Here is a 57,671-nt window from a genome sequence, read left to right on the forward strand (position 1 = left end):
GGCGAACTCGTGGCCGGGCACGATCGGGTACGCCGGGGCGAACTCGCCGTCCATGATGTGCAGGTCGGTGCCGCAGATCCCGCACCCGGCCACCCCGACGACCACCTCGCGCGGGCCCGGCGTCGGATCCGGCACGGACTCCAGCGAGACCTGTCCCGGCGTGACGATGACCGCTGCCTTCATTTGACCGCCCCCAGGGAGAGTCCTCGGACGAGCTGCTTCTGGGCGATCCAGCCGGCCAGCACGACCGGCAGCGACACGATGGTCGCCGCCGCGCAGAGCCGGGCGAGGAACAGCCCTTCTGAGGTGATGAAGCCGACCAGGAAGATCGGCGAGGTACCGGCGCGGGTGGCGGTCAGGTTGACCGCGAAGAAGAACTCGTTCCAGCTGAAGATGAAGCAGATCAGCGCGGTGGCGGCCAGGCCCGGGGCGACGATCGGCAGCAGGATCCGCCGGATCGTGACGATCAGGCCGGCCCCGTCCATGGCCGCCGCCTCGATGAGCGCGGACGGGACCTCCAGCAGGAACGAGCGCATCATCCACACCGCGAGCGGCAGGTTCATCGACGTGTAGAGGATGATCATCGTCCACACGTTGTCGAGCATGCCGAACTCCTTGACCAGCAGGTAGATCGGCAGCAGCGCGGCGACCGCCGGGAGCATCTTGGTGCTGATGAAGAAGAACAGCACGTCGCGCCACTTGGCGACCGGCCGGATCGACAGGGCGTACGCCGCCGGGGTGGCCAGCAGCAGCACCAGCAGGGTGGACAGCAGGCTGGCCATGACCGAGTTGAGCAGGTACGGCGTGAGGTCCCGGTCGAAGACCTGCCGGTAGCCGTCGAGCACCGGCGTGAAGAGCCAGGACGGCGGGTTGCTGGCCGCGTCGACCTCCCGCTTGAAGCCGGTGAGCACCATCCACGCCACCGGCAGGAAGAACAGCAGCCCGGCGAGCCAGGCCACGATCGTCCACACCGCCGCGCCCGGCCCGGCCGGGCCACGGACCCGGCGGGTCGGCCGCCGTCGCGTCGCCGTCGTCATCGCGCGTCCTCCATCTGAAACAGGCTGGAGATCACCCGCAGCACGAAGGTGGCCACGACGATCGTGCCGATCACCACCACCACGCCCGCCGCGGCAGCCTCGCCGTACTCGAACTTGCGGAAGGTGGTCAGGTAGATCTCGTACGGCAGGTTCGTGGTGGCGGTGCCGGGGCCGCCCTGGGTGATGGTGAAGACGGCGTCGAAGGTCTGCACCAGGTAGATCGCGCCGAGTAGGGCACCGAGTTCCAGGTATGGGCGCAGGTACGGCAGCGTCACCCGGGTGAAGGTCTGCCACGGCCCGGCGCCGTCGACCCGGGCGGCCTCCAGCGTCTCCACGGACTGGCCCTGCAGCCCGGCCAGGATGATCAGCATCATGAACGGGGTCCACTGCCAGACCAGGGTGGTCACCACGGAGATCATCGGATACTCGGAGACCCAGTCGGTGCTGCCCCCGACCAGGCCGTTGATCAGCCCGTACGACGGGTTGTAGATGGCGTGCTTCCACAGCAGCGCCGCCGCCATCGGCATCACCAGGAACGGCGTGATGAGCAACGTACGCACGATGCCGCGCCCCGGGAACCGGCGGTCGAGCAGGATCGCCAGGCCGAGGCCGAGCAGCACCGAGACCACGACGGAGCCGGCGGTGAGCACCACGGTGTTCAGCAGCGCGGCGCGCAGCCGCCCGTCGGTGAGCACCTGGCCGTAGTTGGCCAGCCCGACGAACGCGCGCCGGCCGGGGCGCAGCGCGTTCCAGTCGAGCGTGGACAGGTAGAGGGTGACCAGGAACGGGACCTGGGTCACCACGATCGCGAAGACCAGGGCGGGGAGCAGCGGGGCCCGGCGGGCCCAGCGGTGCGCCGCGCCGGGCCGGGCGGGTGGGACGGTGCGGCGGCGCGGCGGCGCCGCGCCGGTGGTGGTGTGCGGGGTCATCGGTACACCTTCGGGCAGGGCCGGGGCCGGCCTGGACGGTCGGCCCCGGCGGGGGCTACCGGTGCTGCTTGGCGACTTCCTCGGCCAGTCGTTGGCCGTCGGCGAGCGCCTTGTCGACGGTGGTCTTGCCGGCGATCGCCGCCGAGACCTCCTGCGAGACCTTGGTCCCGAGGTCGGCGAACTCCGGTACGCCGACGAACTGCACGCCCAACGCGGGACGGGGCTGCACGCCGGGGTTGACCGGGTCGGCCTCCTGGATCGACCTCAGGGTGACGTCCGCGAAGGCGGTGGCGGACTGCCGGTACTCGGGGATGTCGTAGGTGGACTGCCGCTTGCCCGCCGGCACCCGGGACCAGCCGAGCGACGAGCCGACCAGCTTCTCGTAGTCCCTTCCGGTGGCCCAGGAGATGAACTTCCAGGCCGCGTCGGCGTTCTTGGTGGTCTTCGGCATCGCCAGCGCCCAGGCCCACAGCCAGCCCGACGACCTGGTCCGGTGGACCGGCGCGTACGCGTAGCCGACCTTCCCGGCGACCCGGCTGGCGTTCCCGTCCTCCAGGGTGCCCGCGGCGGAGGTGGCGTCGTACCACATCGCCGCCTTGCCCTGGCCGAAGGTGTTCAGGCACTCGGTGAACCCGGCCTGCGGGGCGCCCGCCTCGCCGTGGGCGCGGACCAGGTCGACGTAGAACTTCGTCGCCTCGGCGAACTCGGGGGCGTTCACCTTCGGCGTCCAGTCCTTCTCGAACCAGGTGCCGCCGAAGGTGTTGACCACGGTGGTCAGCGGCGCGAACAGCTCACCCCAGCCGGGCAGCCCACGCAGGCAGATGCCGGCGACGCCGGCCTTCTTGTCGTCCAGCCGGGCGGCGAACTGCGCGACCTGCTGCCAGGTCGGCCGCTCGGGCATGGTCAGGCCCTTGGCCGCGAACAGCTCCTTGTTGTACATCAGGAAGGACGACTCGCCGTAGAAGGGCGCCGCGTAGAGCTTGCCGTCCTCGCCGGAGAGCGAGGCGACCACCGGTTCGAGCAGGTCCGCCTTTCCGTAGTCGCGGTCGGAGTCGGCGTACGAGCTCAGCTCGTGCAGCCAGCCGTTGCCGGCCCAGATGGGCGCCTCGTACGCGCCGATGGTGGCCACGTCGTACTGGCCGCCCTGGGTGGCCACGTCCTGGGTGACCTTGTCGCGCAGTTCGTTCTCCGGAAGGATCGTGAAACGCACCTCGATGCCGGTCTGTTTGGTGAAGTTGTCGGCGGTGACCTTCGCCAGGTCCTCCATCTGGGGATTGCCGACCATCAGGACGGTGATGGCCTTGCCGTCGCCGCCGGAGGACGAGCCGCCGCCGGCACCGGAGCAGGCGGTCGAGGTGAGGCCGACCGCGACGGCGACCGCGAGCACGGAGCGCCATCGGCGAGGAGACCGTGTTCTGGACACAGCGAACCTCCAACAGTGGTGGTGTGGTGTGGTGGAGACGGGTCGGCCGGGCACTCAGACGCGCAGCACCACGGGGCCGAGCAGCGAGTAACGGTGCGCCTCGGACGCCGGCAGCGCGGTGTCCGTGACGATGGTGTCGACGTCTCCGACGTCCGCGAAGCGGCAGAAGCTGCTGCCGCCGAACTTGGTGTGGACGCCGGCGAAGACCACCCGCCGGGCCACCGCCATCACCTGGGCCTTGACGGCGGCCACGGCGGGATCCGGAGTGGTCAGTCCGTGTTCCCGGGAGATCCCGTTCGCGCCGACGAACGCCAGGTCGATGACGAAGCCGGCGAGCATGGCGGTGGCCCAGTGGTCGACGGTGGCGAGGGTGCGACCGCGCACCCGCCCGCCGAGGAGCAGGACCGTGGTCGTGGGCGAGGTGGCGAGCCTCGCGGCGGTGTGCAGCGAGGCGGTCACCACCGTCAGCGGCCGGTGGGTGGGCAGCACCTCGGCGATCAACTCCGGGGTGTAGCCCTCGTCGATGAAGACCGACTCCGCGTCGCCGAGGTGCTCGACCGCCGCGGCGGCGATCCGCCGTTTCTCCACGACCATCCTGGTGGTGCGGGTCTCCAGGGTCGTCTCGAAACGGGCCGTCTCCACCGGGTACGCGCCACCGTGGGTACGCCGCACCAGCCCCTGCTGGGCCAGCAGGTTCAGGTCACGGCGGATGGTCTCGGGGGCGACGACCAGGTCGGCGGCCAGTTTCTGCACGTCGACGTCGCCGTGCCGGCGCGCGAGGGCCAGGATGTGGTGTCTGCGCTCCGCTGCGTCCACCTGGCACCTCCCGGCCGCTCGTGCCTACTGTTCTAACACCGCCCCACGGGCGTGACGACGGTCACATCTCGGGTAATGCCGCCCCTTTGCCGTCCGGATCCCCACCGGAAACGGGCAGCGTGCAACGGGACAGACACCACAAGCGTCGCTTCTGGACCGCCCGTTTGCCGTCCCCCGTCGCCCGGTTGCCACCCGGTCCGCCCGGACGGGCTCGTGACGGACGGACGGGCCGGCCGCGACCCGGACCGGGTCGGTCACCGGCCCGGCGCCGGGCCGCTGGACTGCCGGACGGTCAGGTGCGTCGGCAGGAGCACGGCCCGGCGCGACGCCTCCTCCCCCAGGTGGTTCACGTGGTCCAGCAGCATCGACACCGCCACCCGGCCGGCCTGTTCGATCGGCGCGTTGAGCGTGGTCAGCGGAGGGCTGCAGAAGTCGGCACCGAAGATGTCGTCGCAGCCCACCACGCTGATCTCGCCGGGGACGTCGACGCCGCGCTCGGCCAGCCGCCGCAGGATGCCGATCGCCAGCAGGTCGTTGAAGGTGACGCAGGCGGTGGCGCCGGTGTTCAGCAACGCGTCCGCGGCGACCGACCCGGAGTGGCGGGACACCCCGAACGGTCCGACCCGGGCCGCGACGAGGCCGTGCCGGGCCATCGCGGTCCGCATCGCCCGCCAACGCGCCTCGTTGGCCCAGGACGAGGGCGGCCCGGCGACGTACGCGACCGCACGGTGGCCCAGCGAGACCAGGTGCTCGACGGCCTGCATCACCCCGTCCGGGCTGTCGATGACGACGCTGCGCACCCCGGGGACGTTGCGGTTGACGGTGACGACCGGCAGCTCGGCGGCGATGACGGCGAGGGTCTGCTCGGGCAGCCGGGAGGCGGCGAGGATCACCCCGTCGACCGATCGCCGCACCTTGTGCAGCAGATGGTTCTCCAGCTCGGCCGAGTCCTCGGTGTCGATCAGCAGCAGGGCGTGGCCGGCGGCGCGCAACTGTTGCTGCGCGCCCCGGATGAGACCGAAGTAGAACGGGTTCGTCGCGTCCGAGACGAGCAGGGCGACCGTCTCGGTACGTCCCGACGAGAGCGCCCGCGCCTGGGTGTTGGGCACGTAGTTCAGCTCGCGGGCGGCGGCCTGGATGCGTTCCCGGGTCACCCGGTTGACCCGGTCGGGCCGGCTCAGCGCGCGGGACACGGTGGAGGCGGCGACGCCGGTGAGGGCAGCGATGTCGTTGATGGTCACGCGGCCCTCCCGGCGCACCGCCGCGCGGGGGGAGGGCGCGCCTTCGGGGTTCATGCCCCTCAGCAGAGCACCGGTGGCAATTAATGGCAACCGATTGCCACCCGTTTCCACGGGTTGTTACGTTCCCACGCACGTTTCATCGATCGGAGACATTTCCCGGGCCCCTGGCGATGTGTATCCACACCGTCCCCCTCGGACCGCCACCACCCAAGGAGCACAGATGAACGCCACCCGTGCACTTCTCGCGGCGGCGCTGGCCGCCACCCTGTCGGTACCCCTGGCCGCCTGCGGCTCCGGCACCTCCACCGACGCGCCCAAGACACTCAACGTCCTGGTCGGGGCGAACGCGATCTACCCCACCGAGCAGCAGCAGTGGTTCGCCGACGTCTCGACGAAGTTCCAGCGCGAGACCGGGGCCAAGGTCAGCTTCGAGACCTTCGCCAGCCCCACCGACGAACTCACCAAGATCCAGACGTCGATGCTCTCCGGGCAGGGCCCGGACATCTACGCCCTGGGCACCACGTTCACCCCGACCGCGTACTCCACCGGCGCCTTCGTCGACCTGACCGCCGACGACTGGACGAAGATCGGCGGCCGGGACCGGTTCCTGCCGGCCACCCTCGGCATCTCCGGCCCGGACGCCGACCACGAGGTGGGCGTGCCCTTCACCAGCCGCCCGTTCGTGATGGCGTACAACAAGGAGATGCTCGCGGCGGCGGGCATCGACCAGCCGGCCACCACCTGGGACGGCCTGCGGCAGCAGGCCAGGCAGCTCACCGGGAACGGCAGGTACGGCCTGGCGGTGGCCTACGCCGACGGCTTCGACCCGTGGAAGTTCATCTGGGCGATGAGCGTCCAGGCCGGCAACCCCCTGGTCGAGGGCGGCCGGGCCCGGCTGACCGACCCGGCGACGGTCCGGGCGTACCAGACCTACCTCGGCTGGCTCGCCACCGACAAGATCGTCGACCCGGCGGCGACCGGCTGGAAGAACGCCCAGGCCATCGCGGCGTTCGGCCAGGGCAAGGCCGCCTTCCTGCCGATGGTCTCGGCGACCTCGAAGGTCACCCTGGACAAGTCCGCGGTCGCCGGCAAGTACGGCTACGCGATCATGCCGACCGTCCCGCCCGGCGCCACCAGCCTGCCCGCCGGCGGCATCGGCGCCACCAGCATCCTCTCCGGCGACAACCTGGTGATCGCCAAGTACAGCCGCAACCGGGACCTGGCGCTCCGGCTGGTGAACATGCTGACCAGCCCGGAGGCGCAGGAGACCTACTACCGGACCTTCGGCGAGCTGCCGACGAACGCGGAGTTGGCCAAGCGGCTGGTCGCCGACCCGGCGCTCGCGGCAGTCGTGGACTCCGCGTCGAAGGCCCAGGGCACGCCGTTCCACGGGGCCTGGAGCAAGGTGCAGCTCGCGCTGGTCAACGTGGTCGTCCAGTCGGTGCCGAACCTCGCCGGGGGCAAGGTCGACGACAAGGCCCTCGCCGCCCTGCTCGCCACGGCCCAGTCCGAGGCGCAGGCCGCGCTGGACAAGGCGAAGTAGATGGCGCTCACCAGCTCCGCGCCGACGGACGCTCCGGGCGCCGGCGACCCGCGCCGGCCCGGGGCGTCCCGCCCGGCCCGAACCCGGCGCGGCGGCGCCACCGCCGCCGGCGCCGCCGGGTGGCTGCTCGTGCCCGGCGGCCTGCTCACCCTGACCGTCATCCTGGTGCCGTTCACGGTCGCGCTGGTGATGTCGCTGCTCGACCTCGACCAGTACACGTTCCGCCAGTGGCTGTCCGCGCCGTTCGTCGGCATCGGCAACTACACCGAGGCGCTGAGCCGCACCAGCCTGCCGCACGCCATCGGGGTCAGCGCGTCGGCGGCGGTGATCGCCACGCTGCTCGCGCTGCCGCTCGGGGTCGCCGCCGCGTTGACCACCCACCTGCCGTTCCGCGGGCGGGCGCTGATCCGGTCGCTCTACCTCATCCCGTACGTGCTGCCCGCCTTCGTCGTCGGCACCATCTGGCGGATCATCCTGCAACCCGACGGGGTCACCAACCGGAGCCTGGCAGCCCTGGGCGTCGACGGCGGACTGTGGTTGAACGGGCCGAAGAGCTACCTCGTCCTGATCCTCGTGCAGGCCTGGTCAGGCTGGCCACTGGTCTACCTGCTGGCCCTGTCGGGCCTCCAGAACATCGACGACAGCCTGCACGAGGCCGCCGCGCTCGACGGCGCGCACTGGCGGGCGAAGCTGCGCCACATCATCCTCCCGCTGCTGCGCCCCCCGGTCTCGCTCGCCGCGATCATCTCGCTGCTGCACATGGTCAACAGCTTCACCCTGCCGTTCGTGCTGTTCGGCGTGCCCAGCCCGCACGACGTGGAGGTGCTGCCGGTGCTGACCTACGTGGAGAGCTTCCAGAACCTGCGATTCGGGCTGAGCGCGGCGATGGCCGTGATCTCGCTGGTGCTGATCCTCGTCCCGCTGCTGGCCTACCTACGCACGGTCAGACTCGACGCGCCGGAGGCCACCGCATGAACCCGGTGCAGCGCCTGCTTCCGCGACCACTACAGATCGTCCTGACCGTGCTCCTGCTGGCCACCGTCGGCGCGCCGGTCGGCTACGTCTTCCTCGCCTCGATCAACACCGACCTGGCCGTCGCCGCCGGCGAGTTCTGGCCGGAACAGTTCAGCTTCGCCAACTACGCCCGGATCTGGTCCACCGTCCCGCTCGGCCGGGGACTGGCCAACAGCCTGCTGGTCGCCGGCACGGTGGCGCTGGCCTGCGCGGTGGTCGCGGTGCTGTCGGCGTACGTCCTGGTGCGGCACGCGTTCCGGGGCCGGCGCACCGTGCTGCGGGCGCTGCTGGGCATGCAGTCGATCCCCGGCACGCTGCTGCTCCTGCCGGTCTTCGTGCTCTTCGCCACGATCGGCAACACCCTCGGCGTGCCGACCATCGGCACCCGGTGGTCGCTGTTCGTCACCTACCTCACCTTCGGGCTGCCGTTCTCGACCTGGATCATGGTGACCTACCTGCGTGCGCTGCCCGACGAGTTGACCGAGGCGGCCCGCATCGACGGCGCCGGCACCGCGCAGATCCTGCTCCGCATCGTGATCCCGCTGAGCTGGCCGGGCCTGGTCGTCGCGGCGATCTTCGCGTTCCTGCTCGGCTGGAACGACGTGCTGTTCGCCTCGGTGATGACCGACGTGGACACCCGCACCGCGGCGGTCGTGCTCCAGGTCTTCGGCACCGGGCAGGAGGGCGGGGCGATCCCGCCGTACGGGCAGATGATGGCCGCCGCCCTCGTCTGCGCCGCACCGGTGGTCACCCTCTACCTCGCCTTCCAGCGGTACATCGTCGGCGGCCTGACGGCGGGAGGTGTGAAGTGACGGCATGGACGCTGTCCGGCTTCGGCGACGAGATCGATCCCGACCCGGCCGTGCAGCTCGCGGTGCTCAGCGCCCTGGGCGCCCGGCACGTCGAGGTACGCAGCGCGTGGGGCACCAACGTGGTGGACCTCGACGACGCCCAGCTCGACGCCCTGGCCGAGACGGTCGACGCCCGCGGCATGGCCGTCTCGGCGATCGCGTCGCCGGTCGGCAAGGTCGACGTGACCACCGAGGACGGCGGTGAGCTGACCCGGCTGCGGGCCGCCGTGGCAGCCGCGCACCGGCTCGGCAGCCGGTACGTCCGGATCTTCTCGTTCTACCGCCCGGCCGGGGTCACGCCGGCCGAGATCCGCGCGGCGGTGCTGGCCCGGATGCGGGCCTTCGCCGACCTCGCCGAGGACTCGGGCGTCGTGCTGCTGCACGAGAACGAGAAGGACATCTACGGCGACGTGCCGCAGCGGGTCGCCGACCTCGTCGAGTCCGTCGACTCACCCGCGCTGCGCGTCGCCTGGGACAGCGCGAACTTCGTGCAGGTCGGGGTGCGACCGCACGACAACGGGTACGCGCTGCTCCGCCCGCACCTGGAGTACCTCCAGGTCAAGGACGCGGTGCTGGCCACCGCCGAGGTGGTGCCCGCCGGCCACGGCGACGGTCAGCTTCTCCGGACGCTCACCGCGCTGCGCGACGACGGCTACGCCGGGTTCGCCTCCCTCGAACCCCACCTCGCCAGCCAGCACGAACTCGGCGGGTTCTCCGGCCCCGCCGAGTTCGGCCGGGCGGCGCGGGCGTTCGGGAACCTCACCGCCTCGATAGGAGTGCATCTGCAATGACCGGACTCAACGTCGTCATCGCGGGCAGCGGCGTGATCGCCCGCACCCACGCCGCGGCGATCCTGCGCCACCCTGGGCTGCGCCTCACCGCACTCGCCGACCCGGACCCGGCGGCCAACGACCGGCTCGCCGGGTGGGTCGGCGAGCACGGCGGTCCCCCGCCGGCCCGGTACGCCGCGCTGGGCGAGGCCCTCGCGGCCGGGCCGGCCGACCTGGTGGTGGTCTGCACGCCCAGCGGAACCCACGCCGACCTGGCCGAGGAGGCCCTCGCGGCCGGCGCGCACGTGCTGGTCGAGAAGCCCCTCGACGCCTCCCTGCCGGCAGCCCGCCGCATCGCCCGGGCCGCCACGGACGCCGAGGCGGCCGGTCAGGTCTGCGCGGTGGTCTGCCAGCACCGGTTCGACCCGGCGAGCGTCGCGGTCGCCGGCCGGGTGCGCGCCGGCGACTTCGGGCGGGTCACCTCGGCGGTGGCCAGCGTGCCGTGGTGGCGGGGCCAGCGGTACTACGACTCGGCGGGCTGGCGCGGCACCTGGGCGCAGGACGGCGGCGGTGCCACCATGAACCAGGGCGTGCACACCGTCGACCTGCTGCTGTGGTTGCTCGGTCGGCCCGAGGAGGTGTTCGCCTACACCGGCGTCCTCGCCCACGACGGGGTCGAGGTGGAGGACGTCGCCGTGGCGACGGTCCGGTTCGCCGACGGGGCGCTCGCCGTGCTGCACGCCACCACCGCGGCGTACCCGGGTCTCGGCGTGCGGTTGCAGGTGCACGGCTCGCAGGGCTCCGCGGTGATCCACGACGACCAACTGGAGTACCTGCACACCGCCGACGGGCCGGACCCGTCCGCGTACGCCGACGGGCCGGACCGGTCCGCCGACGCCGTGCCGCCGGCGGAGCTGCGGGGGGCGACCAAGCCCGGCGACGCCTTCGTCACCGGGCACCTGCGGCAGTACCAGGACACGGTCGAGGCGATCCGCACCGGCCGGCGGCCGGGAGTCACCGCGGCCGAGGCGCTGCTCGACGTCGCCGTGGTCAAGGCGGTCTACCTGTCGGCACACCTGCACCGGCCGGTGCCGGTGCCGGCGGTGCTCGCCGGCGACTTCGACGACGTGCTCGCCGCCGTCGAGGGCGCGCCGGCCGCCGTGTCGTCCGGCCTCTCGGCGGGGGTGGCCCGATGAGGTACTCGGTGTTCACCGCGTCCACTCCGGACTGGACCCCGGAGGAGGCGGTCGCGGAGCTGGCCGCGCAGGGCTGGGACGGCGTCGAGTGGCGGGTCACCGACCAGGAACCGGCGCAACCGCCCGGGTTCTGGGCCGGCAACCGGGCGACCGTCCCGTTGACCGGGCTGGAGGCCGAGCTGCCTCGGATCGCCGCGATCACCCGCGCGGCGGGGCTGGCGTTGTCCGGGCTCGGCGCGTACGTGCCGGCGGCCGACCACGCCAACGTCGAACGGGTGCTGGCGGCGACCGCCGCGTTGGGCGCGGGACGGGTCCGGGTAACCATGCCCCAGTTGGGCGGCGGTGACTACCGGGAGCTGATGGCCGGCACCCGCCGGGACCTGGCGTGGATCGCCGGGCGGGCGGCCGAGCACGGGGTGACCGCGCTGGTCGAGCTGCACCACGGCACCATCGTCGCCTCGGCCTCGGCGGCGATGCGGCTGCTCGACGGCCTGCCTCCGGAGCGGGTCGGGGTCATCCACGACATCGGCAACCTGACCATCGAGGGGTTCGAGGACCCGCTGGCGGGCTTCGAGCTGCTCGGTCCGTACCTGGCCCACGTGCACGTGAAGAACGTCGCGTGGCGGGTGACCGGCGTCCGGGACGACGGCGGGCCGCGCTGGTCGGCCGAGTGGGCGCCGTTGCGCGAGGGGCAGGCCGACCTGGCGGGCTACCTCGGCGCGCTGCGCCGGTACGGGTACGACGGGTGGGTGACGGTCGAGGACTTCTCGACCGCCGTGCCACTGGCGCGGCGGACCCGGGACAACCTGGCCTACCTGCGGGAGCTGGATCGGCGGGTACCCGCGACGCGGGCGTGACAGGCATCCGTCCGGCGGGGCGGGCAGGACGATCGGTCGGCCGGGTCAGGGCGACCGGTCGTCCCTCGGGGTGGGTTCGCTCGGCCCGTCCGGGATCGACGGTGGGCCGGGTTCCGGCGGGCAGAGCCATCGAGTGTGGCAAATGTTGGCAACCGATTGTCGCGCCCCGACCACGCCCCTAGTGTCCAGACAACCGCCACCGGTGCGCGATCCGTGGGATGTCGTCAAGACCCCTCGGTACCCGTCCCCACGGAGCCACCGCCGTCTGGCCGCCGGCGCTGGCTCCTGTCTTCACCCCACCAGGGAGATCTCATGCAAGGCTCCTCCAGCACAGCGCGCCGGACCGGCAGACGCCGGTCCGCGCTCGCGGCGGCCGCGTCCGGGCTGGCCGTGGTCCTCACCTACGTCGTCGCCGTGATCGGCCCGCCCGCCACCGCCGCCGCTGCCGCGTGTGGCACCACCAACGTCGCCCTGAACCGGCCGGCCACCGCGTCCTCCGCGGAGAACAGCCGACTGTCGGCCGCCAACGCCGTGGACGGCAGCGCCACGACCCGCTGGTCCAGCGCGTTCAGCGACCCACAGTGGCTCCAGGTGGACCTCGGCGTCAGCACGGACGTCTGCGAGGTCGTCCTCACCTGGCAGACCTCCTACGCCCGGTCGTTCCAGCTCCAGGTCTCGCCCGACGGGGTCGGCAACTGGTCCTCGATCTACTCCACCACCACCGGCAGCGGCGGCACGCAGACCATCCCGGTCACCGGCACCGGCCGCTTCCTGCGGATGTACGGCACCACCCGGGCGACCGGCTACGGATACTCGATCTACGAGCTGGCCGTCCACGGCGCGTCGGCGGGCACGCCCTCGCCGACCAGTTCCGGCCCGCCGGTCCCCGGCGGCGGCGACCTCGGTTCCAACGTCGTCGTGTTCGACCCATCGATGTCGTCGGCCAGCATCCAGTCGAAGCTGGACCAGGTGTTCGCCGCACAGGAGACGAACCAGTTCGGCACGCAGCGGTACGCGCTGCTGTTCAAGCCGGGTTCGTACAGCGGTCTCAACGCCCAGCTCGGCTTCTACACCTCGATCGCGGGTCTCGGGCAGCACCCGGACGACGTCCAGATCCACGGCGACATCACCGTCGACGCGGGCTGGATGGGCGGCAACGCGACCCAGAACTTCTGGCGGTCGGCCGAGAACATGTCGATCTACCCGGTGTCCGGGACCGACCGGTGGGCGGTGGCCCAGGCGGCGCCGTTCCGGCGGATGGACGTGCACGGCGGGATGACCCTGGCCTCGCCGAACTGCGGCTGGGCCAGCGGCGGGTACATCGCCGACAGCCGGATCAGCGGCACGGTCAGCCCGTGCTCCCAGCAACAGTGGTACACCCGGGACAGCCAGGTCGGCGGCTGGAACGGCGGCGTGTGGAACGTGGTGTTCTCCGGCGTGACCGGCGCACCGGCGAACACCTTCCCGAAACCGCCCTACACCGTCGTGGACAAGAGCCCGGTCAGCCGCGAGAAGCCCTACCTGTACACCGACTCGGCGGGCGCCTACCGGGTGTTCGCCCCGTCCCTGCGCACCAACAGTTCCGGCGTCACCTGGGCCAACGGCAACACCGCCGGCACGTCGATCCCGCTGACCCAGTTCTACGTCGCGCACCCGGGCGATTCGGCGGCGACCATCAACAACGCCCTCGCGCAGGGCCTGAACCTGCTCTTCACCCCGGGGGTCTACCACGTCGGCCAGACCATCAACGTGACCCGGCCGGACACCGTCGTCCTCGGCCTGGGCTTCCCCACGCTGATCGCGGACAACGGGGTCACCGCGATGAACGTGGCCGACGTCAACGGGGTCCGGGTGGCCGGGCTGCTCTTCGACGCCGGCACCACCAGGTCTCCGGCGCTGCTCCAGGTCGGCCAGAGCGGCGCGAACGCGGACCACGCCGCCAACCCGATCTCGTTGCAGGACGTGTTCCTGCGCGTCGGCGGCGCCGGCCCGGCCGCCGTCACCAACGCCCTGGTGGTGAACAGCAACAACACCATCATCGACCACATCTGGGCCTGGCGTGCCGACCACGGCGCCGGGGCCGGGTGGACCACGAATCCGTCCGACACCGGCCTGGTCGTCAACGGCGCCAACGTCACCGCGCTCGGCCTGTTCGTCGAGCACTTCCAGAAGTACAACGTGATCTGGAACGGCAACGGCGGCCGGACCATCTTCTTCCAGAACGAACTGCCCTACGACCCGCCGAGCGCGGCAGCCTGGTCGCACGACGGCATCACCGGCTACGCCGCCTACAAGGTGGCCAACTCGGTCACCAGTCACGAGGCGTGGGGGCTCGGCAGCTACTGCGTCTTCACCACCGACCCGTCCATCGCCGCCTACCACTCCTTCGAGGTGCCGAACAATCCCAACGTCAGGTTCCACGACGTGCTGACCGTATCCCTCGGCAAGGGCTCGATCACCCACGTCATCAACGACACCGGCGACGCGGCCCTGCCGTCCTCGGTCACCCCGCACAACGTGATCAGCTACCCGTGAGCCATCCGGTGCCCGGCGGACGCAGGTCCGCCGGGCACCGGCGCGCGGTACGCCCACCGGGCAGCGGAAAACCACCGCTGGCAAACCAATGGCAACCAATTGTTTCGATGTCCGGTCGTTGTTAGCTTTTTGGAAATAGATGCTCGTTCCTACGTCCAAGGGAGATTCGATGAGCATCAGGTCATTCCTGTCCCGCACCATTTCACCAGAACGCCGGAGAAGCACCCGCGGACCAATCGCCGCAGTTTTCCTGAGTGTCGCGGTAATCGCCGCACTCGGTGGAAACGGCACGGCGTTGGCAGCGGACGACCCGCCGTTCGCGCAGTACCAGGAGGCCCACGCCAACTGCACGGTGAACCACCGGCTCAGCGACGACCCGATCGTCTTCCCCGGCCTGGCCGGGGCGTCGCACAACCACACGTTCATCGGCAACCCCACCACCAACGCCAACTCCACCCCGCAGTCCCTGGTCGGCGGCGCCACGTCCTGCCAGGACACCCTCGACGCGTCCGGCTACTGGTTCCCGACGCTGCTGCAGAACGGCACGCCGGTGGAGAACAGCATCGTCACCGTGTACTACAAGTCCGGGGTGAAGGACTACCGCACGGTCAAGCCGTTCCCGGCCGGGTTCAAGCTGCTCGTGGGCGACGTGAAGACGCCGGACGCGGCGCACTTCGAGGGCAACTGGTCGTGCACCGGCTACAAGGGCGAGGACTGGCCGGCCTCCTGTCCCGCCGGCTCGTCCCTGGTCGTCCGACTGAAGGCGCCGAGCTGCTGGGACGGGGTGCACCTGGACACCGCCGACCACAAGTCGCACATGGCCTGGCCGGTGCAGGGCGTCTGCCCGACGGATCACCCCGTGCCGCTGCCGATGCTGGAAATCAAGCTCCCGTACAAGCTCGCCGGCACCAGCACCGCCGGCCTGGCGTATTCCTCCGGTGCCAGCTACTCATTCCACTACGACTTCATGAACGGCTGGAATGCGGCCCGGCAGGCGTACGTGGTGGCCTACTGCATCAATGGCGGTCGGCAGTGCAACGGTTACGGCGAGGACCCGAAGAACCCGTAGTGCGCAGGTGACGCCGATCGTGGCCGGGCCCGTCCGGCCACGATCGGCCGCGGGCCGACGGGGAGGCCACCCGCAGCACGGCTGGAGCATCCGCATTGATCAATGCAATGCCATTGACAGCCACGCCGGCGAAGGTGACAGTGGATGCGCGAGAGAGCGCTCTCCCGCGCGTCTGGACCCGATCGGTGATCGACCGGTCCCACCACCGCCCCCAAGGAGTACCGATGCCTCGGACTCTCCCCCCGTCCCACCCCAACCCGCCCGCCGCCCGGCGGCGCAGGCGACTCGCCGCCCTCGGCGGCGCACTGCTCATGCTGCTCGGCGCGCACCTGGCGATCGTGGCCCCGCCCGCCAGCGCCGCCGACCCGCTGCTGTCCCAGGGTCGACCGGTCACCGCCTCGTCGACCGAGTCCGTGGCGTTCCCCGCCTCGTCGGCCGTCGACGGCGACGCCGGCACCCGCTGGTCCAGCGGGTTCAGTGACCCGCAGTGGTTGCAGGTCGACCTCGGCAGCTCCGCCAACGTCACCCGGGTGGTGCTGCGCTGGGAGGCCGCCTACGCCCGCGCGTTCACCATCGAGACCTCGCCCACCGGCACGGGCAACTGGACGACGATCCACACGACCACGGCCGGGGCGGGAGGCGTCCAGGACCTCGTGGTCACCGGTGCCGGCCGTTTCGTCCGGGTCAACACCACCCAGCGCGCCACCCAGTACGGCGTGTCGCTGTGGGAGTTCGAGGTCTACGGCAGCACCGGTCCGACCACCCCGCCGCCGACCACGCCGCCGCCGACGACCCCGCCGCCCGGCGGCGCGACGCTCCTGTCGTACGCCAAGCCGGCGGTCGCGTCGACCAGCCAGAACGACGGCGCGTGCTTCGGCTGCACGCCGGACAAGGCGTTCGACAACGACCCGGCGAGCCGCTGGGCGACCAGCCCGACCAACGGCTGGGTCGACCCCGGCTGGATCTACGTCGACCTCGGCGCCACGGCGACGGTGACCCAGGTCGTGCTGCAGTGGGACCCCGCGTTCGCCCGGTCGTACCAGATCCAGGTCTCGCCGAACGCGTCCACCTGGACCACGATCTACACGACCACCACGGGGCAGGGCTTCCGGGAGGCCGTCAACGTCTCCGGCACCGGACGGTACGTGCGGATGTACGGCACCGCCCGCAGCAGCCAGTACGGGTACTCGCTGTGGGAGTTCAAGGTGTACGGCACCGGCGGCAACCCCACCCCGCCGCCGGCCATGCCCGCCGACCCCACCTTCCCGGCCACCCGGCTCGTGTTCAGCGACGAGTTCAACGGCGCCGCGGGCAGCAAGCCCGACCCGGCGAAGTGGACGATCGACCCGGGCACCGGCCAGAACAACGAACTCCAGTACTACACGAACAACGACAACGCCAGCATGGACGGCACCGGCTCGCTGGTCATCGAGGCCCGGCGGGAGACCGTCAACGGCCGCTCGTACACCTCGCACCGGATGAACACCGGCAACAAGTTCCACGTCCAGTACGGCCGGATCGAGGCCCGGGTCCGGGTGCCGAAGGGCAACGGCTTCTGGCCGGCGTTCTGGATGATGGGCGCCGACTTCCTCACCGGGCGGCCGTGGCCGTACAACGGGGAGATCGACATCATGGAGGTGCTCGGCCGCAACACCCAGGAGGCCTACTCGACCCTGCACGCCCCGGCCTACAACGGCGGCGGCGGGTACGGCCAGAAGTACGCCGCACCGGGCGGGGTGGACCTGTCCACCGGCTTCCACGTCTGGTCGGCCGAGTGGGACAGCCGGGGCATCACCTTCAAGATCGACGGGCAGACGGTCTTCACCGCCAGCAAGGCCACGGTCGAGTCGACCCGCGGCCCCTGGGTGTTCGACCACCCGTTCTACCTGATCCTCAACCTCGCCGTCGGCGGCGACTTCCCCGGCCCGGTCGACGGCACCACGCCGTTCCCGTCGCGGATGCTCGTCGACTACGTCCGCGTCTACCAGTAGCCCCGGCCCGGAAGGAGTCCTCATGTCCCTGCCCACACCGCTGACACCGGCTCGCGGGCCGCTGCGTACCGCCGCGCTCGCGGTGGCACTCGTCGCGCTGCTCGGCGGCTACCTGGTCGCCACCGCCCTCCGGGCCGACGCGGCCGACCCCCTGCTCTCCCAGGGCAGACCGGCGACGGCGTCCTCCACCGAGAACGGCGGCACGCCCGCCAGCAACGCCGTGGACGGCAACACCGGCACCCGCTGGGGCAGCGCGTTCAGCGATCCCCAGTGGCTGCGGGTCGACCTCGGCGCCACCGCGACCGTCAGCCGGGTGGTGCTGCGGTGGGAGGCCGCGTACGCGCGGGCCTTCACCGTGCAGACCTCGCCCGACGGCAACACCTGGACGACCGTCTACAGCACCACCAACGGCCCCGGCGGCGTCCAGGACCTCACCGTCTCCGGCAGCGGCCGGTACGTCCGGGTCAACGCGACCCAACGGGCCACCCAGTACGGCGTCTCGCTCTGGGAGTTCCAGGTCTACGGCGTCGGCGGCGCGCCACCGCCGACGACGCCGCCCGGCGGCCCGATCGTGCGGGTCGCGGAGTTCCTCGCCGACTGCCCGTTCAGCCACCGGCTGCCCGACGACCCGATCGTCTTCCCGGGCCTGCCCGGCGCCTCGCACATGCACAGCTTCTTCGGCAGCACGGTGACGAACGCCCACACCACCGTGAACGACCTGCTCAACGCCAACAGCAACTGCAACCCGTCGGTGGACACCTCGTCCTACTGGATCCCGACGTTCTACGTCGACAACCAGCCCGTCGAACCGTCGATCGCCACCTTCTACTATCTGGGCGAGGGCGTCCGTCCGGACGTGACCGCACGGATCCAGGCGCTCCCGCTGGGTCTGCGCATCGTCGCCGGCAACGCCAAGGCGACCGCACCGGAGCAGAGCATCGCCCGCTGGTCCTGCCTGCACCACGGCGAGGTGGCCCCGTCGAAGAACTTCGTCAACTGTCCGGCCGGCAGCATGATCGAGTCGTACCTGGACTTCCCGCAGTGCTGGGACGGGGTGAACCTCGACTCGGCGAACCACCAGAGCCACATGGCGTACCCGGTGAACAACGACTGCCCGACCAGCCACCCGGTACCCGTGCCGAAGCTGCGTCAGGTGATCCGCTACCCGGCCAACGGTGACCCGGCCCGCTTCCGGCTCGCCTCCGGTGCCGGCTACACGATGCACGGCGACTTCTTCAACGCCTGGCCGGTGGCGGAGATGGAGCGCCGGGTGCGGGACTGCATCCGTCCGATCATCAAGTGCGGCGTCAACGGAACCCCGTGACGGTCGAACGTCCTCGCCGGCCCCGCACCGGGCCGGCGAGGCTCCCCGCCCTCCTCCTCGGACTGCTGCTCGTCGCCGTACCGGTGGCCACCGGCTGCGCGCAGGAGCCGTCCACCACCAGGAACGCGCCGGCCCCCGCCGGGTCGACCCCGGCCACGACCCTCGGCGGCACCGACGCGGCATGGATCCAGCTCATGATCCCGATGAACGAGCAGATGCTCCTGGCCCTCGACCTGGTCGCCGGTCAGACCACCGACCAGCGGATCCGTGACCTGGCCGGGCGGGTCGCGGCGAACCGGCGCGCGGAACTCGACGACCTCCGGCGGCTACGCGGCAGCGCCGGGCTGCCGACGGTCAACGCGCACGAGGGCCACGACCTTCCCGGCATGGTGATCCCGGCCGATCTCGTCACCCTGCGCGCTCTACACGACGCGGCGTTCGACCGCGCCATCGGGCAGACCCTGCGCGAGCACGTGGAGCAGGGCGCGCGGCTCGCCGACGCCGAGCAGACCAACGGCGCCGACCCGGAGACCCGGCGGCTGGCGGAACGGATGGGAGAGACCCGGGCCGCCGAACTCGGCTGGCTCTCCCACGCCACCCCGAAATGATCCTCCCACCTTCGGGCGGGCCAGGTCACCTGCTGGTCGCTGGCCCGCCGTCGACCAGCAGGTGACCGTGAGGCCCGCTCCGGACGCGGCCACGGGTGGACCCGTCGGAGTTGGGCAGCCAGTCCGCCACCACGTCTCCGCCCAACGAAGCGGACATTCCACGCGAAAATCCTCGGCCCATCGGCATCACCCCGGACACCGGTATGCCGCTCCGGCATAAATATGACGCAGCGGCATATCCGTCTCCAGAGTGGTCGCCAACTGCGGAAGACGACTCCCCGTCAGGGATCCACCGGGGACACCCCCGACACCCCGGTAGACGTCGTGGTCACCGCAGCTAGTCCGGGATGTTCCAGGCGGACACCTCGACCGTCGCCGCGCCGTCGTTGGCCACTCCGACCACGTACACCAGGATCATCCGCCACTGTTCTCCACGCGCCCGTGCCGCGCTGTAGTCGGTGGTGACACAGGCCGCCGTGCCCTTGCGCACCGGGATCGGGGCGTTCAGCCCGACCGGCGCGCTGCGGATCTTCTCGGCGCACTCTTTCGGCGTCATCCCGGGTCGTGCGGCCTCGCTGCCCTCCACGCCGTCGAGCAGCCGGAAGGACGCCGGTTCGTTGCCGCAACCCGCATTGAACCGGATCTCGGTGTCGGCATTCTCGGTCTTGGCCCGTGGCTCGTCCAGGTCTGCGTACATCGGGTAGCTGCACGTCGACTTCAGCACCAACGGCTGCTTCTCATACTTCGGCTCATAGACGGTCTGTTCGGTCAGCAGCGGCGCGTCGCCCGGCGAGCGGGACACGTCACCGGGAGCGGACGGCGGGTCGGATGGTGATTCAGCGGCACCGGGCACCGTGGTCACGGGAGCCGTCGGCGCAGCGTCCGGGGTGCGGTCGCGCAGTGCGATCGACTTCGCATCCTTGGCCTGATCGACCGCACGCCAGGCGAAAAGGGTCGAGCCGAACGCCAGCAACAGCGCCAGGACCGCGACCGCGAGGGCCACCAGAGCGAACCGGGTGCCAGTCGCCGGCCCCCGGGCCGGCCCTGCGGAAGGCGCCCTGGGTGGCATCTGCGTCGTGCGAGCCGTCGGCGGGGGGACATTCGGGCTGGGAGACCCGCTGTCTCCGTGAGTCTCGCTCACGAGGGCACCTCCTGCGATACGTGGGACGTTCAGGACCGGTGGCTGTTTATGTCAGAAACCGCAGGGCGTGACTATCACATAGGCGACAGCGTATCGTCGGGCGGTCGCTTGAGGGCCGCACCGATGATAGAAACTGTCACCATTCCGTTCGGCAACAACAATCGGGAGAGACGTGGCGTCCGTCGACAATGGCCACCCTGCGGAGACCGAGCGGCAGGGGCCCGGCGGCCGGCGCGGTCGCGGCCGGCGGGTTGCCGCCGCACTGACCCTGGTCGGCGTCCTACTCGCCGGTGCCAGCCTCCTCCGGGACTACTTCGACCTGCGGTGGCATTCCTCTGCGGTGGACGGCACCCCCGGCCCGGTCGGACCGGCCCGGTCGAGCAGCGCCGACCCGACCGGCACGCCCGGCATGACCGGGGCACCGACCTCGCCAGCAGGGGACGGCATCGGCCTGGACACACTGGCCGTCGAACAAGGCGGTGCGAACATCGTCGCGCTGCCCCGGGCCCTACGCGGACAAGCCGGCTACGACCGGGCCCTCACCATTTCCTGCCCGCGCAACACCGCCGCCGACAAACACCGGGAGGTGGTGTACCCGCTGCGACGGCGCTATTTCGACCTCGCCACTATCGTCCGGCCGTATTTTCCTGACGACCCGCGGGCGGCGGCGTACGTGTCGGTCCTCATTGCCGTCCGACAGTCCGACGGCACGGTCAACCGGCTAGAGCGTGGTGGACGGGAGGCCCGGCAGGACGCCCCCGCGTCACTGTCGGCCGACGTCGAAGGTGCCGACGAACTGGCCCTGCGGGTGCAGTGCGAGTCGCCGACGGGCGTCGTGGTGCTCACGAATGCCCGGCTGATCGCACAGTGACCCGGATCGCGCGGTCACCTGTCGCCGGCGGTGACGTCTCATCAATACCGCGTCACCAATCAACAGCTACAGGTCAGCGGTCACGCCGGGCCTACTCGTCGAGGGTGGTGCGTGGGAGCATGTCGGGTGACCAGGTGAAGCGGTAACGGGGGGCGGCGACCGCCTGGGCGAAGGCCCGTGCCGCGGCCGGCGGGCTGACGATCCGCCAGTCCAGCTCCTTGTTCACCTCGAACCAGATCAGGCCGATGATGTCCCGGTGGCGGGGCAGCGCCCGGAAGGTCTGCGTGATCCATTCGGCCTTGCGCCCGTGGCCGTCGGAGGCGCCGGTCTCGGTGATGACGAGCGGCTTGCGGGTGAACGTGCGGATCTCCGTGATGGTCTGGTCGAAGATCGCGTCGAAGGACCGGTACCTGGAGAAGGCCCCGGTGCCGTAGTAGCCGGACAGGCCCACCCAGTCGACGTAGGCGTCACCCGGGTAGTACGTGGACAGTTTCGGGGTGGAGCTGTCCCAGCGGGTGTTCGGGCTCCACACCCAGGTGACGTTGGTGACGCCGGCGGCCCGGAACAGGTCGTGTATGTGCCGCCACGCTTTGACGTAGCCGCCCGGCCGGTTGCCGTTGGCCAGTTCGGACCACGGGTACCAGTCGCCGTTCATCTCGTGGGCGAAGCGGATCGCCACCGGGTAGCCGAGTGCCTTGATCCCGGTGGCCCAGGACAGCAGGTAGCTGTCGAAGTCCCCACGGGCGATGTTGGCCAACCGGTAGCGGGGTTGGTCCGACCGGAGCTGGTCGATCTTGCGGGCGGTGAGCTTCTTCTTGCGGGCCGCCTGGTCCAGTTGGTGGTCCCATGGCTCCCAGGCCAGCATCGGCAGCATGCCACGGCCGCTGATCCGGTCGAACAGCGTCCGGTCGAACGTGGCGGACGCCCATCCGGCGCTGAAGAGCATGACCTGCGGCTGGTGTCCGGCCGCCACCGTGAACGTTTGCACCGCCGCGAGGTCGTACGGGCCCTTGTCCGTCGTGACACCGATGAACATCTTTCCGGCGGGCGGGAAGAGCACCGGCTCCGGTCGGGGCGACGGGCTCGGCCCGGCCGTGGCGGGTGCGGCCGTCGGGACCGGATCGGCGGTGGCGTTCTCCCGCCCCCAGGACGTGGTCCGGGGCGCGATGACGAAGGCGTACGTCAGCAGCAGGGCGCTGATCAACACCAGCGTGACCCGTGGGATGGTCAGCCGTACCATGGCGCACCCCGGTCGACCGTCATCCGCGACTTCGGTGCCGGGTCCGGTCCGCGCCGGCCCCGGGCGGCGGACGGGACCGGGTCGGCGCGCCGGTCGGCGCCGGCCCGGAGGCCCGACACGAGCGCGATCAGCGGCGGCGCGAGACCGGTCAGGAGGGTCAGCACCGGCCACACCCGCAGCAGGGTGAAGCTGTCGTCCCGCAGGAAGCTCGCGCCGAGCAGCACGGCGGCGAAGGCCGCCCAGCACAGGTGCAGCCGGAAGGTGCCGAACGACTCGGTGGTACGCAGCTTGCCCTTGGCCGTCACCACGAACCCGAGCCTGCGCCGCAGCAGCGCGCCGACACCGGCGGCCAGGTAGATGGGTCCGGCGAACAGCGCCAGCGCCATGCCCGCCAGGCCGATCTCCTCCCGTTCGTGAGGTGCGATGTTGAACCGGCGGAGCCAGAGCCACAGCACGAACCAGGTGCCGATGGTCGAGCCCCACAGCACCGCCCACACGGTGCCGTCGAGCTGGGCCGCGCTCACGCCGGTGAGCAGGTACATAGCCGTGGCGAGGTTGCCCAGCAGCAGGCTGACCGCGACGCTCGGGTAGTAGAACTGGAGCAGGCGGTACTGCCAGCGGCGGCGTGCGCGCAGCTCGCGCGGCGCCCGCAGCTCGGGGCGTACCAGGATTTCACCGATGCCGGCGGCCCAGCGTTTCTGCTGGTTGAAGTAGTCGGCCCAGGAGGTGGGGCCCTCCCCGATGGCCACCACGTCCGGGGTGTATACGCCCTTCCACTGGTTGCCCGTCCCGGGGTTGACGGCGGCGTGGATCCGGATGCTGGTGAGGTGGTCCTCGATGATCGAATCCTGGTAGCCGCCGATGCTCCGCCAGGCCGCCGGTCGGTAGAGGTGGCCGGTGCCGGTGAGCAGCGGCGCGTCCAGACCGTTGCCGCCCCGGGCGATCAGTCCGTTGTAGAGGTACTGCTGCACCGACGCGCCGTGCGCGACCAGGTTCTGGTGCATGTTGCCGTAGACCTGCGGCGTCACCACGAAGGCGACGTCCGGGTCGCGGAAGTAGCCGAGCGTCCGTTCGAGGAAGCCCGTCATCGGCACGTGGTCCGGGTCGACGTTGGCGACCACGTCGTAGTGGTGCTCGTGCTCGGCCCGCCAGGCGTTGTGGTTGCCCGACTTGGTCCGGGCGCGGAACTCGCCGCTCGGCTGGTTGTACCGCGGCCGGCCCTTGCGGCTGAAGTGGTGCACCCCGAGCCGGGCCGCCATCTCCCGTACCGCCGGCTCGTCGCCCTCGTCGAGGATCCAGACGTCGACCCGACCGCAGTACACGATCTGTGTCATCCTGCGCAGCGTCCGCTCGACGACGTCGAGTGGCTCCTTACTGGGCACGATCGTGGTGAGCAGGGCCACCCGCAGGCCGACCGGGGGGTCCACCGGGACCGGGTCCTTGGCGTTGAAGGCGAACACCCAGACGACCACGTTCTGCGCGAGGCGGATCAGCTCGACGCCGACGACCACGCAGAAGCCGAGCCGGGCCGCCGTGGTCTGCCAGCTTCCGAACCCGATCACGCCCGATCCGGGGATGTGCGCGGGAAGCAGCAGCCAACCGACGAGCAGCAGCCCGGCCGCGCTGTTGACCAGGACGAGCAGCGTCAGGACCAGTCGCGAGGCGGGCGAGGCGGCATGGCGGAACTCGACCGCCGCGCGGGGGTGCCGTGGCGCGACCAGGGGTCCGGCGGTCGCCCCGCAGCGGGCGTACGCGAGTCGCGCCCGGATGTTCAGTTGCCGGCGATCGGGACGCTCTCCGGCCGGCAGTCGCGCCGGGGTGACCATCGGAGGTCCGTCGCCGGACGTCTCCTGCCTGGTGGCCCGGGACAGGCGTGTGTCGGCGACGACGCCCACGTTGCCCCCCAAGGGTCTGGATCTCGGTTCACCACATCCGTCGACCGAGCCTAAACGGGCAATACGCACTTTCTGCCGATAATCGCTGATTTGCCGCAAAGGCGACCGGCGCTCGAATTCGCGACCCCGGCACCGTCAGAGGTCCGCCCGCTCGTCCACCAGCAGCGCCAGCGTGAACCCGGTCGGTCTCCAGACCTGCGCCACCTGATAGCCCGACCGCAGCGCCCGCTCCTTCGCCGCACCGATGGCACGCACCGGGTCCGCCTGGTCGCCGAGCCGGATCACCCACAGCCGCCGTACCCCCCGCAGGCAGGTGGCGAGATCGGTGCGTTCGGCGACCGGGAGCGGACCGTCGACCCGTGCTGGACCGGCGGCGAACACGTCGCTGGGCCGACGGTCGGCGGGCAGATATCGCGCCAGCACGTTCCGGCCGGCCCCGTCACCACCCGGGTCGGCGGAGCCGTAGACGACCCCGTCGCCGGGGCGCAGCCGACGTTCGATGATCTCCGCGAGCTGACGGGTGGCCTGCTGATGGCCATCCGGTCCCCGTACGGCCACCTGCGCCGGCACGCCGATCAGGACGATGGCCGCCAGCACGCCCGCCGACCAGCGGGCGCGCGCCCGGGCGAGGGCGACCGCGCCGAGCGTCGCCCACGCCGGGACGGTGAACAGCAGCCACTGCGGCAGCCAGATCGGCGTCACCTGCGTGACGGGTAGCAGGGCGAGCGGCGGCACCACCGCCCAGGCGGTGTGGACGGCGGACGGGTACCGCAGCGGAAGGCTGAACAGCGCCAGGGCGAGCAGCACGACCCCCAGCGCGGTGCCGCCGAACAGCTCCCCCGGGGTCGCGGCCAGCAGCTCCAGGCTCGGGCCCGAACCCGGGGGCAACGCGCCGTGCCGCGTGGTGAGCCAGAGCAGCGCCGCCCCGGGCAGCGCGCCCACCGACGCGGCGACCAGCCAGCGGACCGCCGCCGGACGCCGGAAGGCGAACACGACCCAGCCGTGACCGGCGAGCAGCAGGAGCGCGAACACGTCGGACAGGCCCAGGACCAGCAGCGCGCCGCCGTAGCCGGCGAACCGCCAGGACCCCGGCCGGTCCATGGCCGGTACGAGCAGCGACGTGGCGAGCACCGCGACGAGCAGGGTCAGCGCGTACGGCTGGGCCTCCTGGGCGTACCGCGTCGACGTCGGCAGCAGCGCGAGGAGCACCCCGGCCAGGACGCCGGTGCCCGGCGTGAACATCCGCGCCGCCAGCCGGCCGACGAGGGCCGCCGCCCCGGCCATGGCCAGGACGGACGGCGCGCGCAGCGCCAGGTCGGAGCTGCCGAAGACCTCCGTCCACCCCCGGATCAGCAGGTGGTAGGGCACGACGGTGGCATCGCCCGCACCGAGCGTCGACCAGTTGTCCCGCCAGGACGACGTGGCCCTGCCCCAGGTCGCGAGCTCCTCCGTTCGCAGCCCTGGTACGCCGGCCCGGACCACACCGAGCGCGCCCATCAGCAGGGCCGGCACCAGCCACGCCGCGACCCGCCACCCGGGGGTGTCGGTCGCCGGGCGACCGGGGGCGGTGCCGTGGCCCTCCCCCCAGGGGTCCTCGACACCGGCCTCCGCCGTCCCGAGCCGGGGCAGGACCATGGTCTCCGCGTCCATCATCGTGTCTCACGTACCTCCGTGGGTCGTCGTCCGGGGTCGGGGCCCGGATCCGCCCCACAGCGACCGCCGGGCCGGTGGCCGCAGCCGCGAACCGGGCGGGACATGGCGCGCCGGGGAGTCCTGGACCGCGCACCGGATGCTGCCTTGCAGCATATGGGCGCTATGTCCGGACAAGGGCGGTAAGCCGCAAAAGCGGACTCCCCTCCGGTCTCCCACGCCGCCGGGGACGCGGTGACCGGCAGAGGTCCCCTGTCGACGCCGTCGGCGGCGTCGACAGGGGACCTTCCGGAGGCTCAGGCGGGCAGCCGCCAGGTTTGGTTGGCGCCGCCGAAGCAGTCCCAGATCTGCAGCCGGGTGCCGTCGGCGGAGCTGTTGTCGGTGGCGTCCAGGCACTTGTTCGACTGCGGGTTGCGCAGCGTGCCGCCGGACTGGGCCTGCCACACCTGGGCGCCGCTGCCGTTGCAGTCCCACAGCTGGACCTTGGCGCCGTTGGCGGTGGAGCCGCTGGCCACGTCGGCGCACTTGCCGAGGGCGCGCAGCGTGCCGTCGCCGGCCACGGTCCAGCTCTGCGCGGTGGTGCCGTTGCAGCCCCAGAGCTGCACGGCGGTGCCGTTGGCGGTGCTCGCCGAGGCCACGTCGACGCACTTGCCACCGATCCCGGTGATCGGTCCGGTACGGCCGCTCGGCGGCGGGGTGGTGCCACCCGTGGCGGCGGCGTAGATCGCGCTGACCAGCGAGGTCGAGCCCGTGGTGTCCTGGGACAGCTCCCAGTTCATGATCCCGCCGGCGTTGGCCATCGCCCACTGGGTCTTCCGGGTGACCGTCGGGATGCCGTTGTAACACTGCTGCACGCCGCCGACCGTGGTGCAGTCCCGGTTGGCGTTCGCCGGGTCCATCCCGACCAGCGCCGAGTAGGTGTAGTAGCCGGGGCGGCTGTAGAACGGCACGCCCAGCACCGCCTTGCTGGCCGGCAGACCACGCGACTTCCACAGGTTGACGCTGGCGATCGACCAGTCGTAGTTGGCGTGCGGGCTGCCGCCGTCGTACGCCATGATGTTCAGCCAGTCGACCTGGCCGAACACGGCCGTCGGCACCCCCTGGACGTAGCTGCCCTCCGAGACGACGGCGGCGGTGAGCAGCTTGCCCCGGCTGTGCAGCGCGCTGCCGAGCTGCTGCATGAGCTGGCTGTAGTTGTTGGCCGAGGTGCCCGGGTCCGGGTACTCCCAGTCCATGTCGACGCCGTCCAGGTTGTACTGCCCGACCAGGTTGACCAGGTTGTTGACGAAGGCGGTCCGGCTGCCGGCGTTCGCGGCCAGCGCCTCGAACGCGGAGTCGTTGCCGTCGTGCCAACCGCCGACCGCGATCGACACCTTGACGTTGTTGGCGTGCCCGAGCGAGACCAGCGAGGACAGCTTGCCGGGATTCTCCACCGGGCGCAGGCTGCCGTCATTGTTGGGCAGCACGAAGGCGTAGTTGATGTGGGTGAGCTTGCCGTACTGGATGGTGTCGACGCTGCCGGCCCAGGAGGGCAGGTAGCCGACGCTCTTGAAGTTGTTGGGCAGCACCGCGGCCTGCGCGGCGGTGGGGACCAGGGTGACGGTGGCGGTGACGGTGGCCAGCGCGAGCAGGCCGGCGGCGAGGGCGCGGCGCAGCGGTGAGGACATCGGGGGCCTTCCCGTGGGTGGGGTGACGCCGCCACGCAGCGACGCTGGCTGCGCGGCGGACGGAGGGACGGGTGGGCCTCAAGGCAGCCAAATCTTAAAGAGTGTTAACTGTCGTAGTCAATCGACGCCGGGGAATGCATGGGTCGGCGGTCGCCGGTCGACGGCAGGGGATTGTGTCGACATCCGCCGATGGGTAGCGTTGCGCAGTGAGATGACTACTGAACGTCGTCATGGAAGGTGATCCACGTGACCCACACCGTGGAGACGGAACTGCCCCTCTGGCCGCCGGTCAACCTCGCCCGCGGCCCGTTCACCCCGCTGGACGAGGCCGAACGACGCCGGTACGTCGGCCCGGTGACCCGGGTACGGCTCCCCACCGGCGCCGCCGCCTGGCTGGTCAGCCGGCACGCCGACGTCCGTCAGCTCCTGCGTCACCCCGCCTTCAGCTCCGATCTCCACCACCCCGGCTTTCCGCTGCTGCGCCCGCTGCCGCCGCAGGCGACCACCGACAACCAGGGCGCGTTCATCCGGATGGACGGCGCCGAGCACACCCGGCTACGCCGGATGCTCACCGCCGAGTTCATGATCAAGAACGTTCGCCGGATCGAGCCGCTGATCAGCCGGACCGTCGACGAGACCCTGGACGGCCTGGCCGCCGCCGGCCCCCCGGCCGACCTGGTGTCGACGTTCGCCCTGCCACTGCCGTCCATGGTGATCTGCCACCTGCTCGGCGTCCCCTACGCCGACCACGACTTCTTCCAGTCCCGCAGCCGGCTGCTGCTCGACCGCGAGGTGCCGCCGGAACGCCTCCAGCACGCCGCCCAGGGGCTGCGCGACTACCTCCGGACGCTGATCGACGCCAGACTTGCCCACCCCGACCGGACGGACGACCTGCTCAGCCGGCTGATCAGGGAACGGGTCGCGCCGGGGGAACTCGGCGTGGACGAGCTGGTCGGAATGGCCCTGCTGCTGCTCATCGCCGGCCACGAGACGACCGCCAACATGATCGGGCTGAGCGTCCTGCTGCTCACCCGCCACCCCGGGCAGTTCGCGGTCCTGCGCGACGAGCCCGACCAGGCCGCAGCGGTGGTGGAGGAGCTGCTGCGCTACCTCAGCATCGTGCGGACCGGGCTGTCCCGGGTGGCCACCGAGGACGTCGAGATCGGCGGCCGGCTCATCCGGGCCGGCGAGGGCGCGGTGGTGCTGATCTCCCTGGCCAACCGGGACGCCGAGGTCTTCGACGACCCGGACGGGTTCGACCCGTACCGGCAGGCCCACCAGCAGGTGGCCTTCGGGTTCGGGGTGCACCAGTGCATCGGCCAGCCACTGGCCCGCGCCGAACTGCGCATCGCCCTGGTGGCACTGGCCCGGCGTTTCCCCGACCTGCGGGTGACGGCGACCCCGCAGGAGCTGCGCACCCGGGACAACTCAGTCGTCTTCGGACTCGACGACCTCCCGGTGACCTGGTGACGCCCGCCGGCCGACCCGCCGGGGACCGGACGACGGCGCAGGTGACAGTCGACCGGGACGCCTGCTGCGGTGCCGGCAACTGCGTCCGCACCGCCCCGGAGGTCTTCACGCAGGACGACGCCGACGGGCTGGTGCTGCTGCGCGACGCCGCGCCACCACCGGAGAGCAGCGAGCGGGTCCACCGCGCCGCCGACCTCTGTCCGGCCGGCGCGATCCGGGTCACCTGAACCGCCGCGCCGGCAAGACGGTCGGGGGCCCGCCGGACCGGCGAGCCCCCGACCGCCGGCGATCAGGCGGGATGCACCGCGACGTTCGTCGCCCGCAGCAGCCCGACGATCCCCTTCACCGCCGCCAGGCCCTCCTGGTGGGTGCCGGCCTTGACCCGGCCGGACCAGTAGCCGTACCGGTCGGCGAGGGTGCCGATGCCGACCGACCCGGCCTGGACGACGCACGAGCCGAGCGGATCGTGCGGCGCCGCCGGGGCCGGGGCCGCGGCGCAGCCCACGCCGAACCGCTCCTGCTGCACCAGCGGACTCAGCCCGGAGACGTCATCCTGGCACGGGTCCCAGTCCATCTGCTGCCTACAGGTCGAGTAGTTCACCAGCGCCCGCTGGTAGGCGTTGAACAGGTGCAGCGAGCCGCTGTTGTAGCTGTTCTGGCTGCGCGGCAGGCGGTAGTCCGCCGGCAGTGACCGGTCACCGAAGAGCTGACCGTGTAGCACCTCGTCCCGGCCCAGCGCCGACGACCAGCCCAGGTCCGAGAAGATCTGCAGCATCCGTACCGCGTCGGAGACCTTCTTCCCGGCGTCCCAGAGCTGCTGCGAGACCCCCCAGGTACCCGCCGGCGGCCGGTCCACGCCGGTGCCGAGCGCCGCCGCCCGGTAGTAGTACCGCTGCTTGCCGGTCAGCATGGCCTGGACCTTGGTGCGCGCCTGCGCCAGCGCGGCGGCGTTGTCCACCACGACGCCGCTGCTGTCCAGCGCCGCCCGGTACGTCGAGTTCCACTTGTCGTAGATGTAGTAGTCGGTGTCCCGGCAGTAGCCGGTCGGCGGGTTGGCCCGCTTGTCCCACAGGCAGATGTCGGTCAGATGCGTCTGCCAGGTGACCGTCCGCACGTCCTGCCAGTCGCCGCCGGACCACTTCACCTGCTGCCGGACGACCAACTGGAGATCCCCGTTGGTCTGCTCGTAGCGCGGGCCGTCGTTCACCTCGGTGTTGATGAACTGCCGGTCGATGCAGGAGCGCAGCTCCGGCCGGAAGGCCGGCGCCATCGCGTAGTTGGCGAGGTGGTAGATGCTCGGCAGGGCCGCGCGGTTGACCCGGGTCGGCGGGTTGAGGTTGGCGTTCGTCGACCCCCCGCAGAACGAGATGCGGGACACGTCCGCGATCCGGCCGGCGGCCGGGATGTCCTGGTCGACGCTGCCCCACATGTTGTAGTCGCGGTCGCCCTCCGCCCAGCGCACCGCCCGACCGACGTCGTCGAGCGAGGTCTTCCACTGGCCCATCGCCGCCTGGTAGTCGGCGACCAGCCGCTGGAACAGCGCGTTGGTGCCACCGTTCACGGCCGGTGCGCTGAACTGCCGCACCCGACGGTTGACCGCGTCGCCGGCGGCGATCGTGCTCTCCGTCTCGGCTGCGGCGACCTGGGCCGCGTACTGCGGGTTCTGCAACTGCAGGATCAGGTTCGCCCGAGCGCCGAGCAGCCACGCCGACGGATTCGCCACACCGGCGGCCGGCTGGTCGCCGGGGGCCGGGCTGAGCGCGACACCCCGGGCACCCGCCCACTGGGCAAGGTAGTCGATCGCACCGGCCGGCAGGTAGAGGCCGACCGTGCCCACCGGGTCGGACAGCGACGTGCCGGTCGGCACCACGTACGGCGCCTGCCGGGCGCTGTCGGCCGCGAAGGTACGCGTCGGCGAGTCGGCCTGGTCGAAGTAGGTCGCGAAGGAGTCGATCGTCGAGCCGGTGCGGGCCTCCCGGTGCACGTACCGGTCGATGCTGGCCTTCAGCGGCTGCTGGGCGACCTGCTCGAAGGCCGCCTGGCTCGCCAGCGCGAGCGAGTCCACCCGCTGGTCGAGCACGAGCAACTGGCCGGCGATCACGGTGAGCTGGGCGCGTACCTCGGCCAGGTCCCGGGACAGCGCGGACAGTTGGGCGACCAGCCCGTCGTACATCGCGCCGAGCATCTTCTCGACCCGGTCGAACCGCTTGTCCATCCCGACGGCCAGCCGGTTGATCTGGTCACGCAGGGCGGCGATCTCACCGCCGGTGGCCCCGTCGGCGCCGCCGCCGGAGGTGAACAGTGGAAGCAGGACCATCGCCGCGCCCACCAGCCCACCGACCAGGGTGAAGGTGGACATGGCCAGCGCCGCGGTGGTGATGCCGGCCGCCGAGATCGCCGCGGTGTACGTGGTGATCGCCGAGACCGCGCCGACCACCGCCTTGGCGATGGTCTCGATCTGCTTGCCGAACTGCTTGTCCACCATCCCGGCGAGCTTGCCGAGGACGGTGACGGCCTGGCCCAGCCGCTCGTTGAGCTTGCGGTCGGCCTCCGCCTTCGCCTTGGCCGCCGCCTCCTCCGCGCTGGTCGGCTTCTGCGGCCCATCGACCGGGAACCGGTCGGACTGGGCCACCACGTCGGTCACCGCGGTCGCGGTCCGCTCGCGCAACGCGGCCAGCGCGACGTCGAGCTGCGCCTTGATCTCCGCCCGGTAGGCGTCCTTGTCGGACCGCTTGGCGGTGATCGCCGACAGGTTCAGGTTGCCGCTCAGGTCGGGTAGCTGTGCCAACTCGTCCGCCGGGGTGTCCAGCCGTACGCCGAGCCGGGTGCCGACCGCGGCATTCCACACCCCGGCGAGCACCGGGTCGCCGGCGGCCTGCCCGTGCAGTCTGCCCCACACCTCGGACAGGGCGCTCCGGGAGAGCATCTCCCACAGGTAGTCCTGGGTGCCGCCACGGATCTGTTCGATCGGCGGCACGATGCCGCCCAACTCCTCGCCGGTGGTGCTGTCCAGCAGCGTCCGCACCGCCGGGCCACCGAGGTAGGCCGCGCCGTTGCCGGCGAGCTTCTCCATCGCCGCGCCCAGCAGGGTCACCTTCCCGGGTGACTCGTCGGACGCCGCGACGGCCTGACCGACCAGGGTGGTGACGGTGCTCAGGTGGGCGTTCAGCGTGGCGGTGTCGGCCGTCGGGTGGGTACCGCGCCAGTCGCTCAGTTCGGCGGCGAGCACGGCGTCGACCAGGCCCTGGGTGCCACCGTCACGGACCTGGACGACTGCCGCGAACAGTGCGTGGTGCACCGCCTGCTCGTCGTACGGGACCGGGTCGGCGGCGACCGCCGGCCCGGCCAACCCGACGACCAGGCTCGCGCCGGTCACCGCCGCGAGCCACCGGGGTCGGCGGCTCTGCTTGGTTCTCATGGATGTCCTTCCTCCACTGTCCCGCGGGTACGGGACAAGGTGCGGCAGCTATCAGGCCGCACCGGAGTTGGCGCACACTTAACGCCCTCTTGGTGGGCAGGTGGCGGCCCGTTCCAGGGCACGGAGGCGCCGGCGTACGACGGGCGACGTCGAGGCCGGCGGGCACCGTCCGGGTCGGACACACCCGGGTCCGGGACGGCGCGGTCGGTCGCCGGCACCGGCGAGGTCGGGTTCGTCACTGTCCCACTTCGGGCTGGCGGTCGCACGGTCCGTCGGGTAACCCTGGGTGCGCTGTCCGAAGATCCAGACCGTCCGCGCGTGAGGTGTCGTGAGCGCTACCGTTGAATCCGAGGTCCGGACGGACCTGACGCTCGGTGTGCTCGGCCCGACCGTCGTCCGTCACGACGGTCGACCCGTGACCCTCGGCGGCCCGGCACCGCGTACGTTGCTGTGCCGCCTGGTCATCGCCAACGGCCGGTTCGTGTCGATCGACGCGCTGGTCGACTGCCTGTGGCCGGACGGCCCACCGCCGAGTGCGCGGATCACCGCGCAGGGCTACCTGTCGGTCCTGCGTCGGGCACTTGAACCCGGCCGGGCGGCCCGGCAACCCGGCCGGGTGCTGATCCGCGACGGCACCGGCTACGCGCTGCGCGGGGAGCTGATCACGCTCGACGTCGACCGGTTCGGCGCGGCGGTGACCCAGGGCCGGGAGCTGCTGGCCGGCGGGGACGCCCGGTCCGCGCTGGCCCGGTTCGACGAGGCGCTCGCGCTCTGGCGGGGGCCGGCGTACGCGGACTGCGCGGACCACGAGTTCGTGGTCGCGGAGTCGCATCGGCTGCGGGAGCTGCGGACCGGCGCCATGGAGCACCGGCTGGAAGCACTGATCGAGTGGGGCGCAGACGAGACGGTCGTCGCCCAGCTCCGGGCCTTCTGTGCCGCGCACCCGCTACGGGAGCGGGGCTGGGCGCTGTTGGCGCGGGCGCTGTACCGGGCCGGTCGCCAGGGGGACGCGCTGGCGGTGCTGCGCGACGCCCGGAACCGGCTGCGGGACGAACTCGGCGTCCAGCCCGGACCAGAGCTGACCAAGCTGCACCACGACATCCTGCACCAGGCGCCCGCCCTGCCGTCGGCACCGTTCGTGGCCGACGGCGGGGCCGCCGGGCCGGCGGGCAACCTGCCACACTCGATCTCGACCCTGGTCGGGCGGGTCGACGAACGGCAGGCGGTGGCCGACCTGCTGAGCCGGCACCGGCTGGTCACGCTCACCGGCGCGGGCGGTATGGGCAAGACGCGGCTGGCGCTGGCGGTCGCCGGTGCGCGCACGGACGCCGACGGCCCGTGGTTCGTCGAGCTGGCCGGCCTGCACGAGCCCGCCGTGCTCGCCGAACGGCTCTGCGCGGCGCTGCAGATCACCGGCGCCGGTGGCGTCGAGGCGCTGGTCACCGCGCTGCGCTCCCGGGCGATGCTGATCGTGCTGGACAACTGTGAGCACCTGGCCGCCGCCGTCGGCGCGCTCGTCACCACCCTGCTCAGCGCCTGCCCGAACGTCCGCGTCCTGGCCACCAGCCGCCAGTCGCTACGGGTCGACGGGGAGCAACTGTTCGAGGTCCCGCCATTGTCGAGCGGCCCGGACGGCGAGGCGGTCACGCTGTTCACCGCGCGGGCCGCCGCCGTGCTGACCGGCTGGTCACCGGGCGCGGACGAGCGCCGGGTGGTCGCCCGCCTCTGCGCGGCCCTCGACGGCATGCCGCTGGCCATCGAGTTCGCCGCCGCGCAGTGCCGCGTCCTGTCACCGCGACAGATCCTGGAGCATCTCGACGACCGGTTCGCGCTGCTGGTCGGGGAGCGCACCAGCTCGCGGCACACCACCCTGCTGGGCCTGATGGACTCGTGGTACGAACTGCTGACCGACGCCGAACGGGAGTTGCTCCAGGCGTTGGCGGTGTTCGAAGGTGGTTTCGGGTTGCTGGCCGCCAGGGCGGTGACCGGGCGGGCCGACACCCTGGTCGACCTGACCAGCCTGGTGGAGAAGTCGTTGGTGACCGTGGTGACCGTGGCCGACGGCGACGACCGGCGCTACCTGATGCTGGAGACCATCCGCCAGTACGCGCTGCGGTGCACACCCGCCGACCGTCGTGACACGCTGGGCGGCCGGCACACCGCCTGGATCCACGAGTTGGCGGCGACCGCCGGCGACGAGCTGCGGGGGCCCGACAGCGCCAGGTGGATGCGGTTGCTGCACGTCGAGAGCGACAACGTACGGGCGGCACTGCGCCGGGCGGGCGCGGCCGGGGACACCACGGCGGTGCTGCGCATCGCCGGCGGCCTGTACTGGTTCTGGTACCGGCAGGGCCGGGTCGCCGACGGCCTGCGCTGCCTGGAACCCGCGCTGCGGCAGGCCGATCCACGGGTCCACGAGCCCGGGTGGATCGCCCGCGCCGCCGTGGGCCTCGCCCTGCTGCGCTACCTCGGCGGCGCGCATGACCAGGTCGCGGAGGCGTTGGCGGTGGCCGGGCGGCACGGTGCCGCCACCGACGACCTGGGGGTACGGGCGCAGGCCCTGGCGACGATCGCGTACTTCGAGGCCGGCGGCGGCGCGGCGCAGGTGGCGATGGAGCACGCGACCGAGGCACTGGCGCTCGCCCGGGCGGTGGGCCACCGGGCCACCGCCGCGGAGGCCCTGATGTGTATCGGCGAGGCACAGCGCCGTGCCGGCCTGCCGGCGCAGGCCACGGCGACCCTCACCGCCGCCCTGCACGAGGCCGACCGGTGCGGCCACGGCTGGGCGGCGGTGTCCGTGCTGTGGTTGATGAGCAAGGTCGAGTTGTCCCTGGACCGGACCGGACCGGCCTCGGTGCTGGTCCGCCGGATGCTCGAAACGGCCCACCACCACGAGGACACCACCAGTTGGCTGGTGGGCCTGGCCATGCACGCGTATCTCCTGATGCGTGCCGGCCGGGCCGAGGACGCGGCGGAACTGCTCGGCACGCTGCGGTCGCTGGGTGATCGGGTGGGGTACCAGGCCGAGGCGATGGACGCCGAACTGGCGGGCTACCTCGCGGAGATTCCGTCGGGTAGCCCGCCGGACCGGTTCGCGGCGGCCCAGGCCCGCGGACGCGACCGTTCGGTGGAGCAGACGATGGCCTGGCTCCGCTCAGCCGCACCGTTCGGGGATCAGCGGCTCGACGACGTGCCGTCCGCCGGCGACCTCGGCGACGGTCAGCGCGCCGGACCCGGGTGCGGGGCGGACGGCTGCTCGGGCAGTGCCACGCCGGTGAGCTCGGCGCAGCGGGCGAGCAGTCCGTCCAGCAGCGCCGGCTCCAGGCTGGACGCGGACGGCCGCCAGTCGCGTTCGCTGACATAGCGCCCACTCACCAGCACCTCGGGACCGGTGCCGGCGGCGTAGCGCGCCTGACCCCGCGCGGCGTGGTCGGGGCTCGTCGGCGCGGCGTCACCGCCCATCTTGGTACGCACCCAGCCCGGGTCGACCGCGTTGCTCAGGGTCGCCGGCCAGCGACGGGCGACGGCGACGGCGAGCATCAGGTCCAGCAGCTTCGAGGTGCAGTACGCCTCGGTGCCGTTCCACGGACGGGTGTCGTACTGCAGGTCGGCGAGGTCGACGACACCGTCCGCGGCCATCGCCGAGGACACGAACACGAGCCGCTCCGGCTGGGGCAGCAACGCCGTCAGCAGGTACGGCGCGAGCACGTTGACCTGGAACGTCGACTCCAGCCCGTCCCCGGTCAGCTCCCGCTCCGCGCTGTCCAACCGGGCGATCCCGGCGTTGTGCACGATGGAGTCGAAACGCCCGTGGGCGGCCAGTGAGTCGGCGAGCGCGGTGGTCGCCTCGATCGAGCCCAGATCCCCCACCGCGACCCCCGCCGCGGCCGGCAGCACCGACTTGGCGACCGCCGCCCGCTCCTCGTCGCGGGCGTGCAGAACCACGCGATGTCCCTCGGCGATGAGCTGGGTCGCCGTTCGCAGGCCGATGCCGTCCACCGAGCCGGTGACAAGAATGTTGCGCATGCCGTCCCTTTCGTCGTGTGCCGCGCCACGATGACTGGGACGGTTGGGAATCGATTGGAACGCCGTTGGCAGCCGGCCCGGTGCTGCCGGCTGCCCGCTCGGCTGGCTCCGCGCGGTCCGTGGTCCACCGCGTCGTGGGCCGGGACCGTCCCTCCACCCTCGCGGCCGGTCAGGGCAGCCAGGTCGCCTCCGCGAGCGCCCGGGACGCCGCCTCCTCGTAGACCGCCAACGCCAGCCAGGACTCCGCGAACGCCTGCCCGTCGTCGTCAATGACCCGGCCGAACGTGTCCCGTGGACGGGCCCGCGCCGCGACGCCCATCGCCCCGAGCAGGTAGCCGCCGAGATCCAGGCGGGCCCGCCGCAGCCCACGCTCCGCGGAGTCGGCCAGCGCCTGGATCGCCCGCCCGCCCGAGACGACCCGCTCCAACTGCCGGCGCAGCAGGCGCAACGCCGGATCGCCGGTGGTCGGGCGCTGACCGTCGACCGGCGTCGGCGGGGCCCCACTGGCCATCCTGAGCTGGCTGTGGTGCAGCCGGTCGTAGCCGAGGTCGGCGTGGCCCGCCCAGCTCTCCGGCAGGCCGAGCCCGGGTCCACTGCCCGGCACCGGACCCACGGCGAACGCCTGGACCGTCGCCCGGCGGGTCGGATCGAGCCGGCCCACCAGGCGCAGTTCCACCCCCACCGCCTGCCCCAACAGCCGCAGGTTGTGGCGGTGGGACAGTTCGGTGTGCTCGTCGGCGACGGTCACCGTCAGGACCGCGCCGTCGCCGGTGGCGGCCAGGACGGTGTCCTCGTGCGGGCCCAGCACCCGTACGGTCAGGAAGAGCAGGTCGGCACCGGCGGGACGCTCCGGCACCGGCAGCGCCGACGCGGCGAAGGCCCGCCGTACCTGGTCGGCCAGCGGTTCCGCCCACAAGCTGACCAGCGGCTCGTCGGCCCAGGCGGCCCCGCCGGCCCGTACCGCGCGCACCGACCGGCCGGCGCCCAACTGCCCCGACGCCGACGCGGTGCCGCCGGACACCACCAGCCCGGCCCGGGTGAGCTGCCGGTGGCTGAGCCCCGACTCGCCCACCGCCACCGTCGAGTCGCCCGCACCGGCGGCCCGCCCGGCGTCACCCGGGGCGAGGTCGGCGACCGTCCAGAGCCGCCCGTCCCGGTCCACCAGATAGGTGACCACCCCGGCGTACCCGGAGTCCGCCACCACGGGCACCGCGCAGAGCCCGTACAGCCGCAGCCCGGCCTGCGGGTCGTACGCCCGCCGGGCGGTGCCCAGCAGGTGCCCGAGTTCCCCGGGCGGCAGATCGGTCCCGCGCAGGCGACGCGACACGGCCAGCAGCTCGCGCAGGTCGTCGGTCAGGTCGGCCAGCCGGTGCTGCGGCTCGGCCGCCCGGGCGGCCCGCAGGCCCACCGCGACCCGGGTCCCGGTCGCGGCGACCCGGTGCAGGCCGTTGGCTCTGGCCTCGTGCACGGCCCGCAGCAGGGCGGTACGCAGCACGACTCCGGAGCCGACGATCCCTGCGGCCAGCACCGTCACCGCCACCTGCCACAACCCGTCGGCGGCGGCCCGCTGCCGCTCGGTGAGTGCCCCGCCCACCGCCCCGGCCGCCGGCCCGTCCGCCGGCCCGCCGGTCGGGTCGACCGCCGACGGCGCGACGGCGGACGGCCCGACGGTCTCCGGTGGGGCCGGGTCGTCGTCCACCCGGGCCAGGGCGAGGACCGCCACCCGGTGCAGACAGTTCGGCGCGAGCAGGCAACTGCATCGGGCGTCGGCGGCGGCGCGCACCACCCCGTCGGCCGCGACCAGCGTCACGGTGGTCGCGTCGTCGACCTGGACGGTCACCTCGCCGGCCGCGCCGGTGACGGGCCAGCCCGCGGCCCGGGTCACCGCCTCGTCCACCTTCCTGCGCAGCCGGGCGGGCAGCGCGTCCAGCGCCTCGGCCAGCACCGGCGCGGTCACCGCCGGCAGCCCGGTCACCGGCGCACCTGCTCCCCGACCCACCGGGCCAGTTCCAGCGGGCTCAACGCCGCGATCGGCATTCCCGCCGCCACGAGCTGGCCCGCCGCCGAGACCGAGTACCGGGGCCGCCCGGTGTCGTCCAGGCTGGCGCAGCCCAGCACCGTGCAGCCCGCCTCGACCAGCGCCCTGGTCTCGGCCAGCAGCCCACCCATCGGATATCCCTCCTCGAAATCGCTGATCACGGCCACCATGGTCCGCTGCGGGACGGTGACCAGCGAGCGGGCGTAACGCAGCCCGGCCGCGATGTGGGTACCCCCACCGACGCTGACCTCCAGCAGCAGGCCCAGCGGGTCGTCCACCCGCTCGGACAGATCCACCACCTCGGTGGAGAAGGCCACGAAGTGCGTGGTGAGCGCCGGCACACCGGCGAGCACGGCGGCGGTGAGCGCCGACCAGATCACCGACTCCTCCATGGAGCCGGAGACGTCGACGACGAGCACCAGCCGCCAGTCCACCCCCCGGCGGGCCCGGGTCCGGAACACCGGCCGCTCGGGCACCAGCGTGATCCGGCCCCGCTCGTCGCGGCGGCTGGTGGCCAGGTTGGCCCGCAGTGTCCGGGGCAGGTCCAGCGGCCCGCCCGGCCGGTAGGTGGGGCGCGGCGTGGTGAGCCCGGTCAGCGCCGGCCGCAACCGGGAGGCCAGTTCCCTGGTCAGCTCCTCGACGATCCGGGCCACCAGCGGTCGCAGCCGGGCGACGGTGGACTCCGGCAACCCACCGGCGAGGGTGAGCAGGTCACGGAGCAGTTCCACGGAGGGGCGCACCGCCTCGGGGTCCAGCTCGGTGACCACGTCCAGCCGGCCGGCCTCGACCGCCCGGGCCAGCACCTCCTCCCGGACCCCGGGCCCGAACAGGGCGGACAGCTCCTCCGTCCACTGCCGTACGCCGGGAAACGGCGCCTCCCGGCCGGCCCGACCGGCCGCCTCCGCGCCGGCGCCCTCGCCCCGGCCGGCCCCGTACAGCTCGTCCAGCGCGGTGGCGTACCGGCGCCCGCCCGACCCGACCCGGGCGGTCTCCCGGCCGAGCACGAGCCGCCAACGGTCGACGGTCGACAGGTCACCGGACGGGGCCCGGCGGGCCGGCGGCGGCGGGGTGCCGGGAACGTCGGCCGGTGGGCCGGCCGGCTCGGGGGCGAGCAGGCCCTGCCGGAGCAGCGCCGACCGGCCCGCCCGGTCGGCGAGCAGCCGGAGCAGCAGGGCGTCCGGATCGTCGACCACGGCGATGTCGTCGGGCGATCCGGCATCGCCGAGCCGTTCACGCACCACGTCCAGTAGCCGGTCCCGACCGGCCGGGCTGACCACGTGGAAGCCCGCGCGCAGCGCCGGCAACCGGGTGAGGAACTCCTCGTCGGGCAGCGTCTCGACCCGGTCGAGGAGCCCGCCCAGCACCTCGCCGCTGGCCCGCAGCAGCGGCTCGGCGACGACCAGCAGCCCGGTCAGGTGGCCCTGGAGCCGCTGCCGCGCCGTGGGCGTGGTCGCGGTGTCCAGCCAGGACGCGATGCGCCGCCCGAACTCGGTCGGCTCGGCCAACCCGAGCAGCACCCGCACCGCCCCGGCGGCGGCGGCCATCATCGGCGTGCCCTGGGCGGTGAGCCGGGTGAGGCAGTCGGCCAGGCGCAGCCCCGCCCCGGCGGTGTCGGCGCGCTGGGCGAGCGCGGCCAACGCCTCGGCGTCGGCCACCTCCTCGGCGCCGACCAGCCCGTCGACCTGCCGGATCGCCGCGCTCTCCACCGCCTCGGCGACCGCGTGCAGTTCGCCCACCGGCAACGCCGAACCGCCGGGCAGGTGGCCGAGGCGCAGCCGGTCGAGCAGCGCCAACGCGTTGATCAGTTCGGTGAGGGTGCCCTCCGCCGGCACCGTGACCGACAGTTCGGCGAGTCGGCGCGCGGCCAGGCCGGTCAGGTCGCAGCGCGCGGCGGCGGCCAGGCCATCGATCACCGCGGTCGCGGTCGGGCCGCCGTCGGCCTGCTCCCGCCGCCGCTGCTCCACGAGGGCTCCTTCGGCGGCCTGGGCGAGGGTCACCCCGCGCAGGCCGGCCACCTCGATCGTCGCCTCGGTCCGGGGCGACCAGCCCACCCGCCAGCGTGCGGTGACCGGGTCGACACCGCCGACCCCTTCGCCGGCGACCGGTTCGGCGTAGGCGACGCCACAGACCGCGAGCCGGTGCAGGGTGATCTCGCGACGCCGGTCGAGATCGGAGCGGAGCGGGTCCAGTCGCAGTTCCCGGGCCGGATCGGCGACGCCGGGCAGCCGCAGCCCGGCCAGCAGGCGCCGCACCGCCGGCGCCAGCCCGGAACGGGGGGCGCCGGGGGCCAGCGCGCCACGCCGGTCGCCGACGAGCACCTGTTCCATGGCACCGGCGACCACCCGGCCCCGGCCCATCACCTCACCGTGGGCCAGCACGCTCTGCATCGCCTCGACCAGTTCACCCCGGCCCGGCGCGGGCAGACCCCGCAGCCGGGCCAGGTCGACCGCGAGTCGGACGGTCTCCCGGGCCTCGGCCGGTCCCGCCGGGTGACCGGCCCGGCGGGTCGCCGCGCAGACGGCCACCACGGCTGCCACCGCCGCCGCCTCGACGGCGGTGGGGTCGCCGTCGGCCGCGAGGACCGACTGCTGCCACTGCGGATCGCGGATCCCGGCCGGGTAGCCCGACCGGGCGTCCAGCAGCCCGAACGTGTACGGCACCAGAGAGGTCACCACCGGCGTCGTGGCTGGACGGTCCGGCGGTGCCGCGTCCGCCCCGGTCAGCAGCGCCGGGGCGTGGAAGGCGCCGACCAGGGCGGCGACCCGCCGCTGGCCCGCCTCGGCCAGGCACTGCCGCATCCGCTCCTCCCGGCGCAGGTCGAGGGCGGACACCCCCGGCCCCCGCTCGGCGTCGACGCGCAGCGCCCAGCCGACCGCCAGCGCCGCCCGGCGGACCGCCTCCGGGCTCGCGGCGGGCGCCCGGGCCTCGACCGACCGGTCCCAGAGGTCCTCGTCGGGTCGCCCGGTGCCGGCCGCCCGCAGCGCGTCGGCGAACGACCGGCCCGCCGCCGGGGTGCCGGCCGGTCCCGGCCCGCGCTCCCGCCAGGCCACGTCGCCCAGCGGCAGATCGCAGGGTACGACCTGGACCCCGTGGCGGGCGGCCCAGCGCACCGCGACGAGTTCCGGGGAGAAGTCGGCGAACGGGTAGAACGCCGGCTCCCCGCCGTCGCCGACCACCCCGGCCAGCGCCACCGGTGCGATGGTGGCCGGATCGGCGAGCCACGGCAGCCACTCGCCCAACTCGGGTGGGAGCTCCAGGAGCAGCACCTCGGGTCGGAACTCGGCCAGCAGGCGCGGGAGTGCCACCGCCAGCGCGGGCGAGTGGTGCCGTACCCCGATCAGGTACGGCCGGCGGTGCCCGGCCAGCTCCGTGACGGCGACCACCGGGTCGACCAGCCCGGCCGGGGCGTCCGGTGCGGTGCCGACCGGCAGCCCGGTCAGGTGCGGCTCGGTCGGGTGCGGTTCAGTCGGCAAGGACATCACGCAGTTCCCAGAGCCGCCGCCACAGCCGCGCGCCGTCCTCGGCCCGGCGCCGGACCGCGCCGTCCCAGTAGCCGAGCAGTTTGGCCCCGTCGGCGGGGTCGTCCTTGCGGACCACGCCCAGCAGGTGCCCCGGCAACAGCGACAACACGTCCCGGTCGCCGGGGAAGTAGGCCGCCGCCAGACCCAGCGATGTCGCGACCGCCACCGCTTCGGCGGTGCTCATCACCGTCGAGGGGCGCTCCACCTCCCAGCCCTCGACCGAACGGCCGGCCCGCAGGTCCCGGAACGCGGTGACGAGCGCCTCCAGCACCGCCTCGTCGACCGCGAACGGGGTCCGTACCCGGTCCAGCGCCGCCCGGGCCTGCCGCTGGACCAGAGCGGTCTCCTGCGCCAGGTCGGGGATCGGGCCGACGGTCTCGAAGTTGAACCGCCGCTTGAGCGCGGCGGACATCTCCGACACGCCCCGGTCCCGGAGGTTCGCGGTCGCGATCAGCGTGAAACCGGGCGCGGCGGGCACGGTGGCCTCGGCGGTGCCGGACAGCTCGGGCACGGCGATCCGCCGGTCGGACAGGATGGACACCAGCGCGTCCTGGACCTCCGGCAGGCAACGGGTGATCTCCTCGACCCGGGCGACCGCGCCGGTACGCATCGCCGACAGGATCGGCGACGGCACCAGCGCGGCGGCGCTCGGGCCGTGCGCGAGCAGCAGCGCGTAGTTCCAGCCGTAGCGGAGCTGGTCCTCGGTGGTGCCCGCGGTGCCCTGCACGACCAGTTCGCTGGTGCCGCAGACCGCCGCGGACAGCAGCTCCGACAGCATCGACTTCGCGGTGCCCGGCTCGCCGACGAGCAGCAGGCCCCGTTCCCCGGCGAGGGTGACGACGCAGCGCTCGACCAGGGCCCGTTCGCCGACGAACTTGCCGCCGACGACCAGCTTGCGGGGCAACCCGTCGCGGCGTGCCTCCTTCGGCAGTTCGAGCTCGCCGCCGGCGCTGCCGACGATGAACGTGACGACCGCGCGCGGGGTCAGCCGCCAGCCCGGGGGACGGGGCCCGTCGTCGTACGCGGCGAGGAACTCCAGCTCGGTGGCGTGGGCGTGCTCGGCGGGGTCCACCTGCCGTACCGCCGGGGTGGTCGTGGTCATCGGCGCCTTTCCGTAACAAGATCGTCGAAGCGGGGTGCGTCACCGGCGAGCAGCCGGGCCCAGGCGAGTGCGAACAGCCGGGGGGCGGGGGCGACCGGGGTGATGATGCCCAGGGCGGATACGCCGCCCTCACCCCCGATCAGCAGCGGCAGCTTCCACCGCTCCAGCGGGAGCAGCGGCGCCTTCAGCGCCAGCCAGCCACCGGGCAGGAACAGGGACCGCCCCGCCCGGGGTCGCTTCGCCGCCACCACGTGCGCGGTCGCGGCCAGCTCCGCCCGGGCCGCCTTGAGCCGCGCCGGCTTCCAGCCGGTCCACCGGGCGACGTTGCGGTCGGTGGGGTCGGGCAGGGCGAGCAGTTGCAGGTAGAGCGCCGCGGCGTCGGCGCCCAGGCCGAGTGTCGTGCCGACCGCCGCGACCAGGTCCGGCGCGGACCGGGTCGGATCCTGCGCGAACCCCTCGGCCGAGTCGGGGACGGCGTAGGTCACCACCTCGGTGACCTGGTCGCCCAGCAGGGCCAGCAGCGCGGCGAGCACCGACTCGTCGGCCTCGTCGAGGCGGGCCCGCAGCACCGCGAGCACCGGATCGTCCACCCCCCGCAGTCGGGCCGGGCGCAGCCGCACCTGGTGCCAGCCGGTGTCCGGTGGGATCAGCACCGGGCCGATCTCGGTGCCGGCCGGGCCGGCCACCGCCGGGACGCCGAGCGCGGCGGCGAACGCCGGGATCTTCTTCCCGTCGAGGTAGCCGACCGGGACGGCGAGATCGGGGTCGGCCAGCCGATGCCGGGCCAGTCGGGCGGCGACCGGCAACGCCGACCGGACCGGGTCGGTGCCGGGCAGGTGGTACGCCAGCCACGGCAGCGTCCTGGTCAACGCGGTCAGCACGTCGTCGTCGTCGATGCCGGGGACCGAGCCGGCCAGCCAGCGGCAGGTCGTCGGGTTGGCGATGCCGTGGATCGCCTCCGACGGCGGCATCGGACGGGCCACCCCGGCCTGGGTCACCGCGACGATCAGCTCGTCGGGTACCGGGCGACGCCGCCCGTGCAGCCGACGCCACTCCTCGACGACCAGGTCGACCCGTGGCCCGTCGGTCCAGAGCGCCGCCGGGTCCTCGGGCAGCAGCCGCCCGAGCAGCTCGGCGTTGTTCCCGCCGGAGCGACGGCTGCGGGACTCCCAGAACCGGGCCGCCGACGCCGCGGCCACCGGGTCGGTCAGCCCCAGCAGGGTACGGGCCGACTCGGCTTCGGCCTTGCCCCAGGCGATCCGGGGCAGGCCCGCCAGCAGCAGTGCCGCCTCGGTGTGCCCCATGCCCGCCTCCTCGGACAACGCCCGCGCCCAGTCCGTACGCCAGGTCACCGGGCCGTTCTCGCCGACGAGCCGGACGAACTCGGCGAGCCGCTGCGGCGGGACCGCGCCGGCCGGGAGGATCCACTCCCTGGTGATCCGGAAGCCCGACACCGCCTCGAACCGCCCGGTGGACGCCCATTCGAGCACCTCGACCTCACGGTCGTCGGTGTCCACCCCGAGCACCAGCAGCCGACGCCCGTCCGCCTCGAACACCTGGCCCCGGGCGTGGTTGAGCCGGTCGGTGCCGTCGGCCACCAGGGTGGCCCGCCGCAACCGGCTGCCCGGAGCGACCAGCCCGGACCGGGCGCAGGTCTCCAGCAGCGCCAGCAGGGCGTCGCGCACCTCCGGCGTGGTCAGCGGGGCCGCTGCCCGGTACATCGCGGCGGGCAGCAGCCCCAGCGCGTCGAACCAGTCGACGTCACCGTCCAGCTCGATCCCGTCGGCCGGGGCCGGCCCGGTGGCGGTGAGCGCGGCGCCGGCCCGCGCGATGAGCCGCAGCGCGCTGTCGCCGTGACAGTGGCAGTACTGGATGATCCCGGACAGCCCGACGGCGAGCAGCTTGTCGGCGGCCGGGTTCTCGGCACCGGCCGGCTGCTGATCCCCGGCGGGTCCGGCCACCTCCACGGCACTCCCCCGGCCCGCCAGCGCGCGTAGCCTCGCCACCTGCCCGGCGGCCTGCTCGACGACGCCGGCGACCCCGGCGACGAGCGCGGCGGCGGTGAGCTGCGGAAGGTGCCGGCCGACCAGGGCGCGCACCTGGGCGGTGTCCAGGCCGGCGGCCTCGGCCAGCAGCGCCCCGGCCTGCTCGTCGGTCACCCCGCGCAGCGCCGCCGAACCGGCCTCGTCGCGGGGGCGCAGGAAGTGCCAGAACGCCGGCGGTGGCAGCAGTGGGGTGCCGGTGGCGGACGTCGAGCGCGCGCCGTCGAGCGGGTACCGGCCGAGCAGGAAACCGTCGGCGGCGCAGAGCAGCACCTCACCGCTGCGGCCCCGGCTGTTCCGCAACAGACCGTAGGTGGCGGAGGCGCCCGGGAACCGCACCGCCCCCGCCAACCTGCCGTCGAGGCCGACGCCGGCCGGCAGCACGAAGGACCGGCCGCCCACGGCCTCGCCGGCCATGCCGCCGTCGGGACCCCGCCGCACCCGCCACCCGGCGAGCCCGTCGGCCCGGCCCAGCGGGCTGTCGGACGACTCCGTGGGGCGCAACCAGGACAGGGCGGCGTCCAGCGGTTGGCCGTCGACCGCGCCGTCCTCGAAGAACGCCGGCACGGAGAACCGGCCGGGCTCGCCGGTCGCCGGATCGTACTCGCGCCACCCCGGGCTCTGGTCGGCGGCACGTACCCAGTAGGCGCTGCCGTCGCTGATCACCTCGCCGGCGGTCCGCTCCCCCCGGTCGCCCACCCGCAACGGACGCCGGCCGAAGGTGCGCCCCCCGCCGGGCAGCGGCAGCGACAGGTCGGCGGACATGTCGAAGGCGTCGTCGTCGACGATGAAGACGTCGTCCGGCGCGCCGCTCCAGTAGCCGGCCCGGTTCGGGCCCCGGTCCCAGCAGACCAGTAGCTGGCCGTCGACATAGCGCAGCACCAGCCGCCACAGGTAGTGGCGCTCGTTGGCCGGGATCCGCATCAGGTGCTCGTGCTCCACGCCGTCGCGGCCGACCACCAGCACCAGGTCGCCCCGGCGGATCAGCAGGTACGGCCACTGCCCGACGAGCTGGACGTCCTTGTCCCGCTCGTCGGCCACCCCGAGGCGCTCGGCGGCGGACTCCAGGGCGGGCCAGCCGTACTCGTCGAGCAGACCGGCCCGCAGGGTGCGGCCGAGGACCGGGCCGAGGTCGTGGTCGACGACCCGGCGTACCGCCTCGGGATTGACCGCGAACCCGGCCGGGCAGGCGACCGTGCCGACCCGGTCGAGCTGGCTGTCGAGCGTCGGCAGGCCCTGCCGACCGACGGCGTCGGCGACGGCGTCCAGCCAGCTCCGCAGCGCCGTCCGCAGCCCGGGCACCGCGACCACCGCACGCACCCGCGCCGTCGGGTCGGCGTTCTCCTCGCGCCAACCGGGTCGAAGGTGGCTCTCCACGCCCTCCCGCAGCGCCGGCAGGAAGCGCGGGTCGGCGGCGGTCGCCACCAGGTCACGCCGGCCGTCGGTCTCGTCCGACAGCCACCGGTCCACCGCGTACCGGGCGGTGTCGGCCGGTGCCACGACGGGCACCCCCAGCGCCAGGCAGGTGTCGAGCAGGTCGAGGTCCACGACGTCGTGCTCGCGGCAGAGCGCGACCGGCTCACCGTCGGACTTCAGCCGACCGGCCATCCGCTCGACCAGCGCCAACAGCCCGGGGTGTCGCCTGCGTGCCCGCCAGGAGCGCTGCTCGCGGTGCTCGTCGAAGCGGCGGAGCCACCCGGCGGGGCCGTCCGGCGAGTCGGCCTCGCCGGGGCCGCTGCCCGCCGGCTCGGTCAGCGCCGCCGTGGCGCCGGCCTCCTCCAGCACCCCCAGCCAGACGTCGTCGCCGCAGTGCTCGGGCACCAGCCCGAGCAGCCGGCCGCGCAGGGCGGGGTCGGCGGCGGCGAGCCGGGCCAACGGCGCCCGGTAGGCCACCCAGAACGCCTCCGGCGCCCGGCTGATCGCCGGAGCCGCCAGCAGCTCACCGAGCACCCGCTCGTCGGCGACGGTCGGGGCGACCCCGGCGTTGCGGGCCAGCCGGCGCAGGTCGGTGTGCATCGCCGCGTACGGCGGCAGACCGCCCAGGGTGCGCTCCACGCACAGCCGCCGGAACCGGTCGTACGCGTCCGCCGGCGCGCACCGGGTCGCCAGGTCCCGGGCGTGACCGGAGAGCGCCTTCGCGGTCAGCGCGCCGGCCAGCGCGAACTCCAGGAACACGGCGTGCTGGCGCTCCTCGTCGATGGCCAGCGCGTAGCCCCGCTCCGCCTCGCGGGCCTTGCCGAACATGCTCGCCGCGTAGGTCACGCTGTCGGCGGCGAGGAACGCCCGCCCGGCCTCCTCGTAGAACGTCGGCAGGAAGTGCGGCACCGACCGGGCCAGCCGCTCCCCGAGGGCGTCGAAGCCCTCCTTCGCCGGGCCGATCCGGGACCTGGCGATCCGCGCCAGCCGCTCGATCTCCTTGACCAGGGCCAGGGCGTGGTGGCCGTTGGCCGGATCGTGCACCAGCGCCCACGCCGGGAAACCGAGCGCCTGTTGGCGGACCACGCCGACCGGGGTCACCCGCTCCGGGCGGGCGAAGCCCAGGAACTCCATGGACAGGTCCTCGGCCTCGCCGAGCGTGCCACTGACCAGGCGCACCACGGTCCGCTGCGCGAGCACCGGGTGGGCGTACCGGCGGGCGGTCAGGGTGTCGACCGTGTCGTCCTTCGCCACCACCGTGCCGGCCGGCAGCACCGCGCCCGCGTCGAGCTGGTCCATCGCGTCCACGCTCACTGCTCGTCCTCCTGCTGTGCCACGATCCGTCCGGCGTAGAGCGCGGCGGCCATCCGGGTTCCTTCCGACCAGGCGACCGGCCCGACCGCGCCCAACGGCAGGGCGGTGCCGTGCCGGTCGGTGAAGACGAGGTCGCCGGTCTCGGTCTCGTAGTACGGGTCGTCGGCGCCGACCCACGACCGGGCCTCGACGGCGCGGCCGTCCTCGAACACCCGGCACACCGCGTTGCCGCCCCGCACCGGATAGCCGAGCTTCGTCGCGCGGGCCGTCAGGTGGCGCAGTTGGTCGTACCGGCCACCGGAGTAGTCGCCGCACCGCACCGCGTTCACGTCCACCCCCGCCCCACGAACCCAGGTCTGTCGGAAGAGCTGGTCGACGGACTGGCGGACCTGGAGGTCGGCGGCGAACTCGCGCAGGTCGTCGAGGTCGGCCAGCCTGACCGGGTGCGGGATGACCACCCGCCGGGCGGCCCGGCGGACCGTCTCGCCGTCCAGGTTGACCAGCCCGATCTGGGCGTCGCCCGCCTCGCGGAGCAGACCCACCTCGTCGGGGTCCCAGCCACCGTCGTCGTCGAGCACCGCGACGACGAGGTCGGTGAGCGCCCCGCGCCACGCCTCGTCGGGCCACACCTCGGTGAGCACCGCGACCGGCACCGGCAGCGAACGCACCATCCAGCGTTCGATGTCCGCCCGGCACTGTGTCTCGTGCCGGGCCAGCCACTCGGTGAGTTGCCGCAGCCCGACCACGGTCGGGTCGTCCCGCAACGCGGTCGGCACCGCGCGGAGTTCCCTGCCCTTGGCGTTACGGGCGACGACCTCACCATCGCGGAGAGTGACCTGATAGCCACCCGCCACCTCTGACCATCCCATGTGGACATCCAACGCTCGACGGAAGAAGACACCGGAGGCTAGCCCACCCGGCCGACAAAAACGGGGCCGTCAGGGGTCCGTCCGGGACGGTCCAGGAAGGGCCGGCGCCATCACAACCGGTGACCACGCCGGCCTGCGCCCGCGCTGCGAGTTCCCGGCCGGCCGCCTCGACCGGACGCGACGGCACCGGGCCCGGCCGGTCGCCGCGTGCCGGGACGACGGGACCTACCGGCTCCACCCCGACGTCAGCGCGCTGTGCGTACCGCTGTCAGCGTCGTGTGCGCGGGCTGCCAGCGGCCCCGGCCATGGTGACTGCCATGAGCTACGCATTCGAGGCGGAGGGCCTGGTCAAGCGGTTCGGCAAGACGACCGCACTGGCCGGGATCGACCTCGCCGCACGACGGGGGACCGTGTTGGGGGTGCTGGGGCCGAACGGCGCCGGCAAGACCACGGCGGTCCGGATCCTCGCCACGCTGCTGCGCGCCGACGAGGGGCGCGCCTCGGTCGGAGGGTACGACGTGGTCCGCGACGCCGCACAGGTGCGCCGACTGATCGGGCTGACCGGGCAGTACGCCTCGGTCGACGAGGACCTGACCGGCACGCAGAACCTGGTGCTGATCGGCCAGCTCCTCGACCTCAGCCGCCGGGACGCCAAGGCGCGCGCGGCCGAGCTGCTCGCCTGGTTCGACCTGACCGAGGCGGCCGGGCGGCCGGCCAAGACGTACTCCGGGGGGATGCGCCGACGGCTGGACCTGGCGACGAGCCTGGTCGGCCGGCCGGACGTGATCTACCTGGACGAGCCGACGACCGGCCTCGACCCGGTCAAACGCGAGGAGATGTGGGGGGTCGTCCGTTCGTTGGTCGACGACGGCTCGACCGTGCTGCTCACCACGCAGTACCTGGACGAGGCCGACGCGCTGGCCGACGAGATCTCGGTGATCGACCACGGCCGGGTGATCGCACACGGCACGCCGGCCGAGCTGAAGCGGATCGCCGGCAGCCAGACGATCGTCGTCCGGCCGACCGACCCCGGCCGGGTCGGCGACGTCGCCGACATCCTGCGCGGTGCGACCGGGAACGACCCCGAACTGCCCCGGCCGGGTCTGCTCACCGTGCCGGTGGACAGCGACGCGACGTTCACCGCGGTCGTCCGCCGGCTCGACGACGCCGGCATCGGGGTGGTCGAGCTGGCGCTGCGACTGCCGAGCCTCGACGAGGTGTTCTTCACGCTGACCGGCCACGATGCCGAAGATCTTGAGGAGGTGGCGGCATGACCACGATGACCCGCCCGGCCGAGCCGCCGCGGCAGACCCGGACCCCCCGGGTCGATGCCGGCCAGAAGCGCCCCTTCGGGCTGGTCCGGCACAGCCTCGCGCTCGCCGTCCGCAGCCTGATCAAGACCACCCGGACGCCCGAGCAGCTACTGGACGTGACCCTCCAGCCGATCATGTTCGTGGTGATCTTCGTATACCTGCTCGGCGGCGCGATCTCCGGCTCGCAGCACGCGTACCTGCAGTTCCTGCTGCCGGCGATCATGGTGCAGACCGTGCTGTTCGCCTCGATCGCGACCGGCGTCAGCCTCAACACCGACGTCGAGAAGGGCGTCTTCGACCGGTTCCGCAGCCTGCCGATCGCCCGGTCCGCGCCGCTGGTCGGCTCGGTGGTGGGCGACCTCGTCCGGTTCGTGGTCTCGATCGTGGTGCTGTTCGCGTTCGGGTACGTCATCGGCTTCCGGATCGGCACCGATCCGCTGTCGACCATCGCGGCCTGCCTGCTGACGATCGCGTTCGCGTTCGCCATAAGCTGGATCGGCGTGCTGCTGGGCGTGCTGATGCGCAGCGCGGGCGCGGTGCAGGGCACCGCGTTCCTGGTGCTGTTCCCGCTGACGTTCGGCACCAACATGATGGTCCCGACGGACACGCTGCCCGGCTGGCTGCAGTGGTGGGTCAAGATCAACCCGGTGACCGACGTGATGGAGGCCGCCCGGGGCCTGATCATCGGTGGTCCGGTCGCCAAGCCGGTGACCCAGTCGCTGATCTGGACCGTGGCGATCATCACGGTGTTCGCGCCGCTCGCGGTGCGGGCGTACCGCCGCCGCGCCTGACCGACCCGGAGGGTTCACCGAGCCGGGTCGACGCCCACGAACGCGAGGGCGTCGGCCCGGCTCAACCCGTTCCCCCGGGCGTACGCGGCCGCGTACGCCTCGTCGCCCAGCTCCGCGCGTAGCTGCTCGGCGAGCCGCTGCGCGTCGGCGTTGGACCGGTCGGGCCGGCCACGCAGCGAGTCGGACGTGCCGAGCAGCTCCGTGGCCAGCTCGAAACGACCCTCGGCGGCGGCGATCGCGACCCAGCCGACCGTGATGATCGCGACGACCGGCATGTCGCGGGCGGCGATGCCGCCGAGCGCGGCCTCGGCCATCCGCCGACGCGCGCCCGCCACGTCACCACCGGCGAGCGCGAGGTGCGCCATCGCGGCCAGCAGCAGCCCACGGAACTGCGGGGCGGCCAACGGCGTCGCCTCCAGCCGGCACATCGCCTCGGCGAGACACTCCTGCGCCTCGGCGAGCGAGCCCTCCCGCCGGGCGATGTCGCCGAGCATCATCAGCCCGAACGCGGCGTCCCGGCCGGTCTCCTGGTCGGCGATGAACCGGCGCAGGTCTCCCTTGGCCCCCGCCACGTCGCCGGACCGCGCGCGCATGGCCGCCAGCCAGATCACCTGGAACCCCGGCTCCTCCGTGGGGTTGAGCTCGCGCGAGAGCCGCGCCGACTCCTCCAGCGCGGCCGTCGCCGCCTCGTAGTCACCCTGCCGGGTGAGCCCATCGGCATACTGGCTCAGGGCCATCGACAGGCTCCACCGCTCGCCCACCACGCGCAGCTCCTTCGTGGCCTGGGTCAGGTCACGCAGCATGCCGTCGGCGTCGCCGTCGTTCTCCTTGATCTGGCCGCGCATCACGAGCAGCGTCCCCTCGGTCCACGGGTCGGCGTGGCCACGGGCCCGGTCGACCGCGGCGATGCCGGCGTTCGTGTCGTCGGTGAAGATCGACAGCGCCGGTTCGAGCAACGCCAGGTACGGATTGTCCGACCCCTGCGCCGCCCGGACCGCCGCCGCCAGCTCGGCGACCCGCTCCGCCTCCGGCACCCGGGCGCCGTTGACCATCTCGGTGATGATGCGGATGGCGAGCACGACGGTGCGCTCGGCCATCGGGGCCGGCCCGGGCAGCGCGAGGGCGCGGGCGAGCACATCGCCGCCGATGCCGCCGTCACCCCAGATCACCAGCGGCAGCGCGAGGGCCGCGCCGATGCGCAGCGCGGTGTCGGCGTCACCGGCGTCGCAGGCGAACTGCAACGCGCCGATGATGTTGTCCCGCTCCGTCTCCAGCAACCGGAGCCAGGGCAGTTGGCCGGCGGTGCGCAGGTGCGGTTCCGCGGTCTGCACCAGGCGCAGGAAGTACGCGGCGTGGGCGGCCCGGGAGTCGGCGACGCCGCCGAACTCGGCGAGCCGTTCGAGGCCGTACTCACGGATGGTCTCCAGCATCCGGAACCGGCCGTCGTCGACCACCTGGAGCAGCGACTTGTCGACCAGCGCGTCGAGCAGCGACGCGGCGTCGCCGGCGACACCGGCCGCCGACTCGGCGGTGATCGACGCCGGGAACACCGCGAGCCGTTCGGTGAGCCGGTGCTCGTCGTCGGTGAGCAGCCCCCAGCTCCAGTCGACGACGGCGCGCAGCGTCCGGTGGCGCGGCAGGGCCGTCCGGCTGCCACCGGTCAGCAGCCGGAACCGGTCGTCGAGGCCGGCGGCGACCTGCCCCGGCGAGAGCGTCCGGAGCCGGGCCGCGGCCAGCTCGATGGCCAGCGGCAGGCCGTCGAGCCGGCGGCAGATCTCCACGATGTCCCGGACGTCGCCGTCGGTCACCGCGAAGCCGGGGCGGACGGCCACCGCCCGGTCGCGCAGCAGTTGCACGCAGGGGTACGCCAGCGCGTCCGCCGGTGTCGCGTCGGCCGGCGGAGGCCGCAGCGGCGGTACGGGGTCGAGCGCCTCACCGAGGATGCCGAGCGGCTCGCGGGAGGTGGCCAGGACGCGCAGCCCCGGACAGCGACCGAGCAGCTCGTCGGCCAGCTGGGCGGCGGCGTCGACGACGTGCTCACAGTTGTCGAGCACGAGCAGGGTCTCGTCGGCGGACAGCGCGTCGACCAACCGGCCCATCGTGTCACGCGGAGTGGTGGGACGGGCGGGTTCGAGCGCCCGGTCGCGGCGGCCGAGAGTGTCCAGGACGGCCCGCGGCACGTCCGCCGGGTCGGCGATCGGCGCCAGCTCGACCAGCCACGCGCCGCCGGCGACGCGATCGGCCAGCAGGCCGGCGGCGACGCTCGCCAACCGGGTCTTGCCGGCGCCACCCGGGCCGACGAGGGTGACGAGCCGGTTCTCGGCGAGCTGCGTGGTGAGCTGGCGCAGGTCCTCGTCACGGCCGACGAAGGTGGTGAGCGCGACGCGCAGGTTGCCGCGCGGCGCGACGACCGGGGCCGGCGGCGGACCGCTCTCGCCACGCAGCACGGCGAGGTGGGCGGCGCGCAACTCGGGCGAGGGGTCGACGCCCAGCTCGTCGGCGAGCCGCTGCCGGACCCGGTCGTACGCGGTGAGCGCCTCGGCCGGCCGGCCGGCGGCGGCCAGCGCGCGCACGTGCAACGCGGCGAGCCGTTCCCGCAGCGGGTGGGCGGCGGTCAGCTCGTCGAGTTCGGCGACGAGCAACGCGGAGTGGCCGATGCGCAGCTCCGCCTCGATCCGGTCCTCCTGCGCGGTGAGCCGTAGCTCCTCCAGCCGGACCGCGGCGGCGATCGCGTACGAGGCGTCGGCGACGTCGGCGAGCGCCGGGCCGCGCCAGAGCGCCAGCGCGTCGCGCAGGGCGGCGAAGGCACGGCCGGCGTCGCCACCGCCCAGCGCCTCCCGGCCCGCGCGGGTGAGCCGTTCGAACCGGTTGGCGTCGACGTCGTCGGGGCCGAGATCGAGCCGATAGCCGGCCGGGCCGGACAGCACGCCGAGCCCGGGTACGGCCCGGCGCAGCCGGGACACGAGCGACTGCACGGCGTTCGCGGTGTCGGCGGGCGGCGTGTCGCCCCAGAGCGCCGCGGCGAGCGCGTCCACACCCACCGAGCGACCCGGGTCGACCGCGAGCCGGATCAGCAGCGCGCGCAGGCGCGCGCCGGCGACCTCGACAACCTGGTCGCCGTCACGGACCTCCAGCGGCCCGAGGATTCCCACCCGCACGGTCCAACTCTCTCACCCGTCGCCGCTGGCGCCGCGCCGGACCACGCACGCGCTGCCGAGGTCGCGGACCGCCCCCGGCCGGCGTCACCCACCTCCCCACCTCGGCCTCACCCACCTCCCCGCGTCGGCCCGCGCGCCACCGCGCCGGCCGCGAGCGCGAGCCCGACTCCGGCGAGCGCCACCGTCAGGAACGCCACCCGCAGCGATGCCAGCTCCGCCACCTGGCCCACCAGCACGGGCGCGACGAGCCAACCGGCATGGCCCATCGCGCTCACGGTGGCGATGGCCGAACCGGAATCGCGGGCCCCGCCGTGCCGGCCCGCCGCGCTCAGGATCAGTGGCACCAGCACCGACAGCCCCACGCCGAGCAGGACGAAGCCCACCACGGCCATCGGGGCCGCCACGGCGGTGACCACGAGCGCCGACCCCACGACGGACACCGTCGCCGCGACCCGGGCGGTCCGCACCGGCCCCCCGGCGCGTACGGCGGCGTCGCCGAGCAGCCGGCCGGCCACCATCGCCGCGGCGAAGCCGAGGTAGCCCACGGCGGCCGGTCCCGCGGCGACACCGGTGACGTCGTGGATGTACACCCCGCTCCAGTCCGCCCCGGCGGCCTCGGCGTACAGGGCGAGGGCGGCCAGGGCGCCCAGGCCGAGCAGCGGCGCGAGCGGCGGACGCCGTCGGGCCGCTGGCGCGGCGACCTCCGGTGGCGCGACGAGGCCGGACAGGGTGGCGACGGTGCCGGCGAGCAGCAGCACGGTCGCCGCGACGAGGATGGGGCCGGGACCGAGCCCGGCGGTCGCGCCGGCCACCGAGAGCCCGGCCGCGACGAGCGACCCCGCGCTCCAGGCGCCGTGCAGGCCGGACATGACCGGTCGGTGGAGTTCGCGTTCGACCGTGACGGCGTAGGCGTTCATCGCCACGTCGCTGACCGCCCCCGTGGCGCCGAGCAGCACCATCGCCCCGACCAGTACGGCGAACGACGGTGTCAGCGCGATGACGGCCGGTACCAGGACGTAGCTCACCAGGCCCACCCGGACGGCGGCCGCCGCACCGTGCCGCCGCACCAGTCGACCGGCAACCGTCAACGCGCCGACTCCCCCGAGGACCTGGAGCAGCAGGGCGAGTCCCAGATCACCGGTGGACAGCCGCAGGTCCTCCCTGATCGCGGGTATCTGGGCGGCCCACACGCCCTGCACCGCACCGTGGATCAGGAAGGTCACCCGGATCGGCGCGACACTGACGGCGCTCCGGCCGGCGGGCGCGAGACGAACACCCATCAGGTCACGCCGTCGTCGGCTCGGGCGTCGGGCTCACACCGCACCGCGTCCCACCATCCCCAGCTCCAGGTCCGTGAACGGTGGTTCGGCCGGTGGCGCCGCGCGCGGGCCCAGGATCGTCGCCAGCACCATCCGCGGGCTCAGCAACCGGCTCGACGGCGCCGAGAGGCTGAAGACCCTGATCAGTTCCTCGGCGATCGGCCGTCGGTCCAACGCCGTACGGAACAGGCGGTCCTGATACCGCCACAGCATCCGGTCGATCACCGACGGCGCGGCTCCCCGGGTGCCCGGCAGGCGGCTGTCGGATCCGGCGGCGTGCCCCCAGCCCTCGTCGGCCACGGCGGCGACGGCCCGCTGCACGGTGCCGGCCAGCCGGGGACCGAGGCCCTGCCGGTCGAGTTCCGCCCGCAGGACGGCGACCTCCTTGGCGGCGATGGACATGCCATGGCCGTACACCGGATTGAAGCTGGCGACCGCGTCGCCGAGCACGACGAACCCCTCGGGCCAGTGGCGCATCCCGTCGAAGCGGCGGCGGCGGTTGGCGGTGCTGTTCGTCACGCGGACCGGCCCGAGTGGTTCCGCGTCCGCGATGAGGTCACCGACGACGGGGTGCCGCATGCTCCGCGCGAAGGCGACGAACCGCTGCTCGTCGGCCGGCGGCTCGCCGCCCCGCGTGCCGGAGAGGGTGACCAGCCACCGGCCGCCCTCGATGGGCATGAGGGCGGCGGTCTGCCCGGGCCGGTGCTGCGTCGGATCCGCCTGGACGTTGACCACGGGGAATCCCCGCAGTGCCGGCTCCGGGGCGCGGAAGACCCTCGTCGCGTACCGCAGGCCGCTGTCGACCACGTCCTCCGGCACCGGTCCGGCACCGAGTTCGGCGAGCCAGTGCGGGGCCCGGGAGGCGCGGCCGGTCGCGTCGACCACCAGACCGGCGGGAAGCACCTCGTCCGTCCCGTCCCGGCTGAGCCGGACGCCGGTGACCCGGCCGGCGTCACCGGCGAGGCCGGTCACCCGGGCGCGGTCGAGGACGCGGAATTTCGGCCGGCGGCGGACCTGCTGGCGCACCACGTGGTCGAGGACCGCCCGGCTGCAGCTCACCACGAATTCTTCGGTCTCCCAGCGCCGCAGCCAACCCTGCGGCAGGAGCATGACGTAGCCCTGCGGCAGGCCGAGACGGTGCGCGCCGGCCGCCAGCCAGGCTTGCGTGGTGCCCGGCAGCAGGGTTTCGATGAGGCGCGCGCCGCTGGACATCAACACGTGGGCGTGGTGGCCCTGCGGCAGACCACGGCGCTCGGCCGGGCCGTCGGGCAGCTCGTCGCGTTCGATGATGGTGACCGTGTCCACCTGCGGATGGTCGGCGAGCACGCTCGCGGCGAGCATGCCCGCCAGTCCTCCGCCGATGACGACGGCATGGGTGGGGCCGTGCATGAGTGCTCCTCAGCCTGGGGTGTTCGTCACAGGGGATCGATCTTCTCGGCCAGCTCGGCCGTGATCCTCAACAGTTCGCGCAAGGCGTCGTCGCGGTGGGCGTCCATCCAGGACGCGGGGCTGACGACGCACACGGCCCCGGCGAGATGCCCGTACCTGCGCAGCGGCGCGGTCACCGTCTGCCAGCCGGCGACCGGCGAGGGCCCGAAGGCGTAACCGTTGGCGCGGATGGCGGTGATGGCCGGGTCGCCGGCCCGCGCGTCGGCGAGCCCGGCGAGCATCACCCGCCCCGGCGCGTCCACCGACAGCGGCGCGCAGAACAGGATGTCGGAGGTGAGTTGCCGCTCGGCGTCACCGAGCAACTCGTCGTGCCGGGGCGCGAAGTAGGCGAGGCAGTACCGCATCGGGGTGTCCAGCATCAGCGGCACGTACAGCAGCACCGTCTGGCCGGTGGTCTTCTGCAGGGCCGCGAGCAGCAGCCGGGTACGTCGGGAGAGCGCGAGCATCGAACCGGTGCCGTTCTGCACCGACGGGCCGGGCGACGGTGGTTCCGGCGCTGCCGCCTTGTCGGATCCGCCGGTACGGCTGGTCAGCAGGTACCGACCGCGTTCCGTCTTCGACACGGTGCCCACGCGGATGGCCGACTGGAGGATCCGATGTGCCGTGGACGGCTCCAGCCCCGCCTGCGCGGCGAGATCCCGCAGGCGGTGCGGCCCTGGCCCGAGGGTGGCCATGGCGTCGAGCAGCAGGAAGGCGCGATCATTGGCGGTGCGGTTGGAATTGGCGGCGATCGTCACGCTCTTTCTCCCGTTGTCGA

At 73.2% G+C, this 57,671-nt stretch carries 38 protein-coding genes and 1 pseudogene (1 of these 39 only partly in view); 17 read left to right on the forward strand and 22 right to left on the reverse strand.

Annotated features, from left to right (window positions below):
* The 6 genes from ACIQG9_RS18845 to ACIQG9_RS18870 all read right to left on the reverse strand — a co-directional run.
* On the reverse strand, positions 1–183 hold the start of the coding sequence (locus ACIQG9_RS18845) for a zinc-dependent alcohol dehydrogenase family protein (RefSeq protein ID WP_400403910.1). It extends 807 nt beyond the left edge of the window; 183 of the gene's 990 nt are visible here — the first part of the coding sequence; the start codon lies at positions 181–183; the stop codon falls past the left edge of the window.
* Positions 180–1,037 carry a carbohydrate ABC transporter permease gene (locus tag ACIQG9_RS18850; protein WP_400403913.1) on the reverse strand — a complete coding sequence of 286 codons (858 nt, stop codon included), beginning with the start codon at positions 1,035–1,037 and terminating at the stop codon, positions 180–182. The genes ACIQG9_RS18845 and ACIQG9_RS18850 overlap by 4 nt, the downstream gene beginning before the upstream one ends.
* Positions 1,034–1,966: a carbohydrate ABC transporter permease gene (locus ACIQG9_RS18855; protein WP_400403915.1), complete on the reverse strand. Its 933-nt coding sequence runs from the start codon at positions 1,964–1,966 to the stop codon at positions 1,034–1,036. Before ACIQG9_RS18855 ends, ACIQG9_RS18850 begins: the two co-directional genes overlap by 4 nt.
* A 55-nt stretch (positions 1,967–2,021) precedes the next feature.
* Positions 2,022–3,353, reverse strand: a complete 1,332-nt coding sequence (locus tag ACIQG9_RS18860) for an ABC transporter substrate-binding protein (RefSeq protein WP_400403917.1) — start codon at positions 3,351–3,353, stop codon at positions 2,022–2,024.
* A 90-nt stretch (positions 3,354–3,443) separates the two neighbouring features.
* Complete coding sequence (locus tag ACIQG9_RS18865) at positions 3,444–4,205, reverse strand: DeoR/GlpR family DNA-binding transcription regulator (RefSeq protein ID WP_400403919.1); 762 nt, start codon at positions 4,203–4,205, stop codon at positions 3,444–3,446.
* Between the two features lie 254 nt (positions 4,206–4,459).
* On the reverse strand, positions 4,460–5,446 hold the full coding sequence (locus ACIQG9_RS18870) for a LacI family DNA-binding transcriptional regulator (protein WP_400403921.1): 987 nt from the start codon (positions 5,444–5,446) through the stop codon (positions 4,460–4,462).
* Positions 5,447–5,666: 220 nt separating this feature from the next.
* Between ACIQG9_RS18870 and ACIQG9_RS18875 the strand changes: the two genes are divergently transcribed.
* The 11 genes from ACIQG9_RS18875 to ACIQG9_RS18925 all read left to right on the forward strand — a co-directional run bounded on the left by ACIQG9_RS18875 (position 5,667) and on the right by ACIQG9_RS18925 (position 19,204).
* Positions 5,667–6,989, forward strand: coding sequence for an extracellular solute-binding protein (locus tag ACIQG9_RS18875; RefSeq protein ID WP_400403923.1), 1,323 nt, complete (start codon positions 5,667–5,669; stop codon positions 6,987–6,989).
* Positions 6,990–7,964 carry a carbohydrate ABC transporter permease gene (locus tag ACIQG9_RS18880; RefSeq protein ID WP_400403925.1) on the forward strand — a complete coding sequence of 325 codons (975 nt, stop codon included), beginning with the start codon at positions 6,990–6,992 and terminating at the stop codon, positions 7,962–7,964. It abuts the gene before it with no gap.
* Complete coding sequence (locus ACIQG9_RS18885; protein ID WP_400403927.1) at positions 7,961–8,815, forward strand: carbohydrate ABC transporter permease; 855 nt, start codon at positions 7,961–7,963, stop codon at positions 8,813–8,815. The genes ACIQG9_RS18880 and ACIQG9_RS18885 overlap by 4 nt, the downstream gene beginning before the upstream one ends.
* Positions 8,812–9,645, forward strand: coding sequence for a sugar phosphate isomerase/epimerase family protein (locus ACIQG9_RS18890; protein WP_400403929.1), 834 nt, complete (start codon positions 8,812–8,814; stop codon positions 9,643–9,645). The genes ACIQG9_RS18885 and ACIQG9_RS18890 overlap by 4 nt, the downstream gene beginning before the upstream one ends.
* Positions 9,642–10,820, forward strand: coding sequence for a Gfo/Idh/MocA family protein (locus ACIQG9_RS18895; protein WP_400403930.1), 1,179 nt, complete (start codon positions 9,642–9,644; stop codon positions 10,818–10,820). The genes ACIQG9_RS18890 and ACIQG9_RS18895 overlap by 4 nt, the downstream gene beginning before the upstream one ends.
* Positions 10,817–11,677 (forward strand): sugar phosphate isomerase/epimerase family protein, encoded by an 861-nt coding sequence (locus ACIQG9_RS18900; protein WP_400403932.1) that lies wholly within the window; start codon positions 10,817–10,819, stop codon positions 11,675–11,677. Before ACIQG9_RS18895 ends, ACIQG9_RS18900 begins: the two co-directional genes overlap by 4 nt.
* A 312-nt stretch (positions 11,678–11,989) precedes the next feature.
* Positions 11,990–14,212 (forward strand): discoidin domain-containing protein, encoded by a 2,223-nt coding sequence (locus tag ACIQG9_RS18905; RefSeq protein ID WP_400403933.1) that lies wholly within the window; start codon positions 11,990–11,992, stop codon positions 14,210–14,212.
* 295 nt (positions 14,213–14,507) lie between these two features.
* Positions 14,508–15,281: a DUF1996 domain-containing protein gene (locus tag ACIQG9_RS18910; protein ID WP_400403935.1), complete on the forward strand. Its 774-nt coding sequence runs from the start codon at positions 14,508–14,510 to the stop codon at positions 15,279–15,281.
* A 224-nt stretch (positions 15,282–15,505) separates the two neighbouring features.
* Positions 15,506–17,272: a discoidin domain-containing protein gene (locus tag ACIQG9_RS18915; protein WP_400403937.1), complete on the forward strand. Its 1,767-nt coding sequence runs from the start codon at positions 15,506–15,508 to the stop codon at positions 17,270–17,272.
* A gap of 22 nt (positions 17,273–17,294) precedes the next feature.
* On the forward strand, positions 17,295–18,596 hold the full coding sequence (locus ACIQG9_RS18920) for a DUF1996 domain-containing protein (RefSeq protein ID WP_400403939.1): 1,302 nt from the start codon (positions 17,295–17,297) through the stop codon (positions 18,594–18,596).
* Positions 18,593–19,204, forward strand: a complete 612-nt coding sequence (locus ACIQG9_RS18925; protein ID WP_400403941.1) for a DUF305 domain-containing protein — start codon at positions 18,593–18,595, stop codon at positions 19,202–19,204. The genes ACIQG9_RS18920 and ACIQG9_RS18925 overlap by 4 nt, the downstream gene beginning before the upstream one ends.
* Positions 19,205–19,541: 337 nt before the next feature.
* Here ACIQG9_RS18925 and ACIQG9_RS18930 read toward each other — a convergent pair whose 3' ends face one another.
* Entirely contained in the window at positions 19,542–20,207 is a 666-nt protein-coding gene (locus tag ACIQG9_RS18930; RefSeq protein WP_400403944.1) for a hypothetical protein, read from the reverse strand.
* Between the two features lie 310 nt (positions 20,208–20,517).
* On the opposite strand from ACIQG9_RS18930, the gene ACIQG9_RS18935 reads away from it, so the two are divergent.
* Positions 20,518–21,216 carry a hypothetical protein gene (locus ACIQG9_RS18935; protein WP_400403946.1) on the forward strand — a complete coding sequence of 233 codons (699 nt, stop codon included), beginning with the start codon at positions 20,518–20,520 and terminating at the stop codon, positions 21,214–21,216.
* A gap of 91 nt (positions 21,217–21,307) precedes the next feature.
* Here the strand turns inward: ACIQG9_RS18935 and ACIQG9_RS18940 are convergent, their stop codons facing one another.
* From ACIQG9_RS18940 to ACIQG9_RS18955, 4 genes are all read right to left on the reverse strand, one after another.
* Positions 21,308–22,456, reverse strand: coding sequence for a glycoside hydrolase family 26 protein (locus ACIQG9_RS18940; protein WP_400403949.1), 1,149 nt, complete (start codon positions 22,454–22,456; stop codon positions 21,308–21,310).
* Positions 22,444–24,282 carry a glycosyltransferase family 2 protein gene (locus ACIQG9_RS18945; RefSeq protein ID WP_400403951.1) on the reverse strand — a complete coding sequence of 613 codons (1,839 nt, stop codon included), beginning with the start codon at positions 24,280–24,282 and terminating at the stop codon, positions 22,444–22,446. The genes ACIQG9_RS18940 and ACIQG9_RS18945 overlap by 13 nt, the downstream gene beginning before the upstream one ends.
* Before the next feature lie 204 nt (positions 24,283–24,486).
* Positions 24,487–26,004, reverse strand: a complete 1,518-nt coding sequence (locus ACIQG9_RS18950) for a glycosyltransferase family 39 protein (protein ID WP_400403954.1) — start codon at positions 26,002–26,004, stop codon at positions 24,487–24,489.
* A gap of 293 nt (positions 26,005–26,297) precedes the next feature.
* Complete coding sequence (locus ACIQG9_RS18955; protein ID WP_400403957.1) at positions 26,298–27,668, reverse strand: glycosyl hydrolase family 18 protein; 1,371 nt, start codon at positions 27,666–27,668, stop codon at positions 26,298–26,300.
* A 246-nt stretch (positions 27,669–27,914) separates the two neighbouring features.
* Between ACIQG9_RS18955 and ACIQG9_RS18960 the strand changes: the two genes are divergently transcribed.
* Both ACIQG9_RS18960 and ACIQG9_RS18965 read left to right on the forward strand, forming a co-directional pair.
* Positions 27,915–29,138, forward strand: coding sequence for a cytochrome P450 (locus ACIQG9_RS18960; protein WP_400403960.1), 1,224 nt, complete (start codon positions 27,915–27,917; stop codon positions 29,136–29,138).
* Between the two features lie 41 nt (positions 29,139–29,179).
* Complete coding sequence (locus tag ACIQG9_RS18965; protein ID WP_400403963.1) at positions 29,180–29,365, forward strand: ferredoxin; 186 nt, start codon at positions 29,180–29,182, stop codon at positions 29,363–29,365.
* A 62-nt stretch (positions 29,366–29,427) separates the two neighbouring features.
* Here the strand turns inward: ACIQG9_RS18965 and ACIQG9_RS18970 are convergent, their stop codons facing one another.
* Complete coding sequence (locus ACIQG9_RS18970) at positions 29,428–32,556, reverse strand: hypothetical protein (RefSeq protein WP_400403965.1); 3,129 nt, start codon at positions 32,554–32,556, stop codon at positions 29,428–29,430.
* A gap of 328 nt (positions 32,557–32,884) precedes the next feature.
* Here ACIQG9_RS18970 and ACIQG9_RS18975 point away from each other — a divergent pair, with 328 nt between their 5' ends.
* On the forward strand, positions 32,885–35,920 hold the full coding sequence (locus ACIQG9_RS18975; protein ID WP_400403967.1) for a BTAD domain-containing putative transcriptional regulator: 3,036 nt from the start codon (positions 32,885–32,887) through the stop codon (positions 35,918–35,920).
* Between the two features lie 71 nt (positions 35,921–35,991).
* On the opposite strand, the pseudogene ACIQG9_RS18980 reads toward ACIQG9_RS18975, so the two are convergent.
* From ACIQG9_RS18980 to ACIQG9_RS19005, 6 genes and pseudogenes are all read right to left on the reverse strand, one after another.
* A pseudogene (locus ACIQG9_RS18980) lies at positions 35,992–36,582 on the reverse strand (SDR family NAD(P)-dependent oxidoreductase); the annotation flags it as partial.
* 169 nt (positions 36,583–36,751) lie between these two features.
* The gene (locus ACIQG9_RS18985) at positions 36,752–38,557 is read right to left on the reverse strand and encodes a hypothetical protein (RefSeq protein ID WP_400403970.1); all 1,806 of its coding nucleotides are present in this window, start codon (positions 38,555–38,557) and stop codon (positions 36,752–36,754) included.
* Positions 38,554–42,099 (reverse strand): DUF5682 family protein, encoded by a 3,546-nt coding sequence (locus ACIQG9_RS18990; RefSeq protein WP_400403972.1) that lies wholly within the window; start codon positions 42,097–42,099, stop codon positions 38,554–38,556. Before ACIQG9_RS18990 ends, ACIQG9_RS18985 begins: the two co-directional genes overlap by 4 nt.
* Complete coding sequence (locus ACIQG9_RS18995) at positions 42,083–43,243, reverse strand: AAA family ATPase (RefSeq protein ID WP_400403975.1); 1,161 nt, start codon at positions 43,241–43,243, stop codon at positions 42,083–42,085. The genes ACIQG9_RS18990 and ACIQG9_RS18995 overlap by 17 nt, the downstream gene beginning before the upstream one ends.
* Positions 43,240–48,015 carry a hypothetical protein gene (locus tag ACIQG9_RS19000; RefSeq protein ID WP_400403977.1) on the reverse strand — a complete coding sequence of 1,592 codons (4,776 nt, stop codon included), beginning with the start codon at positions 48,013–48,015 and terminating at the stop codon, positions 43,240–43,242. Before ACIQG9_RS19000 ends, ACIQG9_RS18995 begins: the two co-directional genes overlap by 4 nt.
* Positions 48,012–48,884 (reverse strand): DUF4132 domain-containing protein, encoded by an 873-nt coding sequence (locus ACIQG9_RS19005; protein ID WP_400403979.1) that lies wholly within the window; start codon positions 48,882–48,884, stop codon positions 48,012–48,014. Before ACIQG9_RS19005 ends, ACIQG9_RS19000 begins: the two co-directional genes overlap by 4 nt.
* Positions 48,885–49,201: 317 nt before the next feature.
* On the opposite strand from ACIQG9_RS19005, the gene ACIQG9_RS19010 reads away from it, so the two are divergent.
* A complete protein-coding gene (locus ACIQG9_RS19010; protein ID WP_400403982.1) occupies positions 49,202–50,158 on the forward strand; it encodes an ATP-binding cassette domain-containing protein in 957 nt (318 codons plus the stop codon).
* The gene (locus ACIQG9_RS19015; protein ID WP_400403985.1) at positions 50,155–50,988 is read left to right on the forward strand and encodes an ABC transporter permease; all 834 of its coding nucleotides are present in this window, start codon (positions 50,155–50,157) and stop codon (positions 50,986–50,988) included. Before ACIQG9_RS19010 ends, ACIQG9_RS19015 begins: the two co-directional genes overlap by 4 nt.
* 14 nt (positions 50,989–51,002) lie before the next feature.
* Here the strand turns inward: ACIQG9_RS19015 and ACIQG9_RS19020 are convergent, their stop codons facing one another.
* The 4 genes from ACIQG9_RS19020 to ACIQG9_RS19035 form a co-directional block, all read right to left on the reverse strand.
* Positions 51,003–54,146 carry a BTAD domain-containing putative transcriptional regulator gene (locus ACIQG9_RS19020; protein ID WP_400403988.1) on the reverse strand — a complete coding sequence of 1,048 codons (3,144 nt, stop codon included), beginning with the start codon at positions 54,144–54,146 and terminating at the stop codon, positions 51,003–51,005.
* Positions 54,147–54,253: 107 nt separating this feature from the next.
* Positions 54,254–55,426 carry an MFS transporter gene (locus ACIQG9_RS19025; RefSeq protein WP_400403990.1) on the reverse strand — a complete coding sequence of 391 codons (1,173 nt, stop codon included), beginning with the start codon at positions 55,424–55,426 and terminating at the stop codon, positions 54,254–54,256.
* Between the two features lie 33 nt (positions 55,427–55,459).
* Complete coding sequence (locus tag ACIQG9_RS19030) at positions 55,460–56,854, reverse strand: FAD-dependent oxidoreductase (RefSeq protein ID WP_400403993.1); 1,395 nt, start codon at positions 56,852–56,854, stop codon at positions 55,460–55,462.
* Positions 56,855–56,880: 26 nt separating this feature from the next.
* The gene (locus ACIQG9_RS19035; protein ID WP_400403995.1) at positions 56,881–57,651 is read right to left on the reverse strand and encodes a helix-turn-helix domain-containing protein; all 771 of its coding nucleotides are present in this window, start codon (positions 57,649–57,651) and stop codon (positions 56,881–56,883) included.
* Positions 57,652–57,671 lie beyond the last annotated feature (20 nt).

Origin of the sequence: Micromonospora sp. NPDC092111, from assembly GCF_044755745.1 — a bacterium.
In the GTDB taxonomy this organism is placed as follows: domain Bacteria; phylum Actinomycetota; class Actinomycetes; order Mycobacteriales; family Micromonosporaceae; genus Micromonospora.

Coding starts and splice junctions, on each gene's coding strand:
- ACIQG9_RS19010 (WP_400403982.1), top strand. CDS start 49,202: ATGAGCTACGCATTCGAGGCGGAGGGCCTGGTCAAGCGGTTCGGCAAG.
- ACIQG9_RS18905 (WP_400403933.1), top strand. CDS start 11,990: ATGCAAGGCTCCTCCAGCACAGCGCGCCGGACCGGCAGACGCCGGTCC.
- ACIQG9_RS19005 (WP_400403979.1), bottom strand. CDS start 48,884: ATGGGATGGTCAGAGGTGGCGGGTGGCTATCAGGTCACTCTCCGCGAT.
- ACIQG9_RS18995 (WP_400403975.1), bottom strand. CDS start 43,243: ATGACCACGACCACCCCGGCGGTACGGCAGGTGGACCCCGCCGAGCAC.
- ACIQG9_RS19025 (WP_400403990.1), bottom strand. CDS start 55,426: ATGGGTGTTCGTCTCGCGCCCGCCGGCCGGAGCGCCGTCAGTGTCGCG.
- ACIQG9_RS18850 (WP_400403913.1), bottom strand. CDS start 1,037: ATGACGACGGCGACGCGACGGCGGCCGACCCGCCGGGTCCGTGGCCCG.
- ACIQG9_RS18950 (WP_400403954.1), bottom strand. CDS start 26,004: ATGATGGACGCGGAGACCATGGTCCTGCCCCGGCTCGGGACGGCGGAG.
- ACIQG9_RS18955 (WP_400403957.1), bottom strand. CDS start 27,668: ATGTCCTCACCGCTGCGCCGCGCCCTCGCCGCCGGCCTGCTCGCGCTG.
- ACIQG9_RS18915 (WP_400403937.1), top strand. CDS start 15,506: ATGCCTCGGACTCTCCCCCCGTCCCACCCCAACCCGCCCGCCGCCCGG.
- ACIQG9_RS18885 (WP_400403927.1), top strand. CDS start 7,961: ATGAACCCGGTGCAGCGCCTGCTTCCGCGACCACTACAGATCGTCCTG.
- ACIQG9_RS18920 (WP_400403939.1), top strand. CDS start 17,295: ATGTCCCTGCCCACACCGCTGACACCGGCTCGCGGGCCGCTGCGTACC.
- ACIQG9_RS18945 (WP_400403951.1), bottom strand. CDS start 24,282: ATGGTCACCCCGGCGCGACTGCCGGCCGGAGAGCGTCCCGATCGCCGG.
- ACIQG9_RS18970 (WP_400403965.1), bottom strand. CDS start 32,556: ATGAGAACCAAGCAGAGCCGCCGACCCCGGTGGCTCGCGGCGGTGACC.
- ACIQG9_RS18895 (WP_400403930.1), top strand. CDS start 9,642: ATGACCGGACTCAACGTCGTCATCGCGGGCAGCGGCGTGATCGCCCGC.
- ACIQG9_RS18900 (WP_400403932.1), top strand. CDS start 10,817: ATGAGGTACTCGGTGTTCACCGCGTCCACTCCGGACTGGACCCCGGAG.
- ACIQG9_RS19015 (WP_400403985.1), top strand. CDS start 50,155: ATGACCACGATGACCCGCCCGGCCGAGCCGCCGCGGCAGACCCGGACC.
- ACIQG9_RS18880 (WP_400403925.1), top strand. CDS start 6,990: ATGGCGCTCACCAGCTCCGCGCCGACGGACGCTCCGGGCGCCGGCGAC.
- ACIQG9_RS18875 (WP_400403923.1), top strand. CDS start 5,667: ATGAACGCCACCCGTGCACTTCTCGCGGCGGCGCTGGCCGCCACCCTG.
- ACIQG9_RS18990 (WP_400403972.1), bottom strand. CDS start 42,099: ATGTCCTTGCCGACTGAACCGCACCCGACCGAGCCGCACCTGACCGGG.
- ACIQG9_RS18940 (WP_400403949.1), bottom strand. CDS start 22,456: ATGGTACGGCTGACCATCCCACGGGTCACGCTGGTGTTGATCAGCGCC.
- ACIQG9_RS19030 (WP_400403993.1), bottom strand. CDS start 56,854: ATGCACGGCCCCACCCATGCCGTCGTCATCGGCGGAGGACTGGCGGGC.
- ACIQG9_RS18855 (WP_400403915.1), bottom strand. CDS start 1,966: ATGACCCCGCACACCACCACCGGCGCGGCGCCGCCGCGCCGCCGCACC.